The following is a 56,871-nucleotide window of genomic DNA, read 5'->3' as shown; positions in this document are numbered from 1 at the left end:
ATCGAAATGCGAGTGCTATGAGCTGATTCGCATTCGTATACTCGTGCGAGCTCATGGAGGGGGAGGTGGGGACAGTGAAGCTTGCTGAGGCACTGGCGGAACGTGCGGAGGCGACGCGCCGTGTGGAACAGCTGCGAGCGCGCGTCGTCGACAGTGCGCGGTACCAGGAGGGGGAGACACCCGCCGAGGATGCAGCTCAGCTGTTGGCTGAAGCCGGTGAGGTGCTGGACGCTCTGGAAACATTGATCCGGCGGATCAACCGGACCAATGCCACCGTGGAGATGGGTCCGGACGGCACGCTCACCGATGCCCTCGCGCGCCGGGATGTTCTGCGGTTGCGTCACTCCGTGGTCACCGCGGCGGCGGACGCGGCGGCGGGTAAGGGCGAGCGGGGATACGGCCGGCAGCTTCGGTCCGAGCTGATGATGCTCTCCGCGCTTCCGGTCGCGGAACTGCGCGGTCAGGCGGATGCACTCGCCCGGGAGATCCGGGAGGTCGATGTGCGGATCCAACGTACGAACTGGGAGGTCGATCTGCTGGACTGAGAAGTCCAGCGACCTGGGACGATGTGGAGCAGGTAGCGGTTTCGGAGGCGTGCACACACCGAGGGCCGGCGGTTTTCCAGCCCACTCCTGGCGCGTGAAGAGCAACGCGGGGGTTCGACTCCCCGTTAACAGTGCAGCTCAGTACCGCGTACAGGTGACGGTGCACATCGCACAGCACATCACCACGTGCAGATCCGAGGCGGCGAGGGCGGGTTCGGGGTCCCACATCGCAGCACCAGGGAGAACGGTGGTCTCTGGCGGATACCGTCGGCGACGGCGTTCCTGACGATCCAGCTCACCCCGCCACGGGCAGGCACTCGGCAAGCAGGCCGAGGACGTCGCGCCAGGCCCGCTGCGCGTGCTTCGGGTGGTAGCCGACGCCGGGGGGAACGGTGTGGTCGACCGGCGGGTGGTGGAAGGCGTGCAGGGCTCCGCCGTAGACCACGAGGCGCCAGTCGACACCCGCGGCCTGCATCTCGGCGGTGAACGCATCCCGTTGCGCGGGCGGCATGATGGGGTCCTCTGACCCGACCCCGGCCCACACCGGGCAGCGAATACGCGCCGCCTCGCCCGGTCGGCCCGTGGTCAGGGCGTTGACGGTCCCGATCGCGCGCAGGTCGACGCCGTCGCGCCCGAGTTCCAGCGCGATCGCGCCCCCGGTGCCGTAGCCGACAGCGGCGATCCGGCCGGGGTCGGTCCGCGGTTCGGCACGCAGTACGTCCAGTGCCGCGTGGCCGATCCCCCGCATGCGGTCGGGGTCGGCGAGCAGCGGCATGCAACGCGCCAGCATCTCCGCCGGGTCGGTGAACGAGCGCCCGCCGTGAATGTCGAAGGCCAGCGCCACGTATCCCAACTCGGCCAGCGCATCGGCCCGACGGCGCTCGACGTCGGTGAGTCCTGGGCCCTCCGGTCCGATCAGAACCGCGGGCCGGCGGTCGACACCCGTGGGGAGCGCGAGGTGCCCGATCATGGTCAGGCCGTCGGCAGGGTATGCGACTGTGCGTGTGGTGACTGTCCCCATGAGACGGGACTGTAGTGATCGTCGAGCCCGGGCGGGCTCGTCTTCGCCGTCGGCGGAACAGCGCGGGCGTGGGTCCGGGCACAGGAGGGGTGCCACTCGATCGAGTGACACCCCTGGCAGCGTCTGTGCGGCAGCCCTCGGCCTCGCTGCGTGTCTCAGACCAGTTCTGGCTGGGGTTCCGCTTGGGGAGCCGGTGCGATTCTCGGTTCCCACGGTCTGGTGGTCCGTACGTAGCCGTAGATCACGGAGACCATCGCCAGAACGAGAAGGGGCCCGAACACCGACGGATGCCCGGCCATTTCCGCGGGCAGATAGCGATAGGACACCAGGAGCGCGGCGAAGACCGTCGTGCCGTAAGCCACCAATTGGATTCCCGACCGGTCCCAGCCGCGTTCGAGCGAGCGCAGAGCCGCCTCGATCGTGAGGGTGAACACCACGCCGGCGATGATGTCCGTGCCGTAGTGGTAGCCGAAGCCCAGGGTGGCGCCGAGCGTGGCGATCAGCCAGAACGTGCCGGCGAAGCGCAGCAGCCGCGGGCCCTTGCGGGAATGGATGAAGATGGCGGTGGCCCACGCGGTGTGCAGGCTCGGCATGCAGTTGCGCGGGGTGATCTCGTCGAACGGCATGTGGTGCGGGGTCGCCATGACCGGCGGCGTGTGCGGCCACTGGTGGGCCACCGCCCAGTGCCCGCCGTCCGCGCCGTAGGCGAAGATCGGTCCGACCACCGGGAAGAGCATGTAGATGCCGGGCCCCAGGAGGCCGATCACCAGGAAGGTGCGCACGAGATGATGGCGCGGGAATCGGCGCTCGACCGCCACGTTACGCAGCTGGTAGAGCGCGACGACGACCGCGGCCACCGCGAGCTGGATGTAGACGTAGTCGAGGACATGGTCGCCGATCGTGCCGGTGGCCCTGACGATCCGGCCCGCCACCCAGGACGGGTTGCCCAGCGCGTGGTCGGCGGTCGCCACGTACTGGTCGAGCACCGTCGGCCGGGTCTTCGACGTGATGAGCAGCCAGGTGTCACCGGTCTTGCGGCCGGCCACCAGCAGCAGGCCCAGCCCGACGCCCTTCAGCAGCAGGACACGTTCGCGTCCGGTGCGACGCGTGACAGCGATGACCGCATAGCCCAGGACCACCCACAACGCGCCGTTGCCGAAGCCCATCTTGGCGTCGGCAGCCCAGCGCACCAGCAGGAAGACGACGTCGATGCCGACCGCGACACCGGCGGCGATCATCCGTTGCCGCCAGGTGAGCACCACCATCATCAACGCCATGCTGGCGTACAGCAGAGGCCCTGATTTCGGGGCGACCACGACTTCTTTCGCCTGGTTGGTGATCGGCCCCGGCAGCCCGTAGTGACGAGCGGCGATCTCCAGCGCGATGAGGAACCCGAGGGCCACCACGCTCACTACGGCCCACAGCACGACCCGTGGACGACGCCACGCGGAAGATGTAATTCCGCACTTTATTCGCGAAAATACCCGCGATGCCATGAATGTCAATGCTCTGGCCGATTTGATAGGGATTGGCGGAATGAGTTACTCGTCGTGCTGGATGGCATGGTTTTCCGGTAAGGGCGGGTGAAGGGGCGATCGTCGTAAGTTAGAACATGTTATCGGAGCGGTGCGAGCGGGTTTCGTTGATCACCGATGCGCGAAGGCCGGCCGCCCCCGCGCTCGTTGGTCCAACGCCCCGGGGACGACCATGGCACTGTCCGCCCCTGCCGGTACAGTCCCTGTGCGGTCCGCGCGTCCGCAGGCCGTGCCCTCGCACCGCACAGGCCCACATTCGACGTCGGGCGCCGCAACCGGTGGACTGTGTTCATGACGACTTCTCAGGAAGCACTGCTCCCCGGCACCCGGCGTGCCTTGCTGCACCGGATCGCTGTCGCGCAGGCCGAGGGGCGGGCTCCGTCGCTGGTGGCCGCCGTCGTTCGGGAGGGGCAGGCCGTGTGGCACGGCGCGCGGACCTCGGTGGACGGGCACGGGCCGGACGAGACCGTGCAGTACCGGATCGGCTCCCTCACCAAGATCTTCACTGCCGTGCTGGTGATGCGGTTGCGCGACGAGGGTGTGCTCGACCTCGGTGATCCGCTGGAGAGGCATCTGCCGGATACCGGAGTGGGGGAGGCGACGATCGCGGAGCTGCTCGCGCACACCGCGGGGTTGGCGGCCGAGTCGCCCGCGCCGTGGTGGGAGCGCACTCCCGGTGTGCTGCGGCCCGAGCTGAGCGATGTGCTCGGTGACCAGCCGCTGCTCCATCCCGTCGGCCGGCGGTTCCACTACTCCAACCCCGGTTACACGGTGCTCGGCGCCCTGGTGGAGAAGCTGCGTGGCGCGTCCTGGGAGGAAGTGCTGCGTGACGAGATCCTGGAGCCGCTGGGTCTGCACCGGACGAGCGCACAGCCGCGGGCCCCGCACGCGGGTGGCTGGGCGGTGCATCCGTGGGCCGACGCCCTGCTGCCCGAGCCGCTGGAGGACCTGGGCCGGATGGCGCCGGCCGGCCAGCTCTGGTCGACCACCGGGGACCTGGCGCGGTTCGCCGCGTTTCTGGCCCGGGGAGACGGCCGGGTCCTGAGTGCGGAGTCGGTGCGGGAGATGCGGACCCCTGCGGCACCCACCGAGGCCGCGGACGTGATGGACGGGGCCACCTACGGCCTGGGCATGCAGATCCAGTGTCGCGACGGCCGGCTCCTCGTGGGGCACTCCGGTTCCCTGCCGGGATTCCTGGCGAACCTCACCCTCAGCGTCGAGGACGACGTCGCCGCGGTGGTGCTCGCCAACTGCACGAGCGGACCGCTGCTGGGTGCGGTGGGAGCGGACCTCGTTCGGATCGTCGCCGAGGCGGAGCCACGAATCCCCGAGCCCTGGCGACCCCTGCGGGAAGTGGATCCGGCGGTGCTGGCGCTGACGGGGCAGTGGTACTGGGGCACGCATGCCTTCGCCTTGCGGGCGACCGCCGACGGCCTCCTCGTGCTGGCACCGCTGACCGGCGGCGGCCGTCGTGCCCGCTTCCGCGCGAACGGCGACGGCACGTGGACGGGTGTGGAGGGTTACTACGCCGGCGAACCGCTGCGGCCGGTGAGGCGCTCGGACGGAACCGTGAGCCACCTCGACCTCGGCTCGTTCGTGTTCACGCGGCAACCGTACGATCCCGAGGCCCCGGTACCTGGCGGGGTCGACGCGGAGGGGTGGCGGGGCGTCGGTTAGGCCCTGAGATGTCCATGGGGTGTGTTTCACGTGAAACACACCCCATGCTCGGTTTTTGCACCTTTCATCCGCCCGGTACGACGGTCAGAGGCGCAGCTTGAAGCCCTCGTGCGACGCGGTGAAGCCCAGCCGCTCGTAGAAGCGGTGGGCGTCGGTGCGCGATTTGTCGGACGTCAGCTGCACCAACTGGCAGCCCAGCCGCCGGGAAGTGTCGACCGCCCACTCGATCAGCAGGCTGCCCAGCCCGCCGCCCCGCTCGTCGGCGTGGATCCGGACCGCCTCGATGAGCGCGCGGGTGGCTCCCCTGTGCGAAAGGCCCGGGATGATCGTGAGCTGGAGGGTCCCGATCGCACGGCCTTCGCGCACCGCCACGACGAGATGCTGGTTCGGGTCGGCGTCGAGGTTTTCCAGCGCGGCCCGGTACGGCGTCAGATCGTCGGGTGACTCGCGCTGGGCGCCCAGCGGGTCGTCGGCGAGCATGGCGACGATCGCCGGGAGGTCGGCTGCGGTCGCGTCCCTTATTTCAAGATCTCCCATCCCTGCACCCTATGTGGGCACGTTCAGGGACTCCACCGCCCGGACCAACGGGGCCAGTTCGGCACTTCTGGAGGCCTCGTCCAGGGCCTCGCGCAGTGCGGCGTCATTGGTGGGCCGCGCCTCGTCCAGCAGGCGCAGACCCGCCGGAGTGACGTTGGTGTAGATGCCGCGCCGGTCGGTGGGGCACAGATACCGCTCCAGCAGGCCACGGTCCTCCAGCCGGGTCACCAGGCGTGTGGTGGCGCTCTGGCTGAGCACGACCGCGTCGGCGACCTGCTTCATCTGCAGGTGCCCGCCCTCGCCGTCGTGCTGTCGGCTGAGCACGTCGAGCAGGGAGTACTCGCGCACACTCAGGTCGTGCCCGGCCTGTAGGGCGCGCTCGATGTGCGCCTCGATCCTCCCGTGCAGCGCAGAAAGGGCGCACCAGCCCTGAGCGAGCGCGGTGAGCGCGGGGTCTGTCGCTGTCATTGGCGTTTCCTCCGTCCCGGAGCGGCTGCACCACCAGGATAGAGCACGGCCGCAATAGACGGCGTTTGCGAGTAACCCGCGCATGCAATTATTGTGGACGAACGTAAAGCGCTCCTGCAATCGTCTGGGAAGGTGTACCCCCCTCATGCCTCTCGCGCTTCTGGCCCTCGCGATCGGGGCCTTCGGAATCGGAACGACCGAGTTCGTGATCATGGGCTTGCTGCCCGAGGTCGCGGGCGACTTCGGGGTGTCCATCCCCACGGCGGGCCTGCTCGTGACGGGTTACGCGCTCGGCGTGGTCGTCGGTGCCCCGCTGATGACCGTCCTCGGTACCAAAGTCCCGCGCAAGCGGATGCTGATGCTGCTGATGGGCCTGTTCATCGCCGGCAACCTGCTCTCCGCCGTGGCCCCGGCCTTCTCGGTCATGCTGATCGGACGCGTGGTCGCCTCGCTCGCCCACGGCGCCTTCTTCGGCATCGGCTCGGTCGTGGCCGCCGAGCTGGTCGCGCCGCACAAGAAGGCCGGCGCCATCGCCATGATGTTCACCGGTCTGACCGTCGCCAACGTCGTCGGCGTCCCGCTGGGCACACTCGTCGGACAGACCGTCGGCTGGCGTGTCACCTTCGGCATCGTCGCCGTCCTCGGTGTCATCGGTCTCGCCGGCATCGCCAAGCTCGTGCCCGACCTGCCACGCCCGCAGGGCGTACACCTGCGGCACGAGCTGGCCGCGTTCAAGAACGCCCAGGTCCTGCTCGCCATGGCTATGACCGTTCTCGGCTTCGGCGGCGTCTTCGCGGCCATCACCTACATCGCGCCGATGATGACCCATGTCGCCGGCTTCGCCGACGGCTCGGTCACCTGGCTGCTGGTCCTCTTCGGCCTCGGCATGGTCGGCGGCAACCTCCTCGGCGGCAGGTTCGCCGACCGTGCCCTCATGCCGATGCTGTACGTCTCCCTGGGCGCCCTGGCCGTCGTCCTCGCGCTCTTCACGCTGACCGCCCACAACAAGATCGCGGCTGCGGTGACCATCGCGCTGATCGGTGCCCTGGGATTCGCCACCGTGCCGCCACTACAGAAGCGCGTCCTCGACCAGGCGCACGGCGCGCCGACGCTCGCGTCGGCGGTGAACATCGGAGCCTTCAACCTGGGCAACGCCCTGTCCGCCTGGCTCGGCGGTCTCGTGATCGCGGCCGGCTTCGGCTACACGGCCCCCAACTGGGTCGGCGCCGCCCTCGCCGCCGCGGCTCTGGTGCTCGCCGTCCTCTCGGCCGCCCTGGAGCGTCGCGACGGCGCGCGCACCACCGTGGCCGCCTCCGGACCGGCCGCCGGGCAGCGGACGCCCGTCCACCACTGAGCCGTCCGGCCCGTCGGACACCCGTACCGGGGTGCGCCCCCGGTACGGCGCACATCCACCGCAGCACCTACCAAGGAGACAGTTCCATGAGCACCACCGCCGTCGCCCCGCTGACCATCGAGGACGCCGAGCTGCTCATCGGCGCGGCCCGTCGGGCGGCCGAGGACGCCGGGGTCACCGTCAGCGTCACCGTCCTGGATGCCGGGGGCAACCTGCTCGCCTTCCGCCGGGACGACCGGGCCGTGCTGATCTCCGGCGAGACCAGCACCCGCAAGGCCTACACGTCGCTCCAGCTGAACGCGCCCACCGCGGACCTCGTCGATGCCGTCCAGCCCGGCGGCCTCTTCCACACGCTGCCCACGGCGCTGGACCGACCCCTGCTGTTCATCGCGGGCGGTGCCCCCGTCCACCGGGACGGCCGGCTGATCGGCGCCATCGGCGTCGGCGGCGGCGCACCGGAGCAGGACCACGGGTTCGCCGTCGCGGCCGTGCAGGCACTCGCCTGAGCACACGGCCGAAGCCGGTGACCAGGCCCCGCCGCTTCGAGCGGCGGGGCCTGCGTGCGTCGTACGCCGGTTCAGCCCGCGGCCACCGTCAGCGGCGCGAACCGCCGGGTCCAGTCCCCCGGAAGATCCGCGATGCCGTAGGTCATCACGACGTTGAAGGCCACGGAGGCCAGCCCACGTGCCTTCGCCCAGGCCAGCAGCTCCTCATGGCGCACGTCGATGTCGGTGCGCAGCGGACGGTCCGTGTGGGCCGCCAGCGAAGCGATGAGCGCCTTGGCGGTCTCGGTGTCCCGGGCGATCAGCGGACCGACGACATGGGTGTTCATGTTGGGCCACGCGGCCGTGTAGCCGATGAGCCGGCCACCCTCCTCCGCCACCCGCAGCTGATCGGCGAACGCGGGCAACCGGGTGACGAGGGGCGTGCGGTCGGTGCCGAACACCTCCTCGTCCAGACGCAGGATCGCCGGGAGATCGTCCGCGGTGGCAGCACGGGTGGCGACCCTCGGCTCGGGTCCGCCCGGAACGAAGCTGCCCGTGAGCATCTCCGCCCGGCCCGTCACCTTGAACCCCAGTTCCTCGTACAGGGGGCGGCCGAAGGGCGTGGCATGCAGGGTCAGGGGGGTGGTTCCCATGGTCGACACGACGTGCTGCATCAAGCGGCGCCCGACGCCCCGGCGGGCGTGGCGTCCGGCCACCAGAACCATGCCGATGGCGCCGAGATCCGGCTGCCCCCACGGACCGTACTCCGTGACCACGCACGCGGCGACGAGGCCGCCCTCGGGGTCGTCGATGCCCAGACCCTTCCCGGCCGTGAGGAGGAAGCCCCACTTGTGTTCCTCGCGGGGCCACCCCCGGTCCTCGGACAGATCAGCGCACGCGGTGAGATCGCGGAGCGTCAGACGACGGATGGGCAGAGCGGCGAGGGAAGGAGTCGGCACGCAGGTCAGGCTGTCCGACCGACACCCTCGCCGTCCACCCGTTTCGATGCGGACGCACGCGCTTTTGGCCATCTCGTGGCCTCGTGGACAGCGTGTGGGCAGCTGTGCGTGTTTCACGTGGAACATCGGCAGTCGGCCGGCCTCCCGTCATCACTGTCCGCGGTATGCCGCGGAGCCGCATACGGCACGACGCGGTGGAGGAACGGCTCGCCGTCACGGACTGATCGTGTTCAGCCGAGGTCGGGGGCGTGCATGGCGCGCACCCCCTCGATGTTGCCGTCGAGATAGTGGCGCAGGGACAGCGGGACGAGATGGACGGAGGCGATGCCGACGCGGGTGAACGGGACGCGGACGATCTCGTACTCCCCTGCCGGTTCCTCCACTTCGGGGCCGTGACGCAACGAGGGGTCCATGGACTCCAGCCGGCAGACGAAGAAGTGCTGCACCTTCACGCCGGTCGTGCTGCTGTCCTCGCCGATGTGCTCGACGGTGTCCACGAAGCACGGCACGACATCGGCGATCTTGGCGCCGAGTTCCTCGTACACCTCCCGGTGCAGGGCGTCCACGACAGTCGAGTCCCCGGGCTCGACTCCGCCACCGGGGGTGACCCAGTAGGGATCCAGGCCGGGCTTGGTGCGCTTGATGAGGATCAGGCTGTCACCGTCCAGGAGAACAGCACGGGCGGTGCGCTTGACCACGGGTCGGACGGTCATGGGAGGAATGTGGCCCGGCTGGTTCCACGTGAAACATCGCAAAGCGCCAGGACATGACCACAGGGCGTGCACGATCTGCCGGACGGCGTCACCACCAGGCCGTGGCGGCACGCTGGAGCCACTCGCAGGCCCGTGCGACAAGGGGCAGGGCGAGGGTGCCGTTGCGCACCACCAGGAAGTACGTGCGCAGCGGTGGGACCGCCGGGTCGTGCAGGGCGACGACAGTGCCCTGGCGGAGGGCCGGGGCGCACAGATAGCGGGGCAGCACCGCAAGTCCGGCTCCCGCGATCGCGCAGGAGAGGACGGCACGCAGATCAGGAACGACGACCGTGCCCGAGGCGGCCGGGCGGGAGTCGAAGACGGAGGCCCAGTAGCGCGCGACGAACGGCAGCGACTCGTGGACTTCGACGACGGGCAGGTGGTCCAGGGCCGACGCGCCCTTCAGCCGCAGCGCTTCCGAGCCGATGCGCTCGGCCCAGCGCGGCGCGGCGACCAGGACGTGCTCCTCGTCGCAGAGCGGAGTGGCGCTGAGCAGGGCCCCACGCGGCCGTGCCGTGCTGATGGCCAGATCGTGGTGGCCGGAGGCCAGTCCCTCCAACACCTCCTCGGCGGTGCCGAACGAGGCACGCAACGCCAGTCGGCGGCCGTCCTCCCCGGTCAGCCCGGTGAGGGCGGGCAGGGCGCGTTCGGCGGTGAACTCCGGAGGACCGGCCAGGTGCAGAGTCCGGGGTGAGGACTCCTCGTCCAGGCCGCTCCCGGCTATCTCCACCAGGGCGTCGAGATGCGGTGCGGCCTTGTGCGCGAGTTCGTCACCGATCGTCGTAGGGATGACGCCGCGCGCCTGACGGAGGAAGAGAGGTCTGCCCAGCTGGCGTTCGAGCGTGCGGATCTGCGAGGTGACGGCGGGCTGGGAGAGGCCGAGCAGTGCGGCGGCACGAGTGAAGGAACCGGCCCGGTGCACGGTGACGAAGGTCCGCAGCAGGGCCAGATCCATGGCATGCCTCCCTGTACCTGCCTCCTCCGGCCCCCAGGGCAGGCACCAACTATAAATATGTCGATAGGCTCCTGTCGCTAGCGTGATTGGACACTGACGCTGAGTCAACTAGCCTGGTTCGCGCGGCTCTTCGTCAGCGAAGCCGCGGACGGTCCGAGCCACGAGGGGGGGAGGCTCGGACCGTCATCAAGACCTGCTCGGCGTGCCCCCCGAGGCCGGGGCCCGAAGCGTCACCTGCCACCGCAACATCCGGCGCGCCCCTTCGGGGCCACTCCGCACCTGGGCGACGGTGCCGTCCGGCTCAGTCCGCGGACTCGTCCAGGGCGCGCAGGACGTCGGTCACGAGATCCTCGGGGTCCTCGGCGCCCACGGACATCCGGATGAAGCCCTCCGGGACCGCGTCCCCGCCCCAGCGGCGCCGACGTTCGGCCGTCGACCGCACTCCGCCGAAGCTGGTCGCGTCCTCCACCAGACGCAGGGCCTCGAGGAAACGCTCGGCACGCGCGCGCGTGGGCAGGGTGAAGGAGACGACACAGCCGTAGCGGCGCATCTGCTGTGTGGCGATCTTGTGGGAGGGGTCGTCGGGCAGCCCCGGGTAGCGCAGGCCGGAGATCTCGGGCCGCTGACGCAGCACCTCGGCGAGGGCGAGCGCGGTGGCGTTCTGCCGGTCGACACGCATCTGGAGCGTGGCGATGGACCGGTGCGCGAGCCAGGCCTCCATGGGCCCGGAGATCGCCCCGACGATCTTGCGCCAGCGGCGTACGGCGGCCATCGCCTCGGCGTCCCGGCCGGTGACGTAGCCCAGCAGGACGTCACCGTGGCCGGTCAGCTGCTTGGTGCCGCTGGCCACGGAGAAGTCGGCGCCCAGCTCCAGCGGGCGCTGCCCGAGCGGGGTGGCGAGGGTGTTGTCGACGGCCACCAGAGCACCACGCGCGTGTGCCGCCTCCGCGAGCCGGCGGATGTCGCAGACGTCGAGCCCCGGGTTCGACGGGGACTCGATCCACAGCAGCCGGGCGCCGTCGAGCACGTCCAGCTGGGCGTCGCCGCCGGTCGGTGCGGTGCGCACCTCGATGCCGTACGCCTCCAGCTGGGCGCCCACCATCGGCAGCACCTGATAGCCGTCGGACGGCAGCACGACCGCGTCACCCGAGCGCAGCTGGGAGAACAGCACGGCGGAGATCGCCGCCATCCCGGAGGCGAACACCAGGGTCTCGACGTCCTCCCGCCCGGGTGCCTCCAGCTCGCCGACGGCGCGCTCCAGCAACGTCCAGGTGGGATTGTCGTCCCGGCCGTACGCGTACGGTCCCGTCACATCGCCGGGCAGATGGAAGTGCGCCGCGAACACCGGTCCGGGATGGGTCGGCTCGTGCTTGACCGGCTCGGGCAACCCTGCCCGTACCGCGCGCGTGCCGTCGCCGGCGCGGCCCTCGTCCTTGGTGGCGTCGCTCATGCGGCCCGTCCCTCCAGCTCTGCTCGTACGGCGGCGAGCAGCCCCGTGCTTGCCGACTCCACCATCTCAAGACACCGCTCGAAGCCGTCCCGGTGTCCGTAGTAAGGATCGGGTACGTCGAGGTCGTCGCCGGCGGTGGGGTCGTACGAGCGGAGCAGGCGGACCTTGCGCGCCTCCTCCCCGGTCGGCGCCAGGCGGCGCAGGGCCCGGAGGTGACCGGAGTCGAGGGCGATCACGAGGTCGAGACGGGCGAACCACGACGGCTCGAACCGACGTGCGACGTGCTCACCGTCGTAACCGTGCTCCTCCAGGACCGAGACGGTGCGCGGGTCGGCGTGCTCGCCCTCGTGCCAGCCGTCGGTACCGGCGCTGTCGACCGCGACCAGGCCCTCGAGTCCGGCCTCCACCACACGTGCGCGGAAGACGGACTCCGCCATCGGGGAGCGGCAGATGTTGCCGGTGCACACGAAGCAGACGCGGTAGGTCATGGCGGGCTCAGTCCTCGTCGGGCAGGACGAGGTGCAGGGCCCAGGAGACGATCGAGATGATCAGGCCGCCGAGCACGGCCGTCCAGAAGCCCTCCACGTGGAAGCTCAGATCGAGCTTGCCGCACAGCCAGGAGGTCAGCAGCAGCATGAGCGCGTTGACGACCAGGGTGATCAGGCCGAGCGTCAGGATGAACAGCGGCAGGGTGAGTAGCTTCACAACCGGCTTGACCAGCCAGTTCACCAGACCGAAGATCAGCGCGACGACGACCAGCGTGCCGGCCTTCTTCGCGGTGCTGTCACCCGTGAGGGTGATCTTGTCGAGCAGCCACACGGCGACCGCCAGGGCGCCCGCGTTGGCGATCGTCTTGACTACGAAATTCTTCATGTGTCTGATCGTGGCAGACCGTACGGTCGGCGAGCAGGGGCACGGGCGAGCAGTGAGGCGAAGGCGGCGGCGATGAAGGCATTCCGGCTGGACGAACTGGAGGCGGAGCGCGCCGCCCACGAGGGTGCCTACCTTCAGTTCCTGCGCGAGCGGAACATGTCGGTCGGCCTGTACGCCCTCGACGCGGGTGGGCACGACCCGCAGAAGCCCCACCACCAGGACGAGGTGTACTTCGTCGTCAGCGGCCGGGCGTCGATCACGGTCGGTCCGGAGACGACGCAGGTGGCGCGGGGGAGCGTCGTGTACGTGCCGGCCGGGGTGCCGCACAGGTTCCACCACATCAGCGAGGACCTCAGGGTTCTCGTCGTGTTCTCTCCGCCCGAGGCGTGAGCCCGGACCCCGGACTCCCTAGGGGACGGATCAGGGGAGGACAAGGGATGCGCGACCGCCGTCCGGCCCCTTCACGGCCCTAGCATCGGGTGCAGGACATCAACAGCGCACGAGAACACGAAGGACGAGGACGATGCGGGAGATCTTCGCGGGAATGCCGTGGTGGGTGAAGTGGGTCGCGGTGCCGGTCATCGCCCTGGTCGTGTTCGGCGGCCTCATAGCGACCGTCGTCGGGTTCGTGATCGGCCTGCTGTTCAAGGCGCTGGTCTTCGTCGCCCTGGTCGCCGGACTGATCTACGTCGTACGCAGGTTCATGACGAGCTCCTCGTCGCGCAGCGACTGGTGAGCCCGAAGGGGCCCGGCGGCCGGTGACGGGGCCACCGGTTCCCTCGGGGGAGGGAAGTTTCCCCGCGAGCCGTCTGCACGCGGTGGCCGACGGTTAGAGTCCGGAACTCCCCACGGGTCCGGCCCCGTGGGTGGCGCAGACCCCCCTCCGTGCTCTTCCCCGCACGGGCTGCCCCCTCGCGCTACGGGAGTACCCCTTGGCCACGGTCGACACCGCACCGGCAGAACCCCACGCCCCCCTCGTCCCGCCGCGCTCGTGCGAGCCGCCCGCCCAGCGACCGGCCCCCCTGGCCGTCCCCGGGCAACCCACGGCCGCCGCCCCGGGACCACCGGCCGGCGCGACGCTCATCGGATCCGTCCAGCGCGCCATGCGCCTGCTCGAGGCCGTCGCCGCCCGCGCCTACGGGGCCCCCGCCAAACAGCTCGCCCGGGAGACGGGCCTCGCGCTGCCCACGACGTACCACCTGCTGCGCACCCTGGTGCACGAGGGCTATCTGTACCGCGAGAAGGGGCTGTTCTTCCTCGGCGACGCCGCCGCGCGGCTCGCGAGCAGCGGAGCACAGCAGAAGCGTCGCAGCTCGGTGGCGGACATACTCGCGCACTGGCGGGATTCGATCGGTGTACCGGTGTACTACGCGATGTACCGGGATGGCGAGATCGACGTGATGTGCGTCTCCGACTCCCGCGAGGCACCCGCGGTCGAGGAGTGGGCCGACTTCCGCGAGACCGGCCACGCCCATGCCATCGGGCAGTGCCTGCTGTCCCAGCTGGACGAGGACGCCCGGCGCGACCACCTCGCCCGTTACCCGGCCGAGCCCCTCACGCCGTACACGGTGCGGGATCACGGCGCGCTGCTGCGGCGGCTGGCCCGGACACGGCGGATGGAACTGATGGTGGAGCGTCAGGAGTACACGCTCGGGACGGTCTGTGCGGCGGTCCCCATCACGGTCGGCACCACCGCGGCCACCATGGCCATCTCCCTGCCCGCCCAGCGGGCCGACCGGTTGCTGCCCGCCGCCCGCCGGCTCCAGACGGAGATCGGGCGGCACGTCGGGTCACTCACGCTCTCTATCAGTATGTGAAAACTTACTCCTTGTGATCTGTTGCGCACTTTCAGCAAGATTTGACCATGGCTAAAGGGATCAATCCCGGCCAGTCGACGTCATACGACGGGGTAGGCGATGCGCGAGTCCGTACAGGCAGAAGTCATGATGAGCTTTCTCGTGTCGGAGGAGCTCTCCTTTCGCATCCCGGTGGAGTTGCGCTACGAGACCTGTGATCCGTACGCGGTGCGGCTCACCTTTCACCTGCCCGGTGACGCCCCGGTGACCTGGGCCTTCGGACGCGAGCTGCTGATCGACGGGGTCGGGCGCCCCTGTGGGGAAGGTGATGTGCGCATCGCTCCGGCCGATTCCGAAGTGCTGGGCGAGGTGCTGATCCGGCTTCAGGTCGGCGGGGACCAGGCGCTGTTCCGTTCGTCCGCGCCGCCGCTGGTGGCCTTCCTGGACCGGACGGACAAGCTCGTGCCCCTCGGTCAGGAGGGCGCGTTGGCCGACTTCGACGCCCATCTGGACGAGGCCCTGGACCGCATCCTGGCCGAGGAACAGAGCGCCGGCTGAAGGTCCGGGCCACGAGACGCCGACGCACCGTCAGCTCACCCGCGTTCGTGCAGGAACGCTTCTGCAACCGGTGGGCGGCATCGCCGCCCACACCTCACCGAGCTCACCGCTTCCGACGCCGGCCCCGGCCGCCGCGCGCCGGTGCGGGCCGTCCCGCGGCCGGCACCGGGGCAGCCGGCCCCGGCCGGTCGGCCGAGACCACCAGCGCGGCCAGCGCGGTGGTGACCGGTACCGAGGCGACCAGGCCGATCGACCCCACCAGCGTGCGCACGATCTCCTCGGCCACCAGTTCGCTGTTGGCCACGGTCCCCACGCTGCTCTGCGCGATCGAGAACAGCAGCAGCAACGGCAGCGCGGCGCCGGCGTAGGCGAGCACCAGCGTGTTGACCACGGAGGCGATGTGATCGCGGCCGATACGGATGGCCGCCCGGTACAGCCCCCGCCAGCCCATCGCCGGGTTGGCCTCGTGCAGCTCCCAGACGGCGGATGTCTGCGTCACCGTCACGTCGTCCAGGACGCCGAGCGAGCCGATGATGACGCCGGCCAGCAGCAGACCGCTCATGTCGATCGACGGATACAGACCGTGGATCAGACCGGTGTTGTCGTCCGTGTTGCCGGTCAGCGCGGACCAGCCGACGAACAGCGAGCCGAGCAGGCCGATCAGTGACAGGGAGATCAGCGTGCCCAGTACCGCCACCGACGTACGGGCCGACAGGCCATGGCACATGTACAGCGCGATCAGCATGATGGCGCTCGCTCCCACCACGGCCACGACCAGCGGATCGGAGCCCTGGAGGATGGCGGGCAGGATGAACAGGGTCAGCACCAGGAAGCTCACCGCCAGGGCGACCAGGGCCATGACACCGCGCAGCCGGCCGACCACGACGACGGCGACGGCGAAGATCCCCGCGAGCAACGCCATGGGGAACGTGCGGCTCACATCGGTCACCGAGTACTGGAGGTTCCTCGGTGCCGAGGGCTCGTAGGCGACGACGACCTTCTCGTCCTGGTGCAGCTGCCGCGTCTGATCCGGCTGCACGATCTCGGTGAACGTACGGCCCTTGTCCTCGCCGGTGTCGACGCGGACGGTCGCCTTCTTGCAGCTTCTGCCGGCCTCCTGCTTCCCAGGGGCGCCCCCGGTGACGGCGGGGGCACCGGTGGGGGCGCCGCCGGACGCGTGCACCGACGCGCAGCTGACCTCGGTCACCCGGGTGACCGTGGCCTGCTGGGTCTGCCGGTCGAAGCCGACGCCGGTGCGCGGGTGGGACGGGGCTCCGCCGGGCCAGAGCACCACGAGACCGACGACGACCGCCACGGTGAACGGGATCAGGATCGCCGCGATGACCTTCCGTAGATGCTGGGAGACCGGAGCGGCCGGGCCGTGGCCGTGCGCGTGACCGTGGTGGCCGCCCTCGCCGGTTCTGTGGCCGTGCGCGTGGTCCTGCCCCGGGCCGTCCATGCGGGGTCGATCGGGCGGCTGGTGGGGGTATTGCTCCATCCTGGTCACCGCCCGATCATCGCAAGAACGGTGGGGGCCCACTGTTCACCGTGGCCCCCGTAACGCTAGCGTGGAGGCACCTTTGCACACGCGGGAGCTCGGAGCACCGGGCTGAGAGGGCGCTGACCTCCGTAGACGCGATGTTTCACGTGGAACCAACAGGTGCCACGCAGGACATCGGCACACGGGAATCGCTGCGTCGACCGCCGAACCTGTTACCGGGTAATGCCGGCGTAGGGAGTAGGTCCGATGACCAACAAGGACGCACGCACGCCTGCCTCCGTTCGGGACGAGAAGTCCGAGGAGGCCGGGAAGTCCATCGGCTGGCACAAGGCGTACGTCGAGGGCTCGCGCCCCGACCTGCGCGTGCCGGTCCGTCAGGTGCACCTCACCAATGGGGAGTCGGTCACGCTGTACGACACGTCCGGGCCGTACACCGATCCGCTCGCCGACACGGACGTCCGCAGGGGCCTGTCACCGCTGCGGGAGAACTGGATCATCGCCCGCGGGGACACCGAGGAGTACGCGGGCCGTCCTGTCCGTCCCGAGGACGACGGGGTCAGGCACACCTCGCCGCGCGGCGGGCTGCGCAACCTGGACGCGGTCTTTCCCGGCCGCCCGCGTCAGCCGCGGCGAGGCCGGAGCGGCCGGCCGGTGACGCAGCTCGCGTACGCCCGACGGGGCGAGATCACGCCGGAGATGGAGTTCGTGGCCATCCGGGAGAACGTCTCTGCCGAGGTGGTACGCGAGGAGATCGCGGCGGGCCGAGCCGTGCTGCCGGCCAACGTGAACCACCCGGAGATCGAGCCGATGATCATCGGCAAGCGGTTCCTGGTGAAGGTGAACGCCAACATCGGCAACTCCGCGGTGACGTCCTCCATCGAAGAGGAGGTCGAGAAGATGACCTGGGCGACCCGCTGGGGCGCCGACACGGTCATGGACCTCTCCACCGGCCGCAACATCCACACCACCCGCGAGTGGGTGCTGCGCAACTCCCCCGTCCCCATCGGCACGGTGCCGCTCTACCAGGCACTGGAGAAGGTCGACGGCAGGGCCGAGGAGCTGACCTGGGAGATCTACAAGGACACCGTCATCGAACAGGCCGAGCAGGGCGTGGACTACATGACCGTCCACGCGGGCGTCCGGCTGGCGTACGTCCCGCTCACCGCCAACCGCAAGACGGGCATCGTCTCGCGCGGCGGTTCGATCATGGCGGCGTGGTGCCTGGCGCACCACAAGGAATCGTTCCTGTACGAGAACTTCGAAGAGTTGTGCGAGATCCTCGCCGCCTACGACGTCACGTACTCGTTGGGCGACGGGCTCAGGCCCGGTTCGATCGCGGACGCCAACGACGAGGCGCAGTTCGCGGAACTGAGGACGCTCGGGGAACTCAACCGCATCGCCAGGCGGTTCCATGTACAGACGATGATCGAGGGCCCCGGGCACGTCCCGATGCACAAGATCAAGGAGAACATCGACCTCCAGCAGGAGATCTGTGATGAGGCCCCGTTCTATACGCTCGGCCCGCTGACCACGGACATCGCGCCGGCGTACGACCACATCACCTCCGGCATCGGTGCCGCGATGATCGCCTGGTGGGGCACGGCGATGCTCTGCTACGTCACGCCCAAGGAGCACTTGGGCCTGCCCAACCGGGACGACGTCAAGACCGGTGTCATCACCTACAAGATCGCCGCGCATGCGGCCGACCTCGCCAAGGGGCACCCGGGCGCTCAGCAGTGGGACGACGCGCTGTCGGACGCCCGTTTCGAGTTCCGGTGGGAGGACCAGTTCAACCTCGCCCTGGACCCGGACACGGCACGGGAGTTCCACGACGAGACCCTGCCCGCGGAACCCGCCAAGACGGCTCACTTCTGCTCCATGTGCGGGCCGAAGTTCTGCAGCATGAAGATCTCGCAGGACATCCGGCGCGAACACGGTGGCGACCGGGCCGAGATCGAGCAGGGGATGGCCCAGAAGTCACAGGAGTTCGCGGCGGCGGGCAACCGGGTGTACCTGCCGGTCGCCGACTGAAAGGCGCGGTGAACCCGCCGCGCCGGCCGGGCCCGTGAGGGGACGGCTGGTGCGGCGGGCCGGAGTCGTCCGGCGCACGAGAGGGAACCGCCGCGGATGCGGTCAGTCGGGCTGGTGCTCCGGGCCGCCGTAGTCCGGGCTCGTGTAGTCGGGACTGGTGAAGCTCGGGCGGCCGGTCTCGGTGCCGTCGTCCCCGGGGCTGCTGAAGCCGGGGCGGTCGTAGCCCAGGCGCGGGATGCGCCCGGTCGGCGCGGCGGGCGGGGCCGTGTGGCGCACGGCGGGCGGCCCCGGTTCGGTGTGCGCCTCCCGCAGGAACGGCAGGATGCCGCGCTCCAGCAGTGCCTCCCGCCACGCCTCTCTGGCCCTGGCCAGCTCCTCGTGCGCCGCCTCCTGGGCGCGGGCCTCTGCCGAGGTGCTGTTGCGCAGGGCGGTGAGCAGCAGTCCGACGGCGGCGACGAGGATCCCGGCCGCCGTCAGAGCGCCGAACACCCAGCCGGTGGTGAGCATGGTCCGGGCGAAGGCATGCCCGGGATCCAGCACCTTCAGGATGTAGCCGACGAGCAGGAAGAGGACGGCCGCGGTTCCGGAGAGGAGGGGAGCGAGGACGGCGATGACGGCGACGGCGCCCGCACCGGTGTTCTCGGCGGCCCCCCCGAGGGCGGTGGCGAGGTCCGTGGTGTCCGGGCCCGGTTCGACCGCGCCGGGGCTGCCGGCGGCGGGCTGGACGGACAGTGCCGGGTGACGCAGTTCGTCGCGGACCTTGACGTAGTGCTGGTACTCGGCCGCCGCGGCTGCCGTGATCAGGGCGCTGGCGCTTCGTGCCATGGTGCGCAGTTGTTCGGGACTGAGCCGCTGACCCACAGCGGCCAGTTCCGGTCGGTCGGGTGCGGAGCGCAGCGCCTCATCGAGGAGCCGCTCGAAGTCCTGGCGGTCCTCGCTCTGAAGGTGCTGCGGAACGGCGTTCATGTGCATCCCCCGGTGCTCCGTAGGGCTGGGGCTCGCACGCCGGCGAGCCGTCGGGCAGAAACGGAGGGGAGCCTGCTACGGATAAGCCGATGGTAGAGCCGGTACGGCGCACGGTGACAGGGGTTGCCGGAAATTGCGTCCCGGCCTGCGCTTACGCGGCCGGGTGACCCATGCCCGGGGAACGGTCAGTCCTCCAGGGGAAGTTGCTGGACCAGAAGCTTTCCGGCCATGGTCACTCCGCCGTCCATGGCGATGGCGAGGCCGTCGGCGTAGACGTGCGGTCCGACGACGGCCGGGCCGGTGCCCTCCTCGCCCTCCTCGGAGCCGACCTCACCGAGGAGGTAGGGAATCGGGCTGTGCCCGTGAACCACCCGGGTGCCGCCGTACGTATCGAGGAGGGAGCGGACGGCGTCGGCGCCGCCTTCGTCACGGAAGGAGAAGCGCTTGGTGAACTTGCGGAACAGGTCCCAGACCTCGTCGGCGTCGTTGCGGGTCAGGGCCTCGCGGATGGTGTCGTTGACCGCCTCGATCGAGTCGCCGTAGTCGAGGTAGGCGGTGGTGTCGGAGTGGATGAGCAGATACCCGTCGACCTCCTCGACGGCGTCGAGGCGGGCCATCCACTGCAGATGGTGGTCCTGGAGGCGGTCCATGTCGGTCTTCTGGCCGCCGTTGAGCAGCCAGGCCGCCTGGAAGGTGGCGGTGCCCGCACCGGAGTTGACGGGGGTGTCGCCGAACCGCTTGGCGCCGAGCAGCAGCAGCTCGTGGTTGCCCATGAGGGCTTTGCAGTAGCCGCCGGCCGCGGCGGCCTCGGCGGACAGCCGCATGACGAGGTCGATGACGCCGATGCCGTCGGGGCCTCGGTCGGTGAAGTCACCGAGGAACCACAGCCGGGAGGTGCCGGCGCACCACTGGCCCGAGGCGTCGACCAGGCCCTGCGTCTGCAGGGCGGTCATCAGTTCGTCGAGGTAGCCGTGGACGTCACCGACGACGTAGAGCGGTCCGGGACCGGTGACGGGCTCCGGTGCCGGGGCGGCCGCGGCGGGCTCGACGGGGACCTGGAGGGTGTCACCGGGGCCGATGACGGGCAGGTCACGCTGGGTGGGGGTGTAGCCCTCCGGGTACGCCTCGCCGGTGAGCGGTTCGGTATCGCCCGGGTGGATGCCGTGGACGTACGGACCGGTCTCGTGGACGTACGCGGGTACCCGGAAGTCGCGTAGCGTCGCCGTCCGCTCCACCTCGGGTCCCTGACCGGCCCCCTGAGTCATCAGACCCCTCCACCATCGCGCCGCATCTGCACCGCTTCGGACTGCCTGGTCGCAGCGGTCCACGGTGTCGTGGGCCCATCATAGGAATGCGCGTAGCGCCATGTGATGACCCAGGGGTGCTGAATCGGAACAAGACTCCGGTTCACCGCGGCTTTCGCCCCGTTTGGGCAGGTGTTCGGCAGGCCGTCGGGCGACCGGAGTGCCGGCCGGCCACGTACGGGCCGGCGCGGACCCCGCCCCCGCCGGGGCGGCCCGGGCTCCCCGTCCACCCGGGCCCCGGGGTGCCGCTCCGGCGTTACGTGTCGTCCGGCGTACGGGGCGGGCTGACCGTCGTGCGCGGTGGGCGTCGCTGGGACGAGGTGCGCACGATCAGCTCGGTCGGTATCACCTGCTCGACCGGCCGGTCGCCCTGGACGCCCTCGATGGCATCGATGAGCAGTTGCACCACCGCCGTGCCGATGCGGCGTGGCTTCAGGGAGAGCGTGGTGATGGGCGGATCGGTGCTGGCGTACACGGTCGACTCGCTGCAGCACACCACCAGCAGGTCCTCGGGAACGCGCAGTCCGTAGCGGCGGGCGGCGGCGAGCAGGTCGGTGCCGTTGGGGTCGAACAGGCCGTAGACGGCGTCGGGGCGGTCGGGGCGGGCGAGCAGCCGGTCGGCGGCGACGGCACCGGCGCACGGATCGTGCGCCGGGTAGGCCTCGTAGACGGGTTCCTGGCCGACCCGTTCGCACCAGCGCAGGTAGGCGGAGGTCGACAGGTGGGTGTACGTGTCCGTCGAGGTGCCGGTGAGCAGGCCGATCCGGCGGGCGCCGGAGTCGGCGAGGTGGTCCAGGATGTCGAGTACGGCGGCGGCGTGGTCGTTGTCGACCCAGGCGGTGACGGGGAGCGCTCCGGCCGGGCGGCCGTCGGAGACGACGGGCAGTCCCTGCCGCACCAGTTCGCTGACCACGGGATCCTGGTCGGAGGGGTCGATGACGATCGTGCCGTCGAGGGCGACGTTGGACCAGACGTCGTGGCGGGAGGTCGCGGGCAGGATGACCAGGGCGTAGCCGCGGGCGAGCGCGGCCGAGGTGGCGGCCCGGGCCATCTCGGCGAAGTAGGCGAACTCCGTGAAGGTGAAAGGTTCATCCCCGTACGTCGTCACGGTGAGGCCGATCAGTCCGGACTTGCCGGTACGGAGGGTACGGGCGGCGGCCGAGGGGCGGTACCCCAGCCGGTCGGCGACCTCCCGGACATGGCGGCGGGTGGCGTCCGGGAGCCTGCCCTTGCCGTTGAGGGCGTCGGAGACGGTCGTGATGGAGACCCCGGCTGCGGCGGCGACGTCTCTGATGCCGGCCCGTCCGGGCCGGTTGCCTCGACGTGAGATTTCCGCGCGGCTCACCTGGTGCTTCCCTGCTGCTGTCATGGCGAGCCGATAGTAGGGCTCATGCGGTGGGGTAGTGCGGACGCATATGCACGCGTTGACAGGCACGTTTCTGCATGGTCATACGGAGCCAACTCCCTCGAAAAGCAAGGTAGTTGAGCGATCTAATGGTACGACGTGACGTGTCGACGCGGGTGGACCTGCCGAGGGTCCGATGTCTCGAAGAGGTCTCAACTCACCTTCACGGGGGACGCGCGCCACGGCGCGAGCTACCGGCGCGTAGATATATGTACGGCGCGCCCCCCGAAACGCACGCCTTCGTGCGGTGATGCCGGGGATGCCGCTGGGCCGGGCGAGGTTCGTCCTGTTTGCGGACCGCGCTCGCACACCTGCTCGTCCCGCGCCTGTACGCAGGGGCGCCGAATCCTCTTAAGGTGAGGAGTATGGGAAGCCGGCGGCGTGATGGTCCGCCGGTGGTCGCGAGGAGGACTGCGGTGAGCGAGACGAACCCCAAGCTGCGCGTCGAGCTGGAGGGGATCCCCACCTACAAGCCGGGCAAGCCGGCCGCGGCCGGCGGACCGGTCGCCTACAAGCTGTCCTCCAACGAGAACCCGTACCCGCCGCTGCCCGGCGTGCTGGAGAGCGTGTCCGCGGCGGCCTGCACGTTCAACCGTTACCCGGACATGGCCTGCACCGGGCTCATGAACGAGCTGTCGGACCGTTTCGGCGTCCCGCTCTCCCACCTGGCCACCGGGACCGGCTCGGTCGGGGTCGCCCAGCAGCTGGTCCAGGCCACCAGCGGGCCGGGCGACGAGGTGATCTATGCCTGGCGGTCGTTCGAGGCGTACCCGATCATCACGCAGGTCAGCGGCGCCCGGTCGGTGCAGGTGCCGCTGACGCCGGGTGATGTGCACGACCTGGACGCGATGGCGGACGCGATCACCGACCGGACGCGGCTGATCTTCGTCTGCAACCCCAACAACCCGACCGGCACGGTGGTACGGCGGGCCGAGCTGGAGCGGTTCCTCGACCGGGTGCCCGGTGACGTGCTGGTGGTGCTGGACGAGGCCTACCGCGAGTTCATCCGGGATGCCGAGGTGCCCGACGGCGTCGAGCTGTACCGGGAGCGGCCCAATGTCTGCGTCCTGCGCACGTTCTCCAAGGCGTACGGGCTCGCCGGGCTGCGCGTCGGTTTCGCGATCGCTCATGAACCGGTGGCGGCAGCGCTGCGCAAGACGGCGGTGCCGTTCGGGGTGAGCCAGCTCGCGCAGGAGGCGGCGATCGCCTCACTGCGGGCCGAGGACGAGCTGCTGGGCCGGGTGGGCTCGCTCGTGTGTGAGCGCACGCGTGTGGTCGACGCGCTGCGGGGCCAGGGCTGGACGGTGCCGGAGACGCAGGCCAACTTCGTGTGGCTGCGGCTGGGGGAGCGTACGGTCGCGTTCGCACAGGCCTGTGAGCAGCACGGTGTGGTGGTCCGGCCGTTCCCGGGCGAGGGTGTGCGGGTGACGGTCGGGGAGACCGAGGCGAACGACATCTTCCTCAAGGCGGCGGAGGCGTTCCGCGGGGAGCTGTAGCCCACCGCTGTTCTCTCTTCCTCGATCGTCTCCACAGGGACAGGGCCGCCGTTCCGTACGGTCGCCAGGACGCCGGCGTCCCCGTCCGCGCTGCCGAGGACGTCGCACCGGCTGGTGAGGCGGCGCTCCCCCCGGAAGTCATTCCGGGGGGAGCCCCAGTCCTGCGAGATCGGCGTGGGGCTATAGGGCCGGCGAGCGCGTTGCCGTCCGTCCAGAAGGCGTCCGTGCCCGGTCCCAGCGTCTGCCGGGCGTCCGTCGCCTGCGTCGAGGGCCGCGGTGATGTGGCCCGCGGGCCTGGAGATGAGGGACCCCCCTTCGACGGCCGAAAATCTGTGCGTCATAATGGCTTGTGAATGTGAACGCATTCACAAGAGCGTCCCGATTGCTCCGGTACGCATGCGACAGACCGGGCAAGTCGCCGTTGCACCACGGCGTAGTAAGGAGAGTGACGACGTGGACCTGGCTCTGGCGCCGGAGACACTGGCGCGCTGGCAGTTCGGCATCACCACTGTCTACCACTTCCTGTTCGTCCCGCTGACGATCTCCCTGGCCGCCCTCACGGCCGGGCTCCAGACGGCCTGGGTGCGCACGGAGAAGAAGAAGTACCTCAGGGCGACGAAGTTCTGGGGCAAGCTCTTCCTGATCAACATCGCGATGGGCGTGGTCACCGGCATCGTGCAGGAGTTCCAGTTCGGTATGAACTGGTCGGACTACTCGCGGTTCGTCGGCGACATCTTCGGTGCTCCGCTCGCCTTCGAGGCGCTGATCGCCTTCTTCTTCGAGTCCACCTTCATCGGCCTGTGGATCTTCGGCTGGGACAAGCTGCCGCAGAAGATCCACCTGGCCTGCATCTGGATGGTCTCGATCGGAACGGTGTTGTCGGCGTACTTCATCCTCGCGGCCAACTCCTGGATGCAGCACCCCGTCGGCTACCGGATCGACAAGGCGAAGGGGCGGGCGGAGCTGACCGACTTCTGGGCCGTGCTGACCCAGAACACCGCCCTCAGCCAGGCTTTCCACACCCTGTCCGCCGCCTTCCTCACCGGTGGGGCCTTCATGGTGGGCGTCTCCGCCTACCACCTGGCCCGCAAAAAGCACGTCCGCGAGATGAAGACCTCGCTGCGGCTGGGCCTGATCACCGTGGTCATCGCCGGTCTGCTCACCTCGGTCAGCGGTGACGTGCTCGGCAAGGTCATGTTCAAGCAGCAGCCGATGAAGATGGCCGCCGCCGAGGCGCTGTGGGACGGCCAGAAGCCGGCACCGTTCTCGATTTTCGCCTACGGAGACGTCGACAAGGGCCACAACACCGTGGCCGTGGAGATACCCGGCCTGCTGTCCTTCCTCGCCGACGACAACTTCACCTCGTACGTCCCCGGCATCAACGACGTCAACAAGGCCGAGCAGCAGAAGTTCGGGCCCGGCGACTACCGGCCCAACATCCCGGTGGCCTTCTGGGGCTTCCGCTGGATGATCGGCTTCGGCATGGCCTCCTTCGCCATCGGCCTGGCCGGGCTGTGGCTGACGCGCAAGAAGTTCATGCTGGCGCAGCACCTCAGGGTCGGTGACGACGAGGTACCCCACCTGGTGCTTTACCGGAACAGGGCTCTGGGACCAGAGCTCACCCGCTGGTACTGGCGCATCGCGGTGTGGACCCTGGCCTTCCCGCTCATCGCCAATTCCTGGGGCTGGATCTTCACCGAGATGGGCCGCCAGCCGTGGGCCGTCTACGGCGTCCTCCAGACCCGGAACGCGGTCTCCCCCGGTGTCTCGCAGGGTGAGGTCCTCCTTTCGATGACCGTCTTCACCGCGCTGTACGCGATCCTCGCCGTCGTCGAGGTGAAGCTGCTCGCGAAGTACGTCAAGGCCGGCCCGCCCCAGCTGACCGAGGCCGACCTCAACCCGCCCACGAAGATCGGCGGCGACACCCGTGACGCCGACAAGCCGATGGCCTTCTCGTACTAGGCCGAGGGAACAGTCATGGAACTTCACGACGTCTGGTTCGTCCTGATCGCCGTCCTGTGGACCGGCTACTTCTTCCTGGAGGGCTTCGACTTCGGAGTCGGCATCCTCACCAGGCTGCTGGCCCGTGACCGGGCCGAGCGCCGGGTGCTGATCAACACCATCGGTCCCGTCTGGGACGGCAACGAGGTGTGGTTGCTCACCGCGGGCGGCGCGACCTTCGCCGCGTTCCCGGAGTGGTACGCCACCCTCTTCTCCGGCTTCTACCTGCCCCTGCTCCTCGTTCTGGTCTGCCTGATCGTCCGGGGCGTCGCCTTCGAGTACCGGGTCAAGCGACCGGAGGAGAACTGGCAGCGCAACTGGGAGACGGCGATCTTCTGGACCTCGCTGCTCCCGGCGTTCCTGTGGGGCGTCGCGTTCGGGAACATCGTCGGGGGCGTGCGGATCGACCGGAACTTCGAGTATGTCGGCAGCGTCTGGGATCTGCTCAACCCCTACGCCCTGCTCGGTGGCCTGGTGACGCTGACGCTTTTCACCTTCCACGGGGCGGTGTTCACGGCGCTCAAGACCGTCGGCGACATCCGGGTGCGGGCACGGAAGCTGGCCCGGTGGGTCGGACTTGTCACGGCCGTCGCGGCGCTGGCGTTCCTGCTGTGGACACAGGCCGACAGCGGTGACGGCAAGAGCCTGGTGGCCCTGATCGTGGCGGTGACCGCTCTGGTGGCCGCCCTCATGGCCAATCAGCTCGGGCGTGAGGGATGGGCGTTCGCGCTGTCCGGCATCACCATCGTGGCCACCGTGGCGATGCTCTTCCTGTCACTCTTCCCGAACGTCATGCCGTCCACCCTCGACAGCGACTGGAGCCTGACGGTCACCAACGCCTCGTCGAGCCCGTACACCCTGAGGATCATGACGTGGTGTGCGGCGATCGCCACGCCGATCGTCCTGCTGTACCAGAGCTGGACCTACTGGGTGTTCCGCAAGCGGATCGGCACGCAGCACATCGCACCCGACGCCGCTGCCGGCACCGCGCACTGAGTCCGCCGAGGGTGTGTTTCACGTGAAACACACCTTCAGGACCGAAGGGCCTGTTTCACGTGAAACCAATCGACCCACGCCTGCTGCGATACGCCCGCGCCACCCGGTTCTTCCTCGTGGCGGTCGTCGTCCTGGGTGCCGTCGGCGCGGGGCTGGTCATCGCCCAGGCGATGCTCGTCGCCGAGATCGTCGTCGGCGCGTTCCAGCACGGCAGATCGGCAGCTGACCTGGGCACCCCCCTGCTCCTGTTTGCGGCCGTGGCCGTGGGGCGGGCGGTTCTCGCATGGCTCACCGAACTCGCCTCCCACCGGGCGAGCGCGGCCGTGAAGTCGGAGCTGCGCGGTCGGCTCCTCGAGCGGGCGGCGGCGCTCGGGCCCGGCTGGCTGAGCGGACAGCGGACCGGATCCCTCGTCACCCTGGCCACACGTGGGGTCGACGCCCTGGACGACTACTTCTCGCGCTACCTCCCTCAGTTGGGGCTCGCGGTGGTCGTGCCGGTGGCGGTGCTCGCCCGGATCGTCACCGAGGACTGGGTGTCGGCGGCGCTCATCGTCGCCACGTTGCCGCTCATTCCGCTCTTCATGATGCTGATCGGTTGGGCGACCCAGTCGCGGATGGACCGTCAGTGGCGCTTGTTGTCCCGGTTGTCCGGACACTTCCTGGACGTGGTGGCGGGGTTGCCCACGCTGAAGGTGTTCGGCCGGGCCAAGGCGCAGGCCGCGTCCATCCGGCGAATCACCGGGGAGTACCGGCAGGCCACGCTGCGGACGCTGCGGATCGCGTTCCTCTCCTCGTTCGCGCTGGAGCTGCTCGCCACGCTGTCCGTCGCGCTGGTCGCCGTGACGATCGGGATGCGGCTGGTCCACGGCGAGATGGATCTGTACGTCGGGCTGGTGATCCTGGTGCTGGCGCCCGAGGCGTATCTGCCGCTGCGACAGGTGGGTGCGCAGTACCACGCGGCGGCGGAGGGGCTCGCCGCCGCGGGGGAGATCTTCACCGTGCTGGAGACGCCGGTTGCGGAGCCCGGGACCGGCGTGGTGCCCGCGGGCGCGGTGGCCCTCGCCGGTGTCACCGTGCGCTATCCCGGGCGCTCCGAGGACGCCGTGACCGGTGTGTCCTTCACCGTGGAGCCCGGGGAGACCGTCGCCCTGGTCGGACCGAGCGGAGTGGGCAAGTCGACGCTGCTGAGCGTGCTGCTGGGGTTCGTACGGCCCAGTGAGGGCCGGGTACTGATCGGGGGAGCCGATCTCGCCGGGCTGGATGTGGCGGAGTGGCGGTCGCGGATCGCCTGGGTGCCGCAGCGACCGCACCTGTACGCCGGGAGCATCGCGGAGAACGTACGGCTCGCCCGGCCCGAGGCGGACGATGCCGCCGTACGGCGTGCGCTGCGGGACGCGGGGGCGTGGGACTTCGTGACGGCGCTGCCCGACGGGGTCGACACCGTGCTCGGGGAGGACGGGGCGGGGCTGTCGGCGGGGCAGCGGCAGCGGTTGGCGTTGGCGCGGGCGTTTCTCGCGGACCGGCCCGTGCTGTTGCTGGACGAGCCGACGGCCGCGTTGGACGGGGCGACGGAGCGGGAGGTCGTCGCCGCGGTGCGGAGGCTCGCCGTGGGGCGGACCGTGTTGCTCGTCGTGCATCGGCCGGCGTTGTTGGAGGTGGCCGACCGGGTGGTGCGGCTGGGCGGCGGCGGACTGGTGACGTACCCGGCGGACAGCCGGTCACCGAGGGGGCTCAGCGCCCCGGACACCGCCCTTCGCCCACCCGCCACCCGACTCGGTGAACTACGGGACGAGCCCGGGGTGGCTGGGCTCGGTCGGCCTGCGGGTGTGCCGGTGGACGCCGGATCAGCTGGACTTGCCGGGCCCGCGCCGGCGGGGGCTGGGCCCGGCGGGATGGAAGTGCGCGGGGTTCTTGGCCGGGTGCTGCGGGGTGGTGGGGCCTGGCGCGGACGGATGGGGCTTGCCTGGGTGCTCGGGAGTCTGGCCGTCGCGAGTGCTGTGGGGCTGATGGCGACCTCCGGGTGGCTCATCTCGCGGGCCTCGCAGCAGCCGCCGGTGCTGTACCTGATGGTGGCCGTGACCGCCACGCGGGCGTTCGGGATCGGGCGGGCCGTCTTCCGGTACGCCGAGCGGCTGGTGTCGCACGACGCCGTCCTGCGGATACTGGCCGACACCCGGGTCGCGGTCTACCGGCGTCTCGAACGCCTCGCCCCCGCCGGACTGCGTACCGTGCGCCGCGGCGATCTGCTCACCCGGCTGGTCGCGGACGTGGACGCGTTCCAGGACTACTGGCTGCGCTGGCTGCTGCCCGCCGTGGTCGCCGTGACCGTCTCGACGGCCTCCGTCGGCTTCACGGCCTGGCTGCTCCCCGAGGCCGGGGCCGCTCTCGCGGTGGGCCTGCTCGCGGCCGGCGTGGGTGTTCCCCTGCTGACCGCTCGCGTGGCCCGGCGGACCGAGCGGCGGCTGGCCCCCGCCCGGGGAGTGCTCGCGACCCGCGTGACCGACCTCCTGACCGGCACCGCGGAGCTGACCGTCGCCGGCGCGCTGCCCGGTCGTGCGGCCGCGGTCCGGCGAGCCGACGGCACCCTCACCCGGATCGCCGCGCGGGCCGCCACCGTCACCGGGCTCGGTGACGGGCTGACCGCGCTGGTCTCCGGGCTGACCGTCACGGCCACCGCACTGCTCGGGGCCCAGGCGGTGGCGGCCGGCCGGCTCGGCGGCGTGGCGATGGCGGTGGTCGCACTGACACCGCTGGCGGCGTTCGAGGCCGTCCTCGGGCTGCCGCTCGCCGTGCGTCACCGGCAGCGGGTGCGGCGCAGCGCGGAGCGCGTGTACGAGGTCCTGGACGCACCCGAGCCCGTACATGAGCCCGAGCGGCCCCGGCAGGCGCCCGCCTCGCCGTTCCCGGTGGTCGTCAAGGGGCTGAGCGCACGGTACCCGGGACAGCGGGGGGAGGCGCTGGCCGGGCTGGACCTGACCCTGGAGCGGGGCCGCCGGGTGGCGGTCGTCGGCGCGTCCGGTGCCGGCAAGTCGACCCTCGCCCAGGTGCTGCTGCGGTTCCTGGACCCGGAGGCGGGCTCGTACACGCTCGCCGGTGTGGACGCGTACGCGCTGGCCGGTGACGACGTGCGGCGGCTCATCGGGCTGTGCGCCCAGGACGCCCACCTCTTCGACAGCTCGGTGCGCGAGAACCTGCTGCTGGCCAGGAAGGACGCCACCGAGGCCGGTCTGCGCGAGGCGCTGGCCCGGGCCCGGCTGCTGGACTGGGTGGACTCGCTGCCCGACGGTCTGGACACGCTGGTCGGCGAGCACGGGGCGCGGCTGTCCGGCGGACAGCGGCAGCGGCTGGCGCTGGCCCGCGCGCTGCTGGCGGACTTCCCCGTCCTGGTGCTCGACGAGCCCGCCGAGCATCTGGACCTGCCGACGGCGGACGCGCTGACCGCCGACCTGCTGGCCGCCACGCAGGGCCGTACGACCCTGCTGATCACCCACCGGCTGGCGGGGCTCGACGCGGTGGACGAGGTGCTCGTGCTCGACGCGGGCCGGGTGGTACAGCGGGGCCCGTACGCGCGGCTGATCACCGAGGAGGGGCCGCTGCGGGAGATGGCCCGGCGGGAAGCGGAGACGGCGACCCTGGTGGGGGCCACGGCTGTCACGGTCGGAAGCCGCGGGTAGCCGGTCCTGCCGGGAGCCGGGGGTGGAGATCGGGGAGCGGGGAGCTACGGGGTGTGGTTCGTGAGCAGTTCCTCGATCACCACCGCGACCCCGTCCTCGTTGTTGGCGACCGTACGGCCCGACGCGGCGGCGATGACGTCCGGGTGGGCGTTGCCCATCGCGTACGACTGGCCGGCCCAGGTGAGCATCTCGACGTCGTTGGGCATGTCCCCGAAGGCCACGACCTCCTCGTGCGAGATGCCGCGCTCGGCGCAGCACAGGGCGAGCGTGCTGGCCTTGGACACGTCGGAGCCGCTCAGTTCCAGCAGGGCGCTGGGGCTGGACCGGGTGACGTTGGCGTGGTCGCCGACGGCGAGACGGGCCAGGGTGAGGAAGGCGTCGGGGTCGAGCGACGGGTGGTAGGCGAGGATCTTCAGGACGGGCTGGTCGGCGTCCGGGCCGTCGGGCGCGAGCAGCTCCTCGGCGGGCCGGAGGTTGTCGGGGATCTCCATGTGCAGCTTGGGATAGTCCGGCTCCTGGTGGAAGCCGTACGTCTGCTCCACGGCGAACACCGTGCCGGGTGCCGCCTCGCGCAGCAGCCGTACGGCTTTCATGGCGTTCTCCCGGAACAGCTCGCGTACCTTGACGAACCGGTGGGTGCCGGGGCCGCCGTGCAGGTCGACCACGGCGGCGCCGTTGCCGCAGATGGCCAGGCCGTGGCCGTGGACGTGATCGCTGACCACGTTCATCCAGCGGGCGGGGCGGCCGGTGACGAAGAAGACCTCGATACCGGCCGCCTCGGCGGCGGCCAGCGCGGCGACGGTCCGAGGGGAGACCGACTTGTCGTCGCGCAGCAGGGTGCCGTCGAGGTCGGTGGCGATCAACCGCGGCCGGATGGCGGCGGACGGGGTCCCGGGCTGTCTGGTCGCTGAGGTCACCTGGTCATTCTCGCGCATATGCCTGCACGGTCGTGCGGAAGTGCACACGGATGAGACGCAGATGACGCTCGGCGGGGCGACTGGCGGGCCGGGCCGGTCGCCCGGCCCCGGCGCGGTTCAGGCCAGCTGCGCCGGGGTTTCGACGGCGATCCGCTCGAAGACCTTCTCGTCCGCGGCGAAGTCGGAGTCCGGGATGGGCCAGTGGACGACGATCTCGGAGAAGCCCAGCGCCTGGTGGCGGCCGGCGAAGTCCACGAAGGCGTCCACGGACCCGAGCGGCCGGCCGCGGTCCGGGGTGAAACCGGTCAGCAGGACCTTCTCCAGCCCGGCCACGTCCCGCCCGGCGGCCTCGCACGCCTCGGACAGCCTGCCGATCTGACCGCGCAGCGCTTCGACGGACTGCTCGGGAGTGCCGGTCTCGTACAGCTTCGGGTCGCCGGTGGTCACCCAGGCCTGGCCGTACCGCGCGGCCAGCCTCAGACCGCGGGGGCCGGTGGCGGCCACCGCGAACGGCAGCCGGGGGCGCTGCACACAGCCGGGTATGTTCCGCGCCTCGTGCGCCGAGTAGAACCGGCCCTCCTGCGACACGGTGTCCTCGGTGAGCAGGCGGTCGAGGAGGGGCACGAACTCACCGAACCGGTCGGCGCGCTCCCGCGGGCTCCAGGGCTCCTGGCCCAGGGCGGTGGCGTCGAAGCCGGTGCCGCCGGCGCCGATGCCCAGGGTGACCCGGCCGCCGGAGATGTCGTCGAGGGTCACGAGTTCCTTGGCCAGCGTGACCGGGTGCCGGAAGTTGGGCGAGGTGACGAGCGTGCCCAGGCGCAGTCGGCCGGTGGCCGCCGCGGCCGCGGTCAGCGTCGGGAGCGCGCCGAACCAGGGGCCGTCCCGGAAGCTGCGCCAGGACAGGTGGTCGTACGTGTACGCCGTGTGGAAGCCGAGCTGTTCGGCGCGTACCCAGGACGCACGGCCGCCTTCGCTCCAGCGGCGGTACGGCAGGATCACGGTGCTCAGACGCAGACTCATGGGTCCGAGGGTAAGCGCCCGGCGCCGGCCGGTGCTCAGCGCGGGCCCGGAAAGCGCAGGTGACGCGGGGGCACGGCCGCAGTCAGCCAGACCCCGTTGGCGCTGACGCGGAACACATGGCCGTCGCGGTGCATGGCGCCGGAGTCGACGGTGAGCACCACGGGCCGGCCCCGCCGGGCGCCGACACGGGCGGCCATCTCCCGGTCGGCGGACAGGTGCACGTCGTGCCGGCCCATGGGCCTCAGGCCCTCCGCGCGGATCGCGTCCAGGCTGCGGTTCACCGTCCCGTGGTAGAGGTACGGCGGTGGAGTGGCCGGGGGCAGGCCGAGGTCGACCTCGATGCTGTGTCCCTGGCTGGCGCGGATCCTGTCGCCCTCCGTCACGAAGCGCTGTTTGTCGTTCGTGGCGACGACGTGGTCCAGCTCCTCGCGCGTGACCCGGAATCCGTGTGCGGTGGCCGCGGTGATCAGGGTGTCGATCTCCACCCAGCCGCCCGGGTCCGGCGTGATCCCGATGCGCTCGGGCTGGTGGCGCAGGTGTCTGGAGAGGTACTTGGACACCTGCACGGTGCGTCGTTCGTCCATGGGTCCAGCGTGCGGGAGAGACGTGGATCACGCAGGTTTTTTTCCCGGAGGGTTTGGTCCACAGCCAACTGCATTTATCCACAGGGGAATGGGCGAAGGTGTGGACAAGTGGGCCGCCGATCAGGGTCCTTCGGGGACTTCCGCCGCCGTGCCGGGTGGCGCGGCGAGTCGATCCGGCGCCCTTGAGGACGGCCGTGGGCCGGGCGGGGGCGGGGTCGCTCGCCCGCGCTTGCGGGGTGCCGCCGCGTACCCGTGCCGTCCAGCGGCACGACTGCTCGCGACGGCGCTCGGCGGCGCCGACCCCAGCCCGTGCTCAGTCCCGGCTCACCATTTCGGTTCCACCCGGGCGATCCTGCGCAGCGCGCCCGGCAGGAAGCGGGACAGCAGGTGGGCGGCCCGGGCTTCCGGGGTCACCGGGGCCACCGCCCTGTTGTGGGTCACCGCGTCCAGGACGGCGGCGGCGACCTTCTCCGGTGGGTAGTTGCGCAGGCCGTACAGGCGGGCGGACCGCTGCCGGCGGCGCCGCTCCTCGGCCTCGTCGACGCCGGTGAAGCGGGCCGTGGAGGTGATGCCGGTGTTGACGAAGCCGGGGCAGACCGCCGTGACGCCGATGTCCTGGGAGGCCAGTTCGGCACGCAGGCACTCGGAGAGCATCAGTACCGCCGCCTTGGAGGTGCTGTAGGCGGGCAGGGCACGGGAGGGCTGGTACGCCGCGGCCGACGCGATGTTGACGATGTGGCCGCCCTGGCCGCGCTCGGCCATGCGCGCGCCGAAGAGCCGGCACCCGTGGATGACCCCCCACAGGTTGACGTCCAGCACCTTGCGCCAGTCGTCGGGCGTCGTGGTGAAGAAGGAGCCCGACAGGCCGATGCCCGCGTTGTTGACCAGGACGTCCGGCACGCCGTACTCACGGTGGACCTTCTCGGCGAGCTTCTCCATGCTCTGCTCGTCGGAGACGTCCACGGGCTCGGCCCAGGCGTCGGGAGCGCCGGCCAGGCGGGACAGCTCGGCGGTGCGGGTCGCGGCGTCGGCGTCCCGGTCGACGGCGATCACGCGCGCGCCGGCCTCCGCGAAGGCGAACGCCGTCGCCCGGCCGATGCCGCTGCCGGCGCCGGTGATCAGCACCAGCTGTCCGCCGAACCGGTCGGCATGGCGGCCGGTGCCCTTCGGGACGGGACGGCCGCCTTCCACGGACGTGACGAATGCGGCGATCCACGCCGAGACCTGGTCGGGCCGGGTGCGCGGGACCCAGTGTCCGGCAGGGAGCGTGCGGCGGGTCAGCCGCGGCGCCCACCGGTCCAGGTCGTCGTAGAGCCGCTCGGACAGGAACGCGTCGCCCTGCGGCGTGATGAGCTGCACGGGCGCGTGTGCGTACGCGTCCGGGCGCGGCCTGCGCATCCGGGCGCGGACGTTGTCCCGGTACAGCCAGGCGCCGTGGGCCGCGTCGGTGGGCAGCGACGCGGTGGGGTAGTCACCGTCGGAGATCCGCTCGGCCCGTTCCAGGATCCGCGGCCAGCGCCTGCCGAGCGGGCCGCGCCAGGCCAGCTCCGGCAGGAGCGGGGTGTGCAGCAGGTAGACGTACCAGGAGCGGGCGCCCTGGCCGAGGAGCTGGCCGACCCGGCGGGGCGTGGGACGCCGCACGCGCGCGTTGATCCAGTGCCCGAAGTGGTCGAGGGACGGCCCGGAGATCGAGGTGAAGGAGGCGATACGGCCCTTTGTACGGCTCACCGTGACGAACTCCCAGGACTGCACCGAGCCCCAGTCGTGCCCGACGAGGTGCACCGGCCGGTCCGGGCTCACCGCGTCCACGACGGCGAGGAAGTCGTCCGTGAGCTTGGCGAGCGTGAAGCCCCCGCGCAGCGGCCGGGGTGCCGTGGACCGGCCGTGGCCCCGGACGTCGTACAGGACCACGTGGAAGCGGTCGGCGAGCCGGTCCGCGACCTGTGACCAGACCTCCTTGCTGTCCGGGTAGCCGTGCAGCAGGACGACCGTCGGCTGTTCCGGGTCGCCCAGCTCGGCCACGCACAGCTCGACCCCGCCGGTCCGCACCCAGCGCTCACGCGCGTCTTTCCGTGTCACTTCTCCTCCGCCCAGCGCCGCTCGTGCGGCAGGTCGTCGTCCAGCCAGAAGACGCTCTCCCCGGGGTCCCGGGAGTCGTTCACCACCAGGATCTCTCCCCGGGCTTCGCGCCCGTACCGTGGAAGCCGAGGTGGGGTGCCACCGCCCGCAGGCCGGCCGTGACGGGTGGTCCGAGAAGCGGTACGCAGACCCCGGCGGCGACCGGTCCTCGCGGCGGCCATGCGGCCGGCGGGCGGCCGGACAGGTGCGGTGACCGGCGGCGCCACCTCCCCCGGTGCGCGTGGCGAGCGATCACCCCCCAGGGGGTGCCCCCGGTGCCGGTTGGCCGGGTCCTGGCGGATCAGCAGCCGGTCCACGTCCTGTGCCGTCGGCATGCCGCCCCGTCCCGTCGTCCCGGCGCCTCGTCCCGGCGACGCGCCCCTCGACCGCGGTACGCGTCCGTGACCTCACTGGTGAATGTGACAGTTGTTAGAGGTGGCGTCAATACGGGTGATCCCCGACCGTGAACAACCACCGGCGGCCGTCCGGGCCCGCCCGTGGGCAGGCCTCCCTCAGGGGCCCCTACTACCTGGGTCTGACGTGAAACGGCTCTGAAGTCTGACGACCGGCGTGGTCCGGATCACTACTGTCTGAGGCGTGACTGTGATCGCGACCGAAAGCCTGAGCAAGCGGTTCCCCCGGGTGACCGCGCTCGACCGGCTGTCCGTGGACATCGGACCCGGTGTGACCGGACTCGTCGGGGCCAACGGCGCCGGCAAGTCCACCCTGATCAAGATCCTGCTGGGTCTGTCCCCCGCCACGGAGGGCCGCGCCGAGGTGCTCGGCCTCGACGTGGCCACCAAGGGCGCCGCCATCCGCGAGCGCGTCGGATACATGCCGGAGCACGACTGCCTGCCGCCGGACGTCTCGGCCACCGAGTTCGTCGTGCACATGGCCCGCATGTCCGGCCTGCCGCCCACCGCGGCCCGCGAGCGCACCGCCGACACGCTGCGCCACGTCGGCCTGTACGAGGAGCGGTACCGCCCGATCGGCGGCTACTCGACGGGCATGAAGCAGCGGGTGAAGCTCGCCCAGGCGCTGGTGCACGACCCGCAGCTGGTGTTCCTGGACGAGCCGACCAACGGCCTGGACCCGGTCGGCCGCGACGAGATGCTCGGCCTGATCCGCCGCATCCACACCGACTTCGGCATCTCCGTCCTGGTCACCTCCCACCTGCTGGGAGAGCTGGAGCGCACCTGCGACCACGTCGTCGTCGTCGACGGCGGCAAGTTGCTGCGCTCCAGTTCCACCACCGACTTCACCCAGACCACGACCACCCTGGCGATCGAGGTCACCGACAGCGACGACCACCCCGACGGCACCCGCGCGGTCCGCGAGGCGCTCCACGCGCGCGGGGTCGACACGCACGCCGAGTCGGGCGGCCTGCCCGGCGCCGGACACATCCTGCTGCTGACCGCCGCGGGCGAGGAGACGTACGACCTCGTCCGGGACGTGGTCGCGGACCTCGGGCTCGGCCTGGTGCGCATGGAACAGCGCCGGCACCACATCTCCGAGGTGTTCACCAGCGGCGACGAACAGCGGAAGGAGGCCGTCGGCCATGGCGGTTGAGCATTCCCCGGCAGCGCCCACCGGCGACCGGTCCCGCATCCACGACATCGGCTACCGCGGCTACGACGGCCCCCGCCTCGGCCGCGCCTACGCCCGCCGTTCGCTGTACTCGCAGTCCCTGCGCGGCGCCTACGGTCTCGGCCGGTCGGTGAAGTCCAAGGTGCTGCCGATGCTGCTGTTCGCGGTGATGTGCGTGCCCGCCGCCATCATGGTGGCCGTCGCCGTCGCCACCAAGGCGCACGAACTGCCGGTGTCCTACACCCGGTACGCGATCACCATGCAGGCCGTGATCAGCCTGTACGTCGCCTCGCAGGCCCCCCAGGCGGTCTCCCGCGACCTGCGCTTCAAGACCGTACCGCTGTACTTCTCGCGGCCCATCGAGAGCGCCGACTACGTACGCGCGAAGTTCGCGGCGCTCGCCTCGGCCCTGTTCGTCCTCACCGGCGCACCGCTGCTCGTGATGTACATCGGCGCGCTGCTGTCCAAGATGGGCTTCGCCCACCAGACCGAGAAATTCGCCCAGGGACTGGTCTGCGTGGCCCTGCTCTCCCTGCTCTTCGCCGGCATCGGCCTGGTCATCGCCGCCTTCACGCCGCGCCGGGGCTTCGGTATCGCCGCCGTGATCGCCGTGCTGACCATCTCCTACGGCGCCGTGTCGACGCTCCAGGCCATCGCCGACGCCCAGGGCAGCGGCGACGCCGTCCCGTGGATCGGCCTGTTCTCGCCGGTCACGCTGATCGACGGTGTGCAGTACGCCTTCCTCGGCGGCAGCTCCGGCTTCCCCGGCGGGGTCGGCCCGTCCAGCGGGGAGGGCGTCGTGTACGTCGTCCTCCTCCTGGCCCTCGTCGCGGCCTGCTACGGCCTCCTGAACCGCCGCTACAAGAAGGTGGGACTGTGACCACGCTCACCATCGACCACGTGTCCCGCTGGTTCGGCAACGTCGTCGCCGTCAACGACATCACCATGACCATCGGCCCCGGCGTCACCGGCCTGCTCGGCCCCAACGGCGCCGGGAAGTCCACCCTGATCAACATGATGGGCGGCTTCCTCGCCCCCTCCACCGGCACCGTCACCCTCGACGGACAGCCGGTCTGGCGCAACGAGACCATCTACCGGCACATCGGCATCGTCCCCGAGCGGGAGGCGATGTACGACTTCCTCACCGGCCGTGAGTTCGTCGTCGCCAACGCCGAGCTGCACGGCCTGGGCGCCAAGGCGGCCCAGCGCGCCCTCGCCACGGTCGAGATGGAGTACGCGCAGGACCGGAAGATCTCCACGTACTCCAAGGGCATGCGGCAGCGCGTGAAGATGGCGAGCGCCCTCGTCCACGACCCGTCGCTGCTCCTGCTGGACGAGCCGTTCAACGGCATGGACCCGCGTCAGCGCATGCAGCTGATGGAGTTGCTGCGCAGGATGGGCGACGAGGGCCGCACGGTCCTGTTCTCCTCGCACATCCTCGAGGAGGTGGAGCAACTCGCCCGGCACATCGAGGTCGTCGTCGCCGGACGCCACGCGGCCAGCGGTGACTTCCGCCGGATCCGCCGTCTGATGACCGACCGCCCGCACCGCTACCTGGTGCGCTCCAGCGACGACCGCGCCCTCGCGGCCGCGCTGATCGCCGACCCGTCGACGTCCGGCATCGAGGTCGACGTGACCGAGGGCGCGCTGCGCGTCCAGGCCGTCGACTTCGGCCGCTTCACCGCCCTGCTGCCGAAGGTCGCCAGGGACCACGGCATCCGACTGCTCACGGTCTCGCCGTCCGACGAGTCCCTGGAGTCCGTCTTCTCGTACCTGGTCGCGGCGTAGGAGGCCCATGATGTATGACCCCACCGTCGCCCGACTCACCTACCGAGCCCTGCTCGGCCGCCGCCGGGCCCTCATCCTCGGCGCGCTGCCGCTGCTGCTGATCGTGATCTCCGTGGCCGTGCGCGGCCTGACCGGGGCCGACGACCAGACGGCGGCGGACGTTCTCGGCGGCTTCGCGCTCGCCACCATGGTGCCGATCATCGGTGTCATCGCGGGGACGGGCGCGATCGGCCCGGAGATCGACGACGGCTCCGTCGTCTACCTGCTGTCCAAGCCGCTCAAGCGGCCCACCATCATCCTGACCAAGCTGATCGTCGCCGTCGCCGTCACCATGGTCTTCTCGGCGGTGCCGACCCTGGTCGCCGGCCTGATCCTGAACGGCAACGGCCAGCAGATCGCCGTGGCCTACACGGTCGCCGCGCTGGTCTCCTCCATCGCCTACTCCGCGCTGTTCCTGCTGCTGGGCACGGTCTCCCGGCACGCGGTGGTCTTCGGGCTCGTCTACGCGCTGGTCTGGGAGGCGCTGTTCGGCTCCCTGGTGCCGGGTGCGCGCACGCTGAGCGTCCAGCAGTGGTCGCTGGCCGTCGCCCACAAGCTGGCCGGCGGGGACCTGGTGACGTCCGAGGTGGGCCTGCCGACGGCCACCGTCCTGCTGGTGGCGGTCACCGTGCTCGCCACCTGGTACGCCGGGCAGAAGCTGCGGGCGCTGACGCTGGCGGGCGAGGAGTAGGCCTCGGCGAGCCGCCGGGGGCCCGACGGGGGCGCCACTGCGGTCCGGGCGGATGTCCGGACCGGCTTCTCGAGAGGTCCGCCGCGCGAGCACGGGGAAGAGGTACGGGGGCCGCGCGAGCGGCCCCCGTCGCGTCCGCGCTCGGTGACGGGCCGCGGGCCCGCCGCGCGGGCCCTACGCCAGCGACCGCTCCAGCACGACCGCGATGCCGTCGTCCTCGTTGGAGGCCGTCACCTCGTCGGCCACGGCCTTCAGTTCCTGGTGGGCGTTGGCCATGGCCACGCCCCGGGACGCCCAGGCGAACATCGGGATGTCGTTGGGCATGTCGCCGAAGGCGATGGTGTCGGCGGCCTTCAGGCCGAGCCGGCGGGCGGCGAGGGACAGGCCCGTGGCCTTGGACAGGCCGAGCGGGAGCAGTTCCACGATGCCCTCGCCCGCCATGGCCACCGTGACGAAGCCGCCGGCCGCCTGCCGGGCGGCGTCCGCCAGCTCGTCGTCGCCCAGTGTCGGATGCTGTATGTAGATCTTGTTCAGGGGAGCGGTCCAGATGTCGGACGCGTCCGTGAACGGTGTCGCGGGCAGCCTGCCCGTGACCGCGTACCCCGGGCCCACCAGGACCTCGCCGTCGAGGCCGTCCCGGCTGGCCGCCAGGTACAGCGGGCCGACCTCGGCCTCGATCTTGGCGAGAGCCACGCCCGCCAGCTGCCGGTCCAGGGTGACGGAGGTCAGCAGGCGGTGGCTGCCGGCGTCGTACACCTGGGCGCCCTGGCCGCAGACGGCGAGGCCGTCGTAGCCGAGGTCGTCCAGGATGTGCCGGGTCCAGGGCACCGCACGGCCGGTGACGACGATGTGCGCGGCGCCCGCCGCGGTCGCCGCGGCGAGCGCCTCCCGGGTGCGCTGCGAGATCGACTCGTCGGAGCGCAGCAGCGTGCCATCGAGGTCGGTGGCTATGAGCCCGTACGGGAAGGTCACCGGGACACCGGCTCCAGGACCTCACGGCCGCCCAGGTAGGGGCGCAGCACCTCGGGCACCCGGACGGAGCCGTCGGCCAGCTGGTGGTTCTCCAGGATCGCCACGATCGTGCGCGGGACGGCGCACAGCGTGCCGTTGAGCGTGGCGAGCGGCTTGACCTGCTTGCCGTCGCGGACCCGGATGGACAGGCGGCGGGACTGGAACTCGGTGCAGTCCGAGGTCGAGGTCAGCTCGCGGTACTTGCCCTGGGTCGGGATCCACGCCTCGCAGTCGTACTTGCGGGCGGCCGAGGAACCGAGGTCACCGGAGGCGACGTCGATCACGCGGAACGGCAGCTCCAGCGACTCCAGCCACTGCTTCTCCCACGCCAGCAGGCGCTGGTGCTCGGCCTGCGAGTCCTCGGGAGCGACGTACGAGAACATCTCGACCTTGTCGAACTGGTGCACGCGGAAGATGCCCCGCGTGTCCTTGCCGTGCGAGCCGGCCTCGCGGCGGAAGCAGGGCGAGAAGCCCGCGTACCGCAGCGGCAGCTTGTCCGCGTCGATGATCTCGTCCATGTGGTAGGCCGCCAGCGGGACCTCGGAGGTGCCGACCAGGTACAGGTCGTCCTTGTCGAGGTGGTAGACGTCCTGGGCGGCCTGGCCGAGGAAGCCGGTGCCCGCCATGGACTGCGGGCGGACCAGCGCAGGGGTGAGCATCGGCGTGAAACCGGCCGCGGAGGCCTGCGCGATCGCCGCGTTCACCAGGGCCAGCTCCAGCAGGGCGCCGACACCGGTGAGGAAGTAGAAACGGGAGCCGGAGACCTTGGCGCCGCGCTCGACGTCGATCGCGCCGAGCAGCTGACCCAGTTCCAGGTGGTCCCTGGGCTCGAAGCCCTCGGCGCCGAAGTCACGGATCGTGCCGTGCGTCTCCAGCGTGACGAAGTCCTCCTCGCCGCCGACGGGCACGTCGGGGTGGACGAGGTTGCCGAGCCGGAGCAGCAGCTCCTGGGTCTCGGAGTCGGCCGCGTCGCGCTCGACGTCGGCGGCCCTGACGTCGGCCTTCAGCTGCTCGGCACGCTTGAGCAGCTCGGCCTTCTCGTCGGGGGAGGCCTTGGGGATCAGCTTGCCGAGCTGCTTCTGCTCGGCGCGCAGCTCGTCGAAGCGGACGCCGGAGGACCTGCGCCGCTCGTCGGCAGACAGGAGAGCGTCGACGAGCGCGACGTCCTCTCCACGGGCGCGCTGGGAGGCGCGCACACGGTCGGGGTCCTCACGGAGCAGGCGAAGGTCAATCACGGGGCCAAGGCTACCGGTGCGCGGTCGTGGCTCACGAATCACTATTCCGTGGTGTTGCGATTCGCCGCTTACGTTCCGTTATGAGGTAATTGCCGACAGTGTCAAGTAAAAGTGTCCCACCCCCTGGGGCGGGTCACGTGCCGGCCGTCGCGTTGACCGGATCTCCTTGTGGCGAGCGGGATTTGGCGGCTCGATTGTCCACAGCGATCCGCACCCTGCGAAGAGTTATCCACAGGCTGTGTGGAAGATCTGTGGATTTCGGAATCGATCACTCCGGAAAGCTCGGACGGGTCGAAGAATTCCCGGGTCAAACCCCGTCGAGACCTGCGTTCGGGTGGAAAACGATCGCCCCAAAAGGTGAATCGAAGCAAACGGGTGAACGAAGCGTGGCCTTACGGGAAGTGACGGCGGCGATGCGTTCCAGGGCGATTTGTCGACCTGACGGGCCTCCGCTGTCGACTTGTCCCCAGGTCGAGAAGGGTCCCTGTGGATAACTCCTGTGGATAACGCTGGTATGCAGGTACGACCGGCTGGAACGGCTGGTCAGAACCGGCCGTCCTGGCAGCGTGCCACCCAGTCCGACGCCGCCATGAACTCATCGTCCGACGTCCCGGGCAGTGTCGGACGGGCCGCGTCCGGCGTGATGTCCGCGCGGGGGTAGGAACCCAGGAAGCGCACCTGGAGACAGATGCGCTTCAGACCCATCAGCGTCTCCGCCATCCGCCGGTCGGAGATATGGCCTTCGGCGTCGATGCAGAAGCAGTAGTTGCCGATACCGGCGCCGGTCGGCCGGGACTGGAGCAGCATGAGGTTGATGCCGCGCGAGGCGAACTCGCCGAGCAGGTCGCGCAGGGCACCGGGGTGGTCGTCCCGCTGCCACAGCACCACCGAGGTCTTGTCGGCACCGGTGGGCGCGGCGGGCCGGGCCGGGCGGCCGACCAGCACGAACCGGGTCTGGGCGTTCTCCGCGTCGTGGATGCCGGTCTCCAGCGCCTCCAGGCCGTACCGGGCGGCGGCGAACTCACCGGCGAACGCGGCGTCGTAGCGGCCCTCCTGGACCAGGCGGGCGGCGTCCGCGTTGGAGGCCGCCGACTCCCAGACCGCCTCCGGGAGGTGGGCGCGCAGCCAGTTCCGCACCTGCGGCTGGGCCGCGGGGTGGGCGGAGACGGTCTTGATGTCTGTGAGCTTCGTGCCGGGCCGGACGAGCAGCGCGAAGGTGATGGACAGCAGCACCTCGCGGTAGATCGTCAGCGGAGCGCCCGCGACCAGCTCGTCCAGGGTGGTGGTGATCCCGCCCTCGACCGAGTTCTCGATCGGCACGAACGCGGCCTCGGCCTCACCCGCCCGGACCGCGTCCAGCGCGGACTGCACCGACACGTACGGGATCAGCTCCCGGGTGGCCGCCTCCGGAAGCGTGCGCAGGGCGACCTCCGTGAAGGTGCCCTCCGGGCCGAGATAGGCATAGCTCGCTGGCATGCCCTCACCCTAATGGCCGCGCGGCCGGCCGGCCCCGCCGTGTCATGTGCGCCACTCGACCGGGTGGTTTCGATCCGGATCGTCCCACCGGCGGGCGCCGATGCGCGTACGCGGTCAGCCCTCCAGCAGTCGCTGTCCCACGTACTCGCCCTCGGCCGCGCCACCCGGCACGGCGAACAGGCCGCTCGCCTCGTGACGGATGTACTTCGACAGCGCGTCGCCCCGGTCGAGCTTGCGCTGCACGGGCACGAAGCCGCGCAGAGGGTCCGCCTGCCAGCAGATGAAGAGGAGGCCGGCGTCGGGCGTGCCGTCCGGGTCGATGCCGTCGTGGTAGGAGAAGGGGCGCCGGAGCATGGTCGCGCCGCCGTTCCGGTCGGGCCGGGTGATCCGGGCGTGCGCGGTGAGCGGGACGACGTACTCGCCGTGGGCGTCGGTCTTCTCCAGGTCCATCGGGGTCGTCTCCTCGCCCCCCGACAGCGGCGCCCCGTCGGCCTTGCGGCGCCCGATGACCTGCTCCTGCGCCGTGAGCGACAGCTTCTCCCAGTCGTCCAGGAGCATGCGGATGCGGCGTACGACGGCGTAGGAGCCGTCCGCCATCCACGCGGGTTCACCCGACGCGGGTACGAAGATCCGCTTCTCGAAGTCGGTGTCGGCCGGTTCGGGGTTGCGGGTGCCGTCGAGCTGGCCCATGAGGTTGCGGGCCGTCATGGGGTGGGCGGTGGCGCCAGGGCTGCGGTTGAAGCCGTTCATCTGCCAGCGCACCCGCGCGGCGGAGCCCGCGTCCTTCTGGATCGCGCGCAGGGCGTGGAAGGCGACGAGGGCGTCGTTCGCGCCGATCTGCACCCACAGGTCGCCGTCGCTGCGCGCCCTGTCGAGGCGGTCGGAGGAGAAGTCCGGCAGCGGGTCGAGGGCGCCGGGCCGCTGCTTCTCCAGACCGGTCCGCGCGAAGAAACTGCGACCGAAACCGAAGGTGAGGGTCAGTGAGGAGGGACCCGCGTCCCGGGCCACACCGGTGTCGTCGTGCGGGGCGGCCTCGCCCGCCATCAGCCGTTCGGCCGTCGCCGACCAGCGGCGCAGCAGGGCCGTCGCCTGCTTCCGGCCCGCGCCCGCCGTCAGGTCGAAGGCGACGAGGTGGCCGCAGGCCTGAAGTCCCTCGGTGATGCCGGGCTGATGTTTCCCGTGAAACATCGCCCGGCCTGAGCCCACCGAGGACAGCGGAGCGGCCTGGGCGGGCGCGGCGGCGTACCCCACGGCGCCGCCCGCCGCGCCGAGCACGAGCCCGGTGGCACCGGCCGTGCCGAGCAGGGCGCGCCGGGAGACACCGCGCGCCCCGGACACGCGATCGGTCACCGGTGTGCCGGGCGTACGGCTCTGCGGGAGGAACTGGTCGGGCATGGTGGTTCAGCCGATCTGCGCGCGCTTGGAGACGGTCGTCTGGTCGATGTCGGAGGTGCGGACCGTGATGGCGACGGTCCAGTCGCCGGCCATGGGAATCTGCACCTCGCTCGCCGACCAGTGACCGGTGGTGATGTGGTCGGGGGTCACGGGCAGCGGGCCGATCTTCTTCGCCTCGAGCGTGAAGGAGATCTTCACCTCCGGGACGTCGAAGGCCCGGCCGTTGGGACGCTGGACATAGACGTGCATCTCGTTGCCGCCCACGCGCGCGGGGTCGAGGTCGATGCTCACGACGCCCTTGCCGTCGGTGCCGCCGGTGTCGAACGGCATGTCCAGGGTGAGCGCCCCGGACGAGGCCGAGGCGGCGGAGCCGGACGTGGCCGAGGTGGCGGCCTTGGCCTCCTGCTCGGTGCGGCCCGGCTCGGTCTGGGTCAGCGCGGTGGTGACGGCGAGCAGCACCAGGGCGACCCCGGTCTCGGCGAGCACCGAGCGGCGCAGGCCGGAGCGGTGCGGGTCGGCATCGCGCAGCCGTTTGCGCCGGGTGGCGTCGACGGCCGCGCGCTGCCGGGCGAGCTGGGCGGCCCGCCGGGAGTCACCCTCGCCGGAACCAGGACCAGAACCAGAACCGGACTCGGACTCGGACTCGAACCCGGACCCGGACTCGAACCCGGACTCGGACTCGGACCCGGACTCGAATCCGGACTCGGGCTCGGATCCGGACCCGGAAGCGGCATCGGAGCCGTCGTCGGCCCCTTCAGCGTCGCCCGTGGTCCCCTTGCCCTCCCCCGCCGCCGTGCCGCCGGCCCCGGCGTCGGTGCCGCCACCGCCGCCCTTGCCGCCACCGGCCGCCCGCGATGCGGTGACCTGTTCCCTGGCCCGGGACTTCTGCGCCTTTCCGGCCCGCACGGCCGGGTCCGTCAGCTGGGCCGTCCAGCGCCGGGACACCACCGCGACGCCGACCAGCAGCGCCACCAGCCCGATCTTGACCAGCAGCAGCTGCCCGTACCGCGTGTCGGTGAACGCCGACCAGGAGCCGAGCTGCCGCCAGGACTGGTAGACGCCGGTGGCGACGAGCGTGAGGACGGAGCCGGAGGCGACCCGGGAGAACCGCCGTACGGCGGCTGCCCCGACCGGGGTCTCGGCGGGCGCCCGGTACAGGGCGACCAGCAGCGCGGTGAGCCCGCCCAGCCAGGCGGCGACGGCCAGCAGATGGACGACGTCGACCGGCATGGCGATGCCCGGCTGGAGCCCTGTGGAGGCGTGTTCGGCCATCGCCCAGCTGGTCGCCAGGCCGGCCGCGACGACGCCCCCGCCGACCGCGAGTCCGAAGGTCAGGTCGCGCTTCTCCCGCTGCTCCTCGCGCCGGGTGTAGGTACCGAAGAGGACGGCGACGAACAGCGCCGCGGCGGCGAGCAGCAGCAGCCGGGAGACCAGTGCGGCACCGGTCTTGGTCTGGAGCACCTGGCCGAGCAGACCGAGGTCGAAGACGTCGGCGAACTCGCCGGAGGTGGTGTACGAGCCGCGCAGGAGCAGCAGCCACAGGGTGGCCGCGGTCAGCGCGACCCAGCCGCCGGCCACCAGCCGTTGCAGGGCCCGTACGCCCGCGCCGCGCTGCCAGCAGGCGAGGACGAAGGCCGCACCACCGGCGAGAACGATGAAACCGGCGTACGACAGGTACCGTCCGAACGCGTACAGCGCGCCCACGACTCCGCCGCCCGCGGCCGGTCCCGTGTTCTGCACGACGGTCCGCGAGGGCGCGCCGATGGAGAACGTGTAGGCACCGGAGACGGGGTGGCTGTCCGCCGAGACGACCTGGTAGGTGACGGTGTAGGTGCCCTTGCCGAGGCCGCTCCTGAGCCGCACGGCGTACGTCGTTCCGCTGATGTTCGCGGGGCTGCCCGTCTGGACCGGCTTGCCCCTGGGATCCAGGACGCGCAGGGAGTCGTCGTTCATCGCCACCTTCTCGGAGAAGGTGAGCGACACCTGGGTGGGTGCCTTGTCGGCCACCACCCCCTGTGCGGGGTCACTGCCGGTCAGTGCCGCGTGCGCGGAGGCCGGTCCGGCGCCCGCCAGCAGCGCGCCGGTGACGGCGAGCAACAGCAGCACCAGGTACCGCAGGCGGGGGGTGATGGTCCGGGTCACGGTGTTCCCTCCCTCAGTGGCCGGTCGACGGGTGGTACGTGGCGGACTCCACCGGCATCTCGACGGTGAGGCGCCCCGACCGGGCGAACGTGAGCTTCACGGTGACCGTCTGGCCCTGCTTCGGCGCACGCCGCAGCTTCTCGAACATCAGATGGTTGCCGCCGCTCTCGAACACGAGCCGGCCGTGGGCGGGCACCGTGAAGGAAGACTTCTCCGTCATGGTGCCGCCCTGCGTGCTGTGCATGGTCACCTGGCCGGCGACGTCACTGCTGACCGCGGTCAGCTCGTCCCCGGTGCCGCCCTTGTCGGTGATCGTCAGGAAGCCGGCGGCCATGTCGGCCGAGACCGGCTGGGGCATGTAGGGCGAGCTGACGGACAGCTCGGCCCGGTCCGGCCCGGAGGCGGAACCGGACCCGGAGCAGCCCGTGAGGGCCAGGGCGCCGGCGAGCGCACCGGCGGCCAGGACGGCCCTGCTGCGCGTCACGGGTTGGCTCCCCTGACGAGCTTGGGCAGGTCCCGGCTGTAGTCGTCGACCGTGGTGTCCTCGCCGTAGAGGACGTAACCGGCGTCCGTCTTCGGGGAGAAGGCGATGACCTGGGTGCCGTGCACCGAGACGAGCTTGCCGTTCTTGTCCTTCGTCGTCGGCTCCACCGAGATGCCGACCGAGCGGGCCCCGGCCTTGACGGCGGCGAAGTCGCCGGTCAGGCCGATGAACCGGGGGTCGATGCCCTTCAGCCACTTGCCCAGTTCGGCGGGGGTGTCGCGGCCGGGGTCGGTGGTGACGAACACGACCCGCAGATCGTTCTGCTCGCCCTTGGGCAGCGTCTTCTGGGCGACGGCGATGTTGCTCATCGTCGTGGGGCAGATGTCGGGGCAGTGGGTGTAGCCGAAGTAGAGCAGGGTCGGGTGGCCCTCGGTCTCCTTGCGGAGGTCGTACTTCCTGCCGTGGGTGTCGGTGAGGACCAGGTCCGGCTTCGTGAACGGCTGGTCGAGAACGGTGGCGGCCTTGCCCGCGTCCGACCCTCCCGAGACGACGGCGACCGGTGCGTCACCGTCGTCGCCGGTGCCGCAGGCGGAGAGGGTCAGGGTGGCGGCCGCGAGCATCACGGCCGCGGCGAACGTCTTCTTGCGCATAGGAAAATGTCCCAGATGTGTTGATCCCGGCGCGCACCGGGGTCGTAGGACGGCGTCCTCGGCCGGGGCCGGCGGACAGCGTCGTACGACGCCCGGCGCGCGCTGGGGAAAGGGGCTCAGGCGGTGCGGCGGCGGCCCGCGAGGACGCCGTAGGCCACGCCCGCGACGCCGACGACGATGCCGATCACGCCGAGCACGCGCGCGGTGGTGTCACTGCCGCTGCCGGAGTCCCCGGCGGCGGCCGTCTTCCCGCTCTTGCCGTCCGTGTCGTCGTCGGCGGCGGCCGTCGTGCCGTGGTGGTCGTCGCCGGAGGCGGCCGTCAGCTCGAGGACGGGGGCCGGGTTCTCCGGCTCGTCCTCGCCCTTCTGCGGCACCTCGATCCAGCGCACCACCTCCTTGTTCGAGTACGTCTGCACCGCCTTGAACACCAGCTGGTCGGTGTTCTCGGGCAGGGCGCCCAGGGAGAGGGGGAACTTCTGGAAGTAGCCGGGAGCGATGCCCTTGCCGCCGTCGGCGGTCCAGGTCACCTTGGTGACGGCCTCGTCGATCTTCTCGCCGTGCATCGTCAGCGGCTTGGCGAGCGTGGACTTGGTGACGTCGATCTTCCAGCCGGGGATCGGCTGCGGCATCACCGAGGCGATCGGGTGGTCGGCCGGGAGGTTGACCTCGATCTTGGTGGTCGAGGCGTTGTCACGCTCGTTGGGGACCTTGAAGTCCACGACCGCGTAACCGCCCTTGGCCGCGGTGCCCTCCGGCTGCACGCTGACGTGCGCGAAAGCGGGAGCCGAGAGGACGAGGACGGCCGAGCCCGAGACGGCAGCGGCGGCGGCGATACGAGAAGCCTTCATGGAAGGAAGTACTCCACTCTGATTCGGATCCGGTGGTGAAGAGGAATACGCGCGTGCGTGGCCGGCGTGTTGGCCGGACCGCTGGAAAAAGACGCACGCGCGCGTGCCGCGTGTCGGCGGCCCACCGGGGTCCGTGGAGCGGGGGTCGCGTCAGGCGGCGAGGAGGAACGCGGCGGCGGGCGGGCCGCGTCGGATCACCGTGTGCTGGAGGGCGGCGGTGTGCGGGGCCGGGGCCTCGTCGCGGTCGGTACGACGGCCGCGCGGGCCGGGCTCGACGGCGGGCAGCAGCCCGACACACAGGGCGTGCGCCAGTGCGAGCGCCGCGCGCAGGGACCGTACGAGCGCCCCCTCCGCGACTCCGTGCGCCGACAGCTCGATCAGCCGCAGCACGGCGAGGTCCCCGCGGCGCAACAGCCAGCCGGCGGCGACGGCCGCGAGCACGTGGCCGAGCAGCATCGGCAGCGAGGGCAGCAGCCCCGTGGCGGAGCCGGTGGCGTCGTGCGCGTGGTGCAGGGCGGGCAGGGCGCCCGTCGGCCGGCCGGCGCGGTCGATGAGGCGCGCGTCGAGCAGCAGCCGGAAGGCGTGCCCCGGCGTCAGGGACGACGGGGCCGAGCCGCACACCAGGTGTGCGGCCCGCTCGACGAGCGCGCTGTCGCTCAGCGTTCCGCCGGCGGAGGCCCCCGGCCCGGACGACGCCATCGACGTCATCGTCATCCCGCCGGAGGCCGCCACGGCCCCGTGCTGGCCCAGCCCGAACAGCGTGTGCAGCACGGTCTGGCCGAGGGCGAGGAGCGCGGTGATACCCGGCAGCGAACGGGCCCGCCCGGCGAGCGGGGCCACCAGCAGCAGGGAGCCGAGGAAGCCCGCGCCCAGCGTCCACAGCGGCAGGCGCGCGCAGGAGGCCAGGGTGTGCCCGGCCGCGGCCAGCGCGACGCAGACCGCGGCGAACACCGCGGCCCGCAGCATCCGGAGCCCGGCTCCGGGGCGCGCCGTGCGCGGGTGGGGGGCAGTCATGGCGGGGTCATCATCGCACTGCGCCCGCCGGGCACCTACGGCAGGGCGGCCGAGCCCTCCCCTCATACACCGAATCCTCTCCCGGCGCATCGACTGTATGGGCGGCGTCACGCCCACGCTGTGCTTACGGGTGCCTACAGGCGGCAATAGGTAACGGTATGTCGAGCCGCGGCCGGGAGGCTGGAGCATGAGCATCTGGTGGTCACTCCATCTGCGGCGCGACGCCGCGAGCGTGCCGCTCGCCCGGCGGCTGCTGATCGGCACCATGGAGACGGCGGGCGTCGACCCGGAGATCTCGTACGACCTGTCCGTCGCCCTGAGCGAGGCCTGCGCGAACGCCGTCGAGCACGGCGGGGACACCGCGCCCGGTGCCTCGGAGGCGTACCGGGTGACCGCGTACCTCGACGGCGAGAAGTGCCGTATCGAGGTGGCCGACTGGGGGCCCGGTTGCGTCCGTACCCAGGACATCCGGCCCGCCCGCCCGGACGCCGAGCACGGCCGCGGTCTGTGTCTGATCCGGGAACTCGCCGACCACGTCCACATCGGGCCCAAGTCGGGCCGGGGCGGGACGGTGGTCAGCTTCGACAAGATCCTCAAGTGGACGAAGGACCCCTCCCTGCTCACGGCCTGACGCGGCAGGCCACCGGGACGCGTGCGACGGCGGCCGGCGCGTGTGAGGCGGGCCCGGACAGCCGGCAGGCACGCGGGTGGGACCACGAGGGCCCCGGCCCGCGCCCGGTGCCGGCGCGCGCCCTCGCCGGCGCCCGCCGGTTCAGTCGCCGGTTCCCAGCACCCGCGCCAGCGCCTCCAGCGCCTGCGGGTACGTCCCTTCCCGGGGCGTGCCGTAGCCGACGACCAGGCCCTGCGGCATGCCGGGGCCGGGGGTGTGCCAGTGGCCGCCGAGGGTGCCGAGCGCCAGTCCCTCCGCCTCCGCGCGGGCCAGCACCTCGGCCTCGTCCGGCACCTCGATCAGCGCGTGCAGCCCGGCCGCGATCCCACGGACGCTCCGGTGCGCCCCCAGCCGGTGGAGGAGCTGGTCCCGGCGCCGCCGGTAGCGAAGCCGGCACGCGCGCACGTGCCGGTCGTACGCGTGGCTGTCGATCAGCTCGGCGAGCGCCAGCTGGCCGATGGTCTCGGTGTGGTGGTCGCTGTGCAGCTTGGCGTCGGTGACCGCGTCGACCAGGTGCGGCGGCAGCACCATCCAGCCCAGTCGCAGCGCCGGGCCGAGGGTCTTGGAAGCCGTGCCCAGGTACGCCACCTGGCCGGGCGCCGTCCCCTGCAACGCGCCCACCGGCTGCCGGTCGTAGCGGAACTCGCCGTCGTAGTCGTCCTCGACGACCAGCCCGCCCCGCGCGCGTGCCCAGTCGGTCAGCGCCCGGCGCCGCTCCGGGTGCAGGGTCACCCCGGTCGGGTACTGGTGGGCCGGCGTGACCACCACCGCCGCCGCCTCGCCCAGCTCCCCGGGCCGTACCCCGTCCGTGTCGACCGGGGCGGGCAGCACCGTCCCGCCGTTGCGCCGCACCACTTCCCGGTGGAAGGGCAGCCCGGGGTCCTCCATGGCGACCGCGGCGCCGTCCAGTACCCGCGTCAGGAGCGCCAGGCCCTGCACGTATCCGGAGGTGACGACGATCCGCTCCGGTGGCGCGAACACCCCGCGCGCCCGCCCCAGGTAGCCGGAGAGCGCGGTGCGCAGCTCGGTCCGGCCGCGCGGGTCGCCGTAGTCGTACGCCAGTGAGGGTGCCGTCGCGATGGCGCGGCGCAGCGCGCGCAGCCAGGCCGCGGCCGGGAAGGCGCCGACGTCGGGGCTGCCGGGGCGCAGGTCGAAACGCGGCGCACGCGCGCCCGCGGACGTCTCCGGCCGCTGCGCCTGTACGGCCGGCAGCTCGGCGACCCGGGTGCCCGAGCCCTGCCGGGCCGTGAGGTAGCCCTCGGCGACGAGCTGGTCGTAGGCGGCCTTGGCGGTGCCGCGCGAGATGCCCAGTTCCGCCGCGAGGCGCCGGGTGGCCGGCAGCCGAGTGCCGGGGGCGAGCCGCCCGTCCCGCACGGCGTCCCGCAGGGCCCGCTCCAGCCCGGCCCGGCGCCCGTCCGCCGTGTCGGGTTCGAGATGCAGGTCCACGCCCACGCCGGACCGGTGACCGTCCACGCACACCCTCCCCCCCGGGCGCGTGAGACCTTCGCGCGCCCGCCCCCCCATGCCGATGGCCGGGCACCACCGCGGCGCCCGGCCATCATCGTCCTGTTCGTACGGGTCAGCCCTGCAGGGCGGCCATCCACGCCTCGACCTCGTCGGACCGCCGCGGCAGCCCGGCCGACAGGTTCCGGTTGCCGTCCTCCGTGACGAGGATGTCGTCCTCGATGCGGACGCCGATGCCCCGGTACTCCTGCGGAACCGTCAGGTCGTCGGCCTGGAAGTACAGGCCCGGCTCGACGGTGAGCACCATGCCCGGCTCCAGGGTGCCGTCGACGTACGTCTCCACGCGGGCGGCCGCGCAGTCGTGGACGTCCAGGCCCAGCATGTGGCCGGTGCCGTGCAGCGTCCAGCGGCGCTGAAGGCCCAGCTCCAGGACGCGCTCGACCGGGCCCTCGGCCAGGCCCCACTCGACGAGCTTCTCGGCGAGCACGCGCTGGGCGGCGTCGTGGAAGTCGCGGTACTTGGCGCCCGGCCGCACGGCCGCGATGCCGGCCTCCTGGGCCTCGTACACGGCGTCGTAGATCTTCTTCTGGATCTCGCTGTACGTGCCGCTGACGGGCAGCGTGCGCGTGACGTCGGCGGTGTACAGCGTGTGCGTCTCCACGCCCGCGTCGAGCAGGAGCAGGTCGCCGGAGCGGACCGGGCCGTCGTTGCGGACCCAGTGCAGGGTGCAGGCGTGCGGGCCGGCGGCGGCGATCGTGCCGTAGCCGACGTCGTTGCCCTCCACGCGCGCGCGGAGGAAGAACGTGCCTTCGACGTAGCGCTCGCTCGTCGCCTCGGCCTTGTCGAGGACCTTCACGACGTCCTCGAAGCCGCGGACCGTCGAGTCGACGGCCTTCTGGAGCTCGCCGACCTCGAACTCGTCCTTGACCAGCCGGGCCTCGGAGAGGAAGACGCGCAGCTCCTCGTCGCGCTCGGCGGTGACCTTGTCGGTCAGGGCCGCCTCGATGCCCGCGTCGTGACCGCGCACCACGCGGACGGGGCCGGTGGCCTCGCGCAGCCGCTCGGTCAGCTCGCGCACGTCGGCGGCCGGGATGCCGTAGAGCGCCTCGGACTCGGTGAGGGAGTGGCGGCGGCCGACCCACAGCTCGCCCTGGCCGGAGAGCCAGAACTCGCCGTTCTCGCGGTCGGAGCGCGGCAGGAGGTAGATCGTCTCCTGGTGGCCGTCCGCGGTGGGCTCCAGGACGAGGACGCCGTCCTCGGTCTGGTCGCCGGTGAGGTAGACGTACTCGACGGAGGCGCGGAAGGGGTACTCCGTGTCGTTCGAGCGGGTCTTCAGGTTGCCCGCCGGGATCACCAGGCGCTCGCCCGGGAAGCGGGCGGAGAGCGCGGCACGGCGGCGGGCGGTGTGCCCGGCCTGCTCGACCGGCTCCAGGTCACGCAGCTCCGTGTCGGCCCAGCCGGACTTCATGTTCTCGGCCAGCTCGTCGGAGACGCCCGGGTACAGGCCGTTCTTCCGCTGCTTGATGGGCTCGTCGGACTCGGTCTCGGGGCCCTCCGCGGTAGCGGAGTCGGGCACAGCCGGGTTGAGCTCGTCGGACACGGATCCTCCTCGATACGCCATGTGATCCCCCGGGGCCCGCGACGCTCCTGCTCGTGGCCGAGCGGGGACCTCCATCATCGTACGGTCGTACCGCGGGCGGACCGGGGCCGGATGACCTGTTATGCCCGGTCATGCCGGTCCGGCGCGGGGCTCACTCGAAGCGGGCCGCCAGCAGGACGACGTCCTCGTCGCTGTCCGCCGCGTCCGGTCCGTCCGGCAGGACCGTGCGCAGGACGTGGTCGGCGACGGCTCCCGGATCGTGGCGCACCGCGCGCGGGACGCCCGCGGCGGCCGCGTGCAGCCGGGCGAAGGCGCGGTCCATCGGGTCGCCGGTACGGTGCAGCAGCCCGTCGGTGTAGAGCAGGACCGTCTCCCCGGCCTCCGCCTGGATCTCCACGCTCGGCGCCTCCCAGCAGGCGAGCATGCCGAGCGGGGCGGAGACCGAGGTCTCGGCGAACTCGGTGCGCCGCTCCCCGATGAGCAGCGGCGGGCTGTGTCCGGCGCCGGCCAGGGTGATCTTGCGCAGGGCGGGCTCGCAGAAGGCGAACAGGGCGGTGGCCGAGCGGGCGGGCTCGGTCAGCCGCAGCAGCAGCTCCAGGTCGGACAGGACGGCCACCGGGTCCTCGCCCTCCATCACGGCGTACGCCCGCAGGGAGGCGCGCAGCCGGCCCATGGCGGCCACCGCGCTGGGCCCGGAGCCCGTGACCGAGCCGACGGACAGGCCGAGCGCGGCGTCCGGCAGCGGCAGGGCGTCGTACCAGTCGCCGCCGCCGCGCGGGCCGGTGCGGTGCCGGGCGGCGAGCTGGACGCCGGCCACCCGGGGCAGCCGGGAGGGCAGCAGCTCCTCGGTGACGGTCGCCATGCACGCGCGCGTGCGCTCCACCTCCAGCAGCCGGGCGAGGTGTTCGGTGGCGTGCCGGACGTACAGGCCGGCGAGGTGGCGCTGCCGCTCGTGCGGCTCGGCGGGTTCGTCGTAGAACCAGACGGCGGCACCGAGGCGGCCGGCGGGCCCGGTGGCGAGGGGCAGGGAGTAGCTCGCGGCGTAGCCGAGGCGGGCGGCCACCTCGCGGTGGCGGGGGTCGAGGCCGTCCTCGGCGAGCAGGTCGGCGTGGACGATCTCGGCGCCGCCGCCCGTGTCGTACGGCAGGGCGCAGTGCGGCACCGTCTCGATGAGGCCGAGGTCGGCGCGGCCGAGACCGAGGCCGAGAGTGGTGCGGGGGCCGAGGCCGTCGCCGGGGTCGAGGACGACCAGGCCGCGGTGGGCGCCGACGAGGGACGCCCCGGCGCCCAGCAGTTCGTGCAGGGCGGGATCCAGGGCGCCGGTGCGCGTCAGGCGCTCGGTGAGTTCGTGGAGGGTCGTGAGGTCCGAGACCCAGGCGGCCAGCCGGTCCTGGAGGACGGTGCCGGGCGCGGGCGGGTGGGGAGCGGGGACGGAGGCGGTGCCCGGGGCGGGACCGGGGCCGGAGGCGGGAGAGGCGGGCGCGACAGTGTGGGCGGGCGTGGGAACTGTCGGATCGATTCCGGCCACTTTCGGAGGGTGCGGGGCGTTCATGGTGTCCGGCTTTCAGACCGGTGCGTATAGCTCAGAAGCATCGCAAACCCCCATGTCATTCTGCGCCGCTGGCAGTGTCTCCACATGTACACGCACTCGTGAGGGGATGTCCAGCATTGTCCTGCGGGGATTCCTGGTGTCCATGGGGCGGACGAGGTTTTTTCCCGAACTCCTTGCCTTACTGGCAAGTTGGCTAAAAACTGCCTCAGGTATGGGTTCATTGCGGTCGACTGCCCTTGCTCCACAGAGCGTCACAGCGGTCGTGATGGGTACGTACTCGGAGAAGGCCAGGGGTGGTGGGGGACCGCCCGGAACCTGGCGACGGACCCGGGCGTCATAGTCACCGACGGCCGAGCCCCATCCTCCCGTGGCGGAGGCGGAAGAACCACGCGCGACGGCGAAACGCCAGACTTCGCCACCCCCATGCCGCAGCCGCGCATGTGATAGACGCACTTTGGACGCGGCCAACGCTCGACCCCCTGGGGATCCCCTTGCCGTGCGCAGGGGTGTGATGCGCCAACAGGTACGCACAGTGAAGAGATCGACACATGGTGTGACGTAAACGACGGTGTTGCCAGCGGTGCAACGGAAAGGAACGAGCGCTCATGCGCGAGATCCTCGGAAGGCGACGCAGGCTCCTGTCCAGGCGGAAGGGCGGGCAGTCTGAGCTGATCAGCGCGGCCCTCACCTTCGCGACGCAATGGCAGTGGCCCGTACTCCCGGGTGTGGCCCCGGACCCACAGGGACGGGCCCGATGCGCCTGCCCGGACCCGGAGTGCACGGTGCCCGGCGCGCACCCCTTCGACCCCGGCCTCCTCGCGGCCACCACCGACGCCCGCCTGGTGCGCTGGTGGTGGACCAACCGGCCGGGCGCACCGGTCATCATGGCCACCGGCGGCAAGGCGCCCTGCGCGGTCAGCCTGCCGGCGCTCGCCGCCTCCCGCGCGCTCGCCCTGCTCGACCGGCGCGGCATGCGGCTGGGCCCGGTGATCGCCGCGCCGGCCCGGTGGGCGCTGCTGGTCAAGCCGTACTCCATGGAGCAGCTCGGCGAACTGCTCTACGCCAAGGACTTCGTTCCCGGCTCCCTGCGCTTCCACGGCGAGGGCGGCTATGTCGCCCTGCCCCCGTCTCAGACCGGCCAGGGCGCCGTCCGCTGGGAGCGCGCCCCGCTGCCCGGCTCGGCCTCGCCGTGGGTGCCCGACGTGGAGGCCGTGGTGGACGCCGTGGTCGACGCCCTCACTCGTACGGGTGTGAGCGCACCCGAGTTGTAGGGGATGTCGGGCGCGGACGCGGCGGACGGGCCCCGTCCACTCGTACTGTTCGGCCCATGCCGCGTCATTCCCGGGGACACAGCGCCCGCCAGCCGTTCCGCGGCGGGCCGGACGGCCGCACGCTTCGTCTGCTCGCCCTCCTGAGCGTCGTCGCGGCCGTCGCCGCGCTGCCGCTGGCGGTGGCGTCGGCGGGACAGGGGGCCGGCACCGGCCGGGCGGCCGTACCGGCCGCGTCGCGTGGCGACGCAAAGGTCCGCACGGCCCACTCCGGCCGCTCCCCGTTCCTGCTCGGCCTGGGCCTCGCCACCGCCGCCCGCTGCGGTCCCGGACTCACCTCGCCCGGCGGCATCGAGGCGCAGACCTGTGTGCTGACGCAGGGCGCGGACACCTGGGCGCGCACCTACTACCGCAACGCCACCGGCGAGTCGCTGGACTCCGTGCTGAGCCTGATGGGGCCGGGCGGCCGGACCGTGCAGATGCGCTGTGTCACGGGCGCCGGCGACGAGCCCGCCACCTGTGAGACGCCCCGCCAACCCAACCGGGGCGCACCGGACGCCTACACGGCCGTCACCGAGTTCGCCGCGCACGGCACCGGCGGGGCGCTGCTGTTGCGCTCGGGCAGCAACTCGTAGCGCGCCTGGGGCAGTCGACGTCCGCCGGCGCGCTGTACACCGGGTGCGGACATGGAAAGACCCGGTTGCTGGCGACGGGGGATGCACCAGCAACCGGGCTACTGGAACGGTAACAAGAGATCGGCGGTTCGCAAATTCCCTCTGGGCTATTCGGACACCGATTTCCCTGGCGCGGCGGGGAGTTGTGACAGGAGTCACCCGCTGTGCCGTCCGGCGCCGGGGGGGGGGGCCCCCGCCCCCCCGGGCCCCCCCCCCCGGGGGGGGGGCGGGGGGGGGGCCGGCCGGGGGGTTGTCCCCCCCCCGCCCCCCGCGCGGCCCCCCCTGTCGGGCGCCGGGCCGGCGCG

At 71.5% G+C, this 56,871-nt stretch carries 50 protein-coding genes, 1 pseudogene and 1 riboswitch; of the genes and pseudogenes, 20 read left to right on the top strand and 31 right to left on the bottom strand.

Annotated features, from left to right (window positions below; all coding sequences use genetic code 11):
- Positions 1-74 precede the first annotated feature (74 nt).
- Entirely contained in the window at positions 75-545 is a 471-nt protein-coding gene (locus ACF1BE_RS04850; RefSeq protein ID WP_362535256.1) for a DIP1984 family protein, read from the top strand.
- A gap of 295 nt (positions 546-840) precedes the next feature.
- On the opposite strand, the gene ACF1BE_RS04845 is transcribed toward ACF1BE_RS04850, so the two are convergent.
- Together ACF1BE_RS04845 and ACF1BE_RS04840 are read right to left on the bottom strand one after the other, a co-directional pair.
- Complete coding sequence (locus ACF1BE_RS04845; protein ID WP_392197543.1) at positions 841-1,566, bottom strand: dienelactone hydrolase family protein; 726 nt, start codon at positions 1,564-1,566, stop codon at positions 841-843.
- A gap of 155 nt (positions 1,567-1,721) precedes the next feature.
- Positions 1,722-3,062: a phosphatase PAP2 family protein gene (locus tag ACF1BE_RS04840; RefSeq protein WP_392197542.1), complete on the bottom strand. Its 1,341-nt coding sequence runs from the start codon at positions 3,060-3,062 to the stop codon at positions 1,722-1,724.
- A 330-nt stretch (positions 3,063-3,392) separates the two neighbouring features.
- Here ACF1BE_RS04840 and ACF1BE_RS04835 point away from each other — a divergent pair, with 330 nt between their 5' ends.
- A complete protein-coding gene (locus ACF1BE_RS04835) occupies positions 3,393-4,778 on the top strand; it encodes a serine hydrolase domain-containing protein (RefSeq protein ID WP_392197541.1) in 1,386 nt (461 codons plus the stop codon).
- 84 nt (positions 4,779-4,862) lie between these two features.
- Here the strand turns inward: ACF1BE_RS04835 and ACF1BE_RS04830 are convergent, their stop codons facing one another.
- Together ACF1BE_RS04830 and ACF1BE_RS04825 are read right to left on the bottom strand one after the other, a co-directional pair.
- Positions 4,863-5,315 carry a GNAT family N-acetyltransferase gene (locus ACF1BE_RS04830; RefSeq protein ID WP_392197540.1) on the bottom strand — a complete coding sequence of 151 codons (453 nt, stop codon included), beginning with the start codon at positions 5,313-5,315 and terminating at the stop codon, positions 4,863-4,865.
- A gap of 9 nt (positions 5,316-5,324) precedes the next feature.
- Positions 5,325-5,783: a MarR family winged helix-turn-helix transcriptional regulator gene (locus ACF1BE_RS04825; protein ID WP_392197539.1), complete on the bottom strand. Its 459-nt coding sequence runs from the start codon at positions 5,781-5,783 to the stop codon at positions 5,325-5,327.
- A gap of 145 nt (positions 5,784-5,928) precedes the next feature.
- Between ACF1BE_RS04825 and ACF1BE_RS04820 the strand changes: the two genes are divergently transcribed.
- Complete coding sequence (locus ACF1BE_RS04820) at positions 5,929-7,137, top strand: MFS transporter (protein ID WP_392197538.1); 1,209 nt, start codon at positions 5,929-5,931, stop codon at positions 7,135-7,137.
- A gap of 86 nt (positions 7,138-7,223) precedes the next feature.
- Positions 7,224-7,643, top strand: coding sequence for a heme-binding protein (locus ACF1BE_RS04815; protein ID WP_392197537.1), 420 nt, complete (start codon positions 7,224-7,226; stop codon positions 7,641-7,643).
- A 71-nt stretch (positions 7,644-7,714) separates the two neighbouring features.
- Here the strand turns inward: ACF1BE_RS04815 and ACF1BE_RS04810 are convergent, their stop codons facing one another.
- From ACF1BE_RS04810 to ACF1BE_RS04785, 6 genes are all read right to left on the bottom strand, one after another.
- Positions 7,715-8,581: a GNAT family N-acetyltransferase gene (locus ACF1BE_RS04810; RefSeq protein ID WP_392197536.1), complete on the bottom strand. Its 867-nt coding sequence runs from the start codon at positions 8,579-8,581 to the stop codon at positions 7,715-7,717.
- 230 nt (positions 8,582-8,811) lie between these two features.
- Positions 8,812-9,294 (bottom strand): NUDIX domain-containing protein, encoded by a 483-nt coding sequence (locus ACF1BE_RS04805; RefSeq protein WP_392197535.1) that lies wholly within the window; start codon positions 9,292-9,294, stop codon positions 8,812-8,814.
- 88 nt (positions 9,295-9,382) lie between these two features.
- Positions 9,383-10,288, bottom strand: a complete 906-nt coding sequence (locus ACF1BE_RS04800; RefSeq protein WP_392197534.1) for a LysR family transcriptional regulator — start codon at positions 10,286-10,288, stop codon at positions 9,383-9,385.
- Positions 10,289-10,589: 301 nt separating this feature from the next.
- Positions 10,590-11,738, bottom strand: coding sequence for a cystathionine gamma-lyase (locus ACF1BE_RS04795; protein WP_392197533.1), 1,149 nt, complete (start codon positions 11,736-11,738; stop codon positions 10,590-10,592).
- Entirely contained in the window at positions 11,735-12,226 is a 492-nt protein-coding gene (locus ACF1BE_RS04790; protein ID WP_392197532.1) for a low molecular weight protein-tyrosine-phosphatase, read from the bottom strand. The genes ACF1BE_RS04795 and ACF1BE_RS04790 overlap by 4 nt, the downstream gene beginning before the upstream one ends.
- A 7-nt stretch (positions 12,227-12,233) precedes the next feature.
- The gene (locus ACF1BE_RS04785; RefSeq protein ID WP_392197531.1) at positions 12,234-12,611 is read right to left on the bottom strand and encodes a phage holin family protein; all 378 of its coding nucleotides are present in this window, start codon (positions 12,609-12,611) and stop codon (positions 12,234-12,236) included.
- Positions 12,612-12,683: 72 nt separating this feature from the next.
- On the opposite strand from ACF1BE_RS04785, the gene ACF1BE_RS04780 reads away from it, so the two are divergent.
- The 4 genes from ACF1BE_RS04780 (at position 12,684) to ACF1BE_RS04765 (ending at position 14,965) form a co-directional block, all read left to right on the top strand.
- Positions 12,684-13,001 (top strand): cupin domain-containing protein, encoded by a 318-nt coding sequence (locus ACF1BE_RS04780; protein ID WP_392197530.1) that lies wholly within the window; start codon positions 12,684-12,686, stop codon positions 12,999-13,001.
- Between the two features lie 133 nt (positions 13,002-13,134).
- Positions 13,135-13,347 carry a DUF5326 family protein gene (locus ACF1BE_RS04775; protein ID WP_392197529.1) on the top strand — a complete coding sequence of 71 codons (213 nt, stop codon included), beginning with the start codon at positions 13,135-13,137 and terminating at the stop codon, positions 13,345-13,347.
- Positions 13,348-13,543: 196 nt separating this feature from the next.
- Positions 13,544-14,428: an IclR family transcriptional regulator gene (locus ACF1BE_RS04770; protein WP_392197528.1), complete on the top strand. Its 885-nt coding sequence runs from the start codon at positions 13,544-13,546 to the stop codon at positions 14,426-14,428.
- A gap of 99 nt (positions 14,429-14,527) precedes the next feature.
- Positions 14,528-14,965 (top strand): SsgA family sporulation/cell division regulator, encoded by a 438-nt coding sequence (locus ACF1BE_RS04765; protein WP_356819159.1) that lies wholly within the window; start codon positions 14,528-14,530, stop codon positions 14,963-14,965.
- A 103-nt stretch (positions 14,966-15,068) separates the two neighbouring features.
- Here the strand turns inward: ACF1BE_RS04765 and ACF1BE_RS04760 are convergent, their stop codons facing one another.
- Positions 15,069-16,463 (bottom strand): YibE/F family protein, encoded by a 1,395-nt coding sequence (locus tag ACF1BE_RS04760; RefSeq protein WP_392197830.1) that lies wholly within the window; start codon positions 16,461-16,463, stop codon positions 15,069-15,071.
- Positions 16,464-16,543: 80 nt separating this feature from the next.
- Positions 16,544-16,720: riboswitch (TPP riboswitch) on the top strand.
- Between ACF1BE_RS04760 and thiC the strand changes: the two genes are divergently transcribed.
- On the top strand, positions 16,713-18,497 hold the full coding sequence (gene thiC, locus ACF1BE_RS04755; protein ID WP_392197527.1) for a phosphomethylpyrimidine synthase ThiC: 1,785 nt from the start codon (positions 16,713-16,715) through the stop codon (positions 18,495-18,497). Its footprint overlaps the riboswitch before it by 8 nt.
- Positions 18,498-18,599: 102 nt before the next feature.
- Here the strand turns inward: thiC and ACF1BE_RS04750 are convergent, their stop codons facing one another.
- The 3 genes from ACF1BE_RS04750 to ACF1BE_RS04740 all read right to left on the bottom strand — a co-directional run bounded on the left by ACF1BE_RS04750 (position 18,600) and on the right by ACF1BE_RS04740 (position 22,136).
- On the bottom strand, positions 18,600-19,469 hold the full coding sequence (locus ACF1BE_RS04750; RefSeq protein WP_392197526.1) for a hypothetical protein: 870 nt from the start codon (positions 19,467-19,469) through the stop codon (positions 18,600-18,602).
- Positions 19,470-19,648: 179 nt separating this feature from the next.
- On the bottom strand, positions 19,649-20,728 hold the full coding sequence (locus ACF1BE_RS04745) for a metallophosphoesterase (protein WP_392197525.1): 1,080 nt from the start codon (positions 20,726-20,728) through the stop codon (positions 19,649-19,651).
- 295 nt (positions 20,729-21,023) lie between these two features.
- Entirely contained in the window at positions 21,024-22,136 is a 1,113-nt protein-coding gene (locus ACF1BE_RS04740; RefSeq protein WP_392197524.1) for a LacI family DNA-binding transcriptional regulator, read from the bottom strand.
- A gap of 452 nt (positions 22,137-22,588) precedes the next feature.
- Between ACF1BE_RS04740 and hisC the strand changes: the two genes are divergently transcribed.
- The 4 genes from hisC to cydD all read left to right on the top strand — a co-directional run bounded on the left by hisC (position 22,589) and on the right by cydD (position 30,339).
- Positions 22,589-23,668: a histidinol-phosphate transaminase gene (hisC, locus tag ACF1BE_RS04735; protein ID WP_392197523.1), complete on the top strand. Its 1,080-nt coding sequence runs from the start codon at positions 22,589-22,591 to the stop codon at positions 23,666-23,668.
- Positions 23,669-24,121: 453 nt separating this feature from the next.
- On the top strand, positions 24,122-25,630 hold the full coding sequence (locus ACF1BE_RS04730; RefSeq protein ID WP_392197522.1) for a cytochrome ubiquinol oxidase subunit I: 1,509 nt from the start codon (positions 24,122-24,124) through the stop codon (positions 25,628-25,630).
- Positions 25,631-25,645: 15 nt separating this feature from the next.
- A complete protein-coding gene (gene cydB, locus ACF1BE_RS04725; protein WP_392197521.1) occupies positions 25,646-26,665 on the top strand; it encodes a cytochrome d ubiquinol oxidase subunit II in 1,020 nt (339 codons plus the stop codon).
- A gap of 59 nt (positions 26,666-26,724) precedes the next feature.
- Entirely contained in the window at positions 26,725-30,339 is a 3,615-nt protein-coding gene (cydD, locus tag ACF1BE_RS04720) for a thiol reductant ABC exporter subunit CydD (protein ID WP_392197520.1), read from the top strand.
- 44 nt (positions 30,340-30,383) lie between these two features.
- On the opposite strand, the gene ACF1BE_RS04715 is transcribed toward cydD, so the two are convergent.
- The 5 genes and pseudogenes from ACF1BE_RS04715 to ACF1BE_RS04695 all read right to left on the bottom strand — a co-directional run.
- A complete protein-coding gene (locus ACF1BE_RS04715) occupies positions 30,384-31,274 on the bottom strand; it encodes an HAD-IIB family hydrolase (RefSeq protein ID WP_392197519.1) in 891 nt (296 codons plus the stop codon).
- A 99-nt stretch (positions 31,275-31,373) separates the two neighbouring features.
- Positions 31,374-32,276 carry an LLM class flavin-dependent oxidoreductase gene (locus ACF1BE_RS04710; RefSeq protein WP_392197518.1) on the bottom strand — a complete coding sequence of 301 codons (903 nt, stop codon included), beginning with the start codon at positions 32,274-32,276 and terminating at the stop codon, positions 31,374-31,376.
- A 35-nt stretch (positions 32,277-32,311) separates the two neighbouring features.
- Positions 32,312-32,860, bottom strand: a complete 549-nt coding sequence (locus ACF1BE_RS04705) for an RNA 2'-phosphotransferase (RefSeq protein WP_392197517.1) — start codon at positions 32,858-32,860, stop codon at positions 32,312-32,314.
- Positions 32,861-33,184: 324 nt separating this feature from the next.
- Positions 33,185-34,939 (bottom strand): SDR family oxidoreductase, encoded by a 1,755-nt coding sequence (locus ACF1BE_RS04700; protein WP_392197516.1) that lies wholly within the window; start codon positions 34,937-34,939, stop codon positions 33,185-33,187.
- Positions 34,936-35,301, bottom strand: a pseudogene (locus ACF1BE_RS04695) (Xaa-Pro aminopeptidase); the annotation flags it as partial. The gene ACF1BE_RS04700 and the pseudogene ACF1BE_RS04695, both read right to left, overlap by 4 nt.
- Positions 35,302-35,581: 280 nt before the next feature.
- On the opposite strand from ACF1BE_RS04695, the gene ACF1BE_RS04690 reads away from it, so the two are divergent.
- The 4 genes from ACF1BE_RS04690 to ACF1BE_RS04675 are packed head-to-tail and all read left to right on the top strand — an operon-like array spanning position 35,582 to position 39,083.
- Positions 35,582-36,547 carry an ABC transporter ATP-binding protein gene (locus tag ACF1BE_RS04690; protein WP_392197829.1) on the top strand — a complete coding sequence of 322 codons (966 nt, stop codon included), beginning with the start codon at positions 35,582-35,584 and terminating at the stop codon, positions 36,545-36,547.
- Positions 36,537-37,445 (top strand): ABC transporter permease, encoded by a 909-nt coding sequence (locus tag ACF1BE_RS04685; RefSeq protein ID WP_392197515.1) that lies wholly within the window; start codon positions 36,537-36,539, stop codon positions 37,443-37,445. The genes ACF1BE_RS04690 and ACF1BE_RS04685 overlap by 11 nt, the downstream gene beginning before the upstream one ends.
- On the top strand, positions 37,442-38,353 hold the full coding sequence (locus ACF1BE_RS04680; RefSeq protein WP_392197514.1) for an ABC transporter ATP-binding protein: 912 nt from the start codon (positions 37,442-37,444) through the stop codon (positions 38,351-38,353). The genes ACF1BE_RS04685 and ACF1BE_RS04680 overlap by 4 nt, the downstream gene beginning before the upstream one ends.
- 10 nt (positions 38,354-38,363) lie before the next feature.
- On the top strand, positions 38,364-39,083 hold the full coding sequence (locus tag ACF1BE_RS04675) for an ABC transporter permease subunit (protein WP_392197828.1): 720 nt from the start codon (positions 38,364-38,366) through the stop codon (positions 39,081-39,083).
- A gap of 174 nt (positions 39,084-39,257) precedes the next feature.
- Here the strand turns inward: ACF1BE_RS04675 and ACF1BE_RS04670 are convergent, their stop codons facing one another.
- The 9 genes from ACF1BE_RS04670 to ACF1BE_RS04630 all read right to left on the bottom strand — a co-directional run bounded on the left by ACF1BE_RS04670 (position 39,258) and on the right by ACF1BE_RS04630 (position 49,338).
- Positions 39,258-40,055 (bottom strand): HAD family hydrolase, encoded by a 798-nt coding sequence (locus tag ACF1BE_RS04670; protein WP_392197513.1) that lies wholly within the window; start codon positions 40,053-40,055, stop codon positions 39,258-39,260.
- Positions 40,052-41,329 (bottom strand): serine--tRNA ligase, encoded by a 1,278-nt coding sequence (gene serS, locus ACF1BE_RS04665; protein ID WP_392197512.1) that lies wholly within the window; start codon positions 41,327-41,329, stop codon positions 40,052-40,054. Before serS ends, ACF1BE_RS04670 begins: the two co-directional genes overlap by 4 nt.
- A gap of 543 nt (positions 41,330-41,872) precedes the next feature.
- A complete protein-coding gene (gene pheA / locus ACF1BE_RS04660; RefSeq protein ID WP_392197511.1) occupies positions 41,873-42,805 on the bottom strand; it encodes a prephenate dehydratase in 933 nt (310 codons plus the stop codon).
- A 114-nt stretch (positions 42,806-42,919) separates the two neighbouring features.
- Positions 42,920-44,200 carry an iron uptake transporter deferrochelatase/peroxidase subunit gene (gene efeB, locus ACF1BE_RS04655; RefSeq protein WP_392197510.1) on the bottom strand — a complete coding sequence of 427 codons (1,281 nt, stop codon included), beginning with the start codon at positions 44,198-44,200 and terminating at the stop codon, positions 42,920-42,922.
- Between the two features lie 6 nt (positions 44,201-44,206).
- Positions 44,207-46,342 (bottom strand): copper resistance CopC/CopD family protein, encoded by a 2,136-nt coding sequence (locus tag ACF1BE_RS04650; protein ID WP_392197509.1) that lies wholly within the window; start codon positions 46,340-46,342, stop codon positions 44,207-44,209.
- Between the two features lie 13 nt (positions 46,343-46,355).
- Complete coding sequence (locus ACF1BE_RS04645; RefSeq protein ID WP_392197508.1) at positions 46,356-46,826, bottom strand: copper chaperone PCu(A)C; 471 nt, start codon at positions 46,824-46,826, stop codon at positions 46,356-46,358.
- Positions 46,823-47,476 (bottom strand): SCO family protein, encoded by a 654-nt coding sequence (locus ACF1BE_RS04640; RefSeq protein WP_392197507.1) that lies wholly within the window; start codon positions 47,474-47,476, stop codon positions 46,823-46,825. The genes ACF1BE_RS04645 and ACF1BE_RS04640 overlap by 4 nt, the downstream gene beginning before the upstream one ends.
- A gap of 116 nt (positions 47,477-47,592) precedes the next feature.
- Positions 47,593-48,324: a YcnI family protein gene (locus ACF1BE_RS04635; protein WP_392197506.1), complete on the bottom strand. Its 732-nt coding sequence runs from the start codon at positions 48,322-48,324 to the stop codon at positions 47,593-47,595.
- 150 nt (positions 48,325-48,474) lie between these two features.
- A complete protein-coding gene (locus ACF1BE_RS04630) occupies positions 48,475-49,338 on the bottom strand; it encodes a hypothetical protein (protein ID WP_392197505.1) in 864 nt (287 codons plus the stop codon).
- A gap of 187 nt (positions 49,339-49,525) precedes the next feature.
- Here ACF1BE_RS04630 and ACF1BE_RS04625 point away from each other — a divergent pair, with 187 nt between their 5' ends.
- Positions 49,526-49,969 (top strand): ATP-binding protein, encoded by a 444-nt coding sequence (locus tag ACF1BE_RS04625; protein WP_392197504.1) that lies wholly within the window; start codon positions 49,526-49,528, stop codon positions 49,967-49,969.
- Positions 49,970-50,110: 141 nt separating this feature from the next.
- Here ACF1BE_RS04625 and ACF1BE_RS04620 read toward each other — a convergent pair whose 3' ends face one another.
- The 3 genes from ACF1BE_RS04620 to ACF1BE_RS04610 form a co-directional block, all read right to left on the bottom strand.
- Positions 50,111-51,481: a PLP-dependent aminotransferase family protein gene (locus ACF1BE_RS04620; protein WP_392197503.1), complete on the bottom strand. Its 1,371-nt coding sequence runs from the start codon at positions 51,479-51,481 to the stop codon at positions 50,111-50,113.
- A gap of 106 nt (positions 51,482-51,587) precedes the next feature.
- Positions 51,588-53,072, bottom strand: coding sequence for an aminopeptidase P family protein (locus ACF1BE_RS04615; RefSeq protein WP_392197502.1), 1,485 nt, complete (start codon positions 53,070-53,072; stop codon positions 51,588-51,590).
- A gap of 151 nt (positions 53,073-53,223) precedes the next feature.
- Positions 53,224-54,624, bottom strand: coding sequence for a SpoIIE family protein phosphatase (locus tag ACF1BE_RS04610; RefSeq protein ID WP_392197501.1), 1,401 nt, complete (start codon positions 54,622-54,624; stop codon positions 53,224-53,226).
- A 605-nt stretch (positions 54,625-55,229) separates the two neighbouring features.
- Between ACF1BE_RS04610 and ACF1BE_RS04605 the strand changes: the two genes are divergently transcribed.
- Together ACF1BE_RS04605 and ACF1BE_RS04600 are read left to right on the top strand one after the other, a co-directional pair.
- Entirely contained in the window at positions 55,230-55,895 is a 666-nt protein-coding gene (locus ACF1BE_RS04605) for a bifunctional DNA primase/polymerase (RefSeq protein ID WP_392197500.1), read from the top strand.
- Between the two features lie 56 nt (positions 55,896-55,951).
- Entirely contained in the window at positions 55,952-56,527 is a 576-nt protein-coding gene (locus ACF1BE_RS04600; RefSeq protein WP_392197499.1) for a hypothetical protein, read from the top strand.
- The last annotated feature ends 344 nt before the right edge of the window (positions 56,528-56,871 follow it).

The sequence above is a fragment of the Streptomyces sp. NPDC014991 genome (assembly GCF_043080665.1).
Taxonomy (GTDB): Bacteria; Actinomycetota; Actinomycetes; order Streptomycetales; family Streptomycetaceae; genus Streptomyces.
This window is presented reverse-complemented; position numbering and strand designations above follow the sequence as displayed.

Coding starts and splice junctions, on each gene's coding strand:
- ACF1BE_RS04845 (WP_392197543.1), bottom strand. CDS start 1,566: ATGGGGACAGTCACCACACGCACAGTCGCATACCCTGCCGACGGCCTG.
- ACF1BE_RS04840 (WP_392197542.1), bottom strand. CDS start 3,062: ATGGCATCGCGGGTATTTTCGCGAATAAAGTGCGGAATTACATCTTCC.
- ACF1BE_RS04835 (WP_392197541.1), top strand. CDS start 3,393: ATGACGACTTCTCAGGAAGCACTGCTCCCCGGCACCCGGCGTGCCTTG.
- ACF1BE_RS04830 (WP_392197540.1), bottom strand. CDS start 5,315: ATGGGAGATCTTGAAATAAGGGACGCGACCGCAGCCGACCTCCCGGCG.
- ACF1BE_RS04825 (WP_392197539.1), bottom strand. CDS start 5,783: ATGACAGCGACAGACCCCGCGCTCACCGCGCTCGCTCAGGGCTGGTGC.
- ACF1BE_RS04820 (WP_392197538.1), top strand. CDS start 5,929: ATGCCTCTCGCGCTTCTGGCCCTCGCGATCGGGGCCTTCGGAATCGGA.
- ACF1BE_RS04815 (WP_392197537.1), top strand. CDS start 7,224: ATGAGCACCACCGCCGTCGCCCCGCTGACCATCGAGGACGCCGAGCTG.
- ACF1BE_RS04805 (WP_392197535.1), bottom strand. CDS start 9,294: ATGACCGTCCGACCCGTGGTCAAGCGCACCGCCCGTGCTGTTCTCCTG.
- ACF1BE_RS04800 (WP_392197534.1), bottom strand. CDS start 10,288: ATGGATCTGGCCCTGCTGCGGACCTTCGTCACCGTGCACCGGGCCGGT.
- ACF1BE_RS04795 (WP_392197533.1), bottom strand. CDS start 11,738: ATGAGCGACGCCACCAAGGACGAGGGCCGCGCCGGCGACGGCACGCGC.
- ACF1BE_RS04790 (WP_392197532.1), bottom strand. CDS start 12,226: ATGACCTACCGCGTCTGCTTCGTGTGCACCGGCAACATCTGCCGCTCC.
- ACF1BE_RS04785 (WP_392197531.1), bottom strand. CDS start 12,611: ATGAAGAATTTCGTAGTCAAGACGATCGCCAACGCGGGCGCCCTGGCG.
- ACF1BE_RS04780 (WP_392197530.1), top strand. CDS start 12,684: ATGAAGGCATTCCGGCTGGACGAACTGGAGGCGGAGCGCGCCGCCCAC.
- ACF1BE_RS04775 (WP_392197529.1), top strand. CDS start 13,135: ATGCGGGAGATCTTCGCGGGAATGCCGTGGTGGGTGAAGTGGGTCGCG.
- ACF1BE_RS04765 (WP_356819159.1), top strand. CDS start 14,528: ATGCGCGAGTCCGTACAGGCAGAAGTCATGATGAGCTTTCTCGTGTCG.
- ACF1BE_RS04760 (WP_392197830.1), bottom strand. CDS start 16,463: ATGGAGCAATACCCCCACCAGCCGCCCGATCGACCCCGCATGGACGGC.
- thiC (WP_392197527.1), top strand. CDS start 16,713: ATGACCAACAAGGACGCACGCACGCCTGCCTCCGTTCGGGACGAGAAG.
- ACF1BE_RS04750 (WP_392197526.1), bottom strand. CDS start 19,469: ATGCACATGAACGCCGTTCCGCAGCACCTTCAGAGCGAGGACCGCCAG.
- ACF1BE_RS04745 (WP_392197525.1), bottom strand. CDS start 20,728: ATGACTCAGGGGGCCGGTCAGGGACCCGAGGTGGAGCGGACGGCGACG.
- ACF1BE_RS04740 (WP_392197524.1), bottom strand. CDS start 22,136: ATGACAGCAGCAGGGAAGCACCAGGTGAGCCGCGCGGAAATCTCACGT.
- cydB (WP_392197521.1), top strand. CDS start 25,646: ATGGAACTTCACGACGTCTGGTTCGTCCTGATCGCCGTCCTGTGGACC.
- ACF1BE_RS04715 (WP_392197519.1), bottom strand. CDS start 31,274: ATGCGCGAGAATGACCAGGTGACCTCAGCGACCAGACAGCCCGGGACC.
- ACF1BE_RS04710 (WP_392197518.1), bottom strand. CDS start 32,276: ATGAGTCTGCGTCTGAGCACCGTGATCCTGCCGTACCGCCGCTGGAGC.
- ACF1BE_RS04705 (WP_392197517.1), bottom strand. CDS start 32,860: ATGGACGAACGACGCACCGTGCAGGTGTCCAAGTACCTCTCCAGACAC.
- ACF1BE_RS04685 (WP_392197515.1), top strand. CDS start 36,537: ATGGCGGTTGAGCATTCCCCGGCAGCGCCCACCGGCGACCGGTCCCGC.
- ACF1BE_RS04675 (WP_392197828.1), top strand. CDS start 38,364: ATGTATGACCCCACCGTCGCCCGACTCACCTACCGAGCCCTGCTCGGC.
- pheA (WP_392197511.1), bottom strand. CDS start 42,805: ATGCCAGCGAGCTATGCCTATCTCGGCCCGGAGGGCACCTTCACGGAG.
- efeB (WP_392197510.1), bottom strand. CDS start 44,200: ATGCCCGACCAGTTCCTCCCGCAGAGCCGTACGCCCGGCACACCGGTG.
- ACF1BE_RS04640 (WP_392197507.1), bottom strand. CDS start 47,476: ATGCGCAAGAAGACGTTCGCCGCGGCCGTGATGCTCGCGGCCGCCACC.
- ACF1BE_RS04635 (WP_392197506.1), bottom strand. CDS start 48,324: ATGAAGGCTTCTCGTATCGCCGCCGCCGCTGCCGTCTCGGGCTCGGCC.
- ACF1BE_RS04630 (WP_392197505.1), bottom strand. CDS start 49,338: ATGACTGCCCCCCACCCGCGCACGGCGCGCCCCGGAGCCGGGCTCCGG.
- ACF1BE_RS04625 (WP_392197504.1), top strand. CDS start 49,526: ATGAGCATCTGGTGGTCACTCCATCTGCGGCGCGACGCCGCGAGCGTG.
- ACF1BE_RS04610 (WP_392197501.1), bottom strand. CDS start 54,624: ATGAACGCCCCGCACCCTCCGAAAGTGGCCGGAATCGATCCGACAGTT.
- ACF1BE_RS04605 (WP_392197500.1), top strand. CDS start 55,230: ATGCGCGAGATCCTCGGAAGGCGACGCAGGCTCCTGTCCAGGCGGAAG.
- ACF1BE_RS04600 (WP_392197499.1), top strand. CDS start 55,952: ATGCCGCGTCATTCCCGGGGACACAGCGCCCGCCAGCCGTTCCGCGGC.